This is a genomic window from Robertmurraya siralis, from assembly GCF_005502275.1.
Classification (GTDB): domain Bacteria; phylum Bacillota; class Bacilli; order Bacillales; family Cytobacillaceae; genus Robertmurraya; species Robertmurraya siralis.
The window spans coordinates 115,343-173,013 of the sequence record NZ_SWLZ01000007.1 but is presented as its reverse complement, the minus strand read 5'-3'; the positions used below and the strand labels follow the sequence as shown (position 1 = coordinate 173,013).

The 57,671-nt window shown below is 37.9% G+C and carries 49 protein-coding genes (1 of these 49 cut by a window edge); 14 read left to right on the top strand and 35 right to left on the bottom strand.

The features are described 5' to 3' along the window. Nucleotides 1-35 precede the first annotated feature (35 nt). Nucleotides 36-392, top strand: coding sequence for a response regulator (locus FCJ93_RS11500; RefSeq protein WP_095314624.1), 357 nt, complete (start codon nt 36-38; stop codon nt 390-392). A 92-nt stretch (nt 393-484) separates the two neighbouring features. Here FCJ93_RS11500 and FCJ93_RS11495 read toward each other — a convergent pair whose 3' ends face one another. Both FCJ93_RS11495 and FCJ93_RS11490 read right to left on the bottom strand, forming a co-directional pair. Beyond that, nucleotides 485-1,780, bottom strand: a complete 1,296-nt coding sequence (locus tag FCJ93_RS11495) for a hemolysin family protein (protein ID WP_137743730.1) — start codon at nt 1,778-1,780, stop codon at nt 485-487. 701 nt (nt 1,781-2,481) lie between these two features. Next, complete coding sequence (locus FCJ93_RS11490; RefSeq protein WP_095314626.1) at nt 2,482-2,769, bottom strand: CotD family spore coat protein; 288 nt, start codon at nt 2,767-2,769, stop codon at nt 2,482-2,484. Nucleotides 2,770-3,722: 953 nt separating this feature from the next. Between FCJ93_RS11490 and FCJ93_RS11485 the strand changes: the two genes are divergently transcribed. Continuing rightward, on the top strand, nt 3,723-4,127 hold the full coding sequence (locus FCJ93_RS11485; protein ID WP_095314627.1) for a hypothetical protein: 405 nt from the start codon (nt 3,723-3,725) through the stop codon (nt 4,125-4,127). A gap of 45 nt (nt 4,128-4,172) precedes the next feature. Here FCJ93_RS11485 and FCJ93_RS11480 read toward each other — a convergent pair whose 3' ends face one another. The 3 genes from FCJ93_RS11480 to FCJ93_RS11470 all read right to left on the bottom strand — a co-directional run bounded on the left by FCJ93_RS11480 (nt 4,173) and on the right by FCJ93_RS11470 (nt 7,278). Then, nucleotides 4,173-5,351: a sensor domain-containing diguanylate cyclase gene (locus FCJ93_RS11480; RefSeq protein WP_137743729.1), complete on the bottom strand. Its 1,179-nt coding sequence runs from the start codon at nt 5,349-5,351 to the stop codon at nt 4,173-4,175. A gap of 307 nt (nt 5,352-5,658) precedes the next feature. Then, on the bottom strand, nt 5,659-5,940 hold the full coding sequence (locus tag FCJ93_RS11475; RefSeq protein WP_095314629.1) for a hypothetical protein: 282 nt from the start codon (nt 5,938-5,940) through the stop codon (nt 5,659-5,661). A gap of 111 nt (nt 5,941-6,051) precedes the next feature. Continuing rightward, the gene (locus FCJ93_RS11470; protein WP_235879463.1) at nt 6,052-7,278 is read right to left on the bottom strand and encodes an MFS transporter; all 1,227 of its coding nucleotides are present in this window, start codon (nt 7,276-7,278) and stop codon (nt 6,052-6,054) included. Nucleotides 7,279-7,567: 289 nt separating this feature from the next. On the opposite strand from FCJ93_RS11470, the gene FCJ93_RS11465 reads away from it, so the two are divergent. The 3 genes from FCJ93_RS11465 to FCJ93_RS11455 are packed head-to-tail and all read left to right on the top strand — an operon-like array spanning nt 7,568 to nt 9,571. Further along, nucleotides 7,568-8,338 carry a phosphosulfolactate synthase gene (locus FCJ93_RS11465; protein ID WP_095314631.1) on the top strand — a complete coding sequence of 257 codons (771 nt, stop codon included), beginning with the start codon at nt 7,568-7,570 and terminating at the stop codon, nt 8,336-8,338. Further along, nucleotides 8,320-8,859, top strand: coding sequence for a histidine phosphatase family protein (locus FCJ93_RS11460; RefSeq protein ID WP_095314632.1), 540 nt, complete (start codon nt 8,320-8,322; stop codon nt 8,857-8,859). The genes FCJ93_RS11465 and FCJ93_RS11460 overlap by 19 nt, the downstream gene beginning before the upstream one ends. 25 nt (nt 8,860-8,884) lie before the next feature. Beyond that, nucleotides 8,885-9,571 carry a phosphoadenylyl-sulfate reductase gene (locus FCJ93_RS11455; RefSeq protein ID WP_235879462.1) on the top strand — a complete coding sequence of 229 codons (687 nt, stop codon included), beginning with the start codon at nt 8,885-8,887 and terminating at the stop codon, nt 9,569-9,571. A gap of 257 nt (nt 9,572-9,828) precedes the next feature. Here the strand turns inward: FCJ93_RS11455 and FCJ93_RS11450 are convergent, their stop codons facing one another. From FCJ93_RS11450 to FCJ93_RS11400, 11 genes are all read right to left on the bottom strand, one after another. Then, nucleotides 9,829-10,449 carry a YitT family protein gene (locus FCJ93_RS11450; RefSeq protein WP_095314634.1) on the bottom strand — a complete coding sequence of 207 codons (621 nt, stop codon included), beginning with the start codon at nt 10,447-10,449 and terminating at the stop codon, nt 9,829-9,831. Between the two features lie 144 nt (nt 10,450-10,593). Next, the gene (locus tag FCJ93_RS11445) at nt 10,594-12,120 is read right to left on the bottom strand and encodes a glycine betaine uptake BCCT transporter (RefSeq protein WP_095314635.1); all 1,527 of its coding nucleotides are present in this window, start codon (nt 12,118-12,120) and stop codon (nt 10,594-10,596) included. Nucleotides 12,121-12,377: 257 nt separating this feature from the next. Continuing rightward, complete coding sequence (locus FCJ93_RS11440; protein WP_095314636.1) at nt 12,378-13,580, bottom strand: coiled-coil domain-containing protein; 1,203 nt, start codon at nt 13,578-13,580, stop codon at nt 12,378-12,380. An 802-nt stretch (nt 13,581-14,382) separates the two neighbouring features. Next, nucleotides 14,383-16,347: an LTA synthase family protein gene (locus FCJ93_RS11435; protein ID WP_095314637.1), complete on the bottom strand. Its 1,965-nt coding sequence runs from the start codon at nt 16,345-16,347 to the stop codon at nt 14,383-14,385. Between the two features lie 561 nt (nt 16,348-16,908). Further along, nucleotides 16,909-17,115: a twin-arginine translocase TatA/TatE family subunit gene (locus FCJ93_RS11430; RefSeq protein WP_170211292.1), complete on the bottom strand. Its 207-nt coding sequence runs from the start codon at nt 17,113-17,115 to the stop codon at nt 16,909-16,911. A gap of 69 nt (nt 17,116-17,184) precedes the next feature. Beyond that, nucleotides 17,185-18,090: a 4Fe-4S binding protein gene (locus FCJ93_RS11425; protein WP_095314638.1), complete on the bottom strand. Its 906-nt coding sequence runs from the start codon at nt 18,088-18,090 to the stop codon at nt 17,185-17,187. A gap of 49 nt (nt 18,091-18,139) precedes the next feature. Beyond that, complete coding sequence (locus FCJ93_RS11420) at nt 18,140-18,973, bottom strand: dimethyl sulfoxide reductase anchor subunit family protein (RefSeq protein WP_137743727.1); 834 nt, start codon at nt 18,971-18,973, stop codon at nt 18,140-18,142. A 90-nt stretch (nt 18,974-19,063) separates the two neighbouring features. Next, the gene (locus FCJ93_RS11415) at nt 19,064-19,597 is read right to left on the bottom strand and encodes a DMSO/selenate family reductase complex B subunit (RefSeq protein WP_211344109.1); all 534 of its coding nucleotides are present in this window, start codon (nt 19,595-19,597) and stop codon (nt 19,064-19,066) included. Nucleotides 19,598-19,618: 21 nt separating this feature from the next. Beyond that, nucleotides 19,619-22,195, bottom strand: a complete 2,577-nt coding sequence (locus FCJ93_RS11410) for a molybdopterin-dependent oxidoreductase (protein ID WP_095314384.1) — start codon at nt 22,193-22,195, stop codon at nt 19,619-19,621. 77 nt (nt 22,196-22,272) lie between these two features. Next, entirely contained in the window at nt 22,273-22,986 is a 714-nt protein-coding gene (locus FCJ93_RS11405) for a TorD/DmsD family molecular chaperone (RefSeq protein ID WP_137743726.1), read from the bottom strand. A 15-nt stretch (nt 22,987-23,001) separates the two neighbouring features. Continuing rightward, complete coding sequence (locus tag FCJ93_RS11400; RefSeq protein WP_095314380.1) at nt 23,002-24,336, bottom strand: radical SAM protein; 1,335 nt, start codon at nt 24,334-24,336, stop codon at nt 23,002-23,004. Nucleotides 24,337-24,527: 191 nt separating this feature from the next. Here FCJ93_RS11400 and FCJ93_RS11395 point away from each other — a divergent pair, with 191 nt between their 5' ends. From FCJ93_RS11395 to FCJ93_RS11380, 4 genes are all read left to right on the top strand, one after another. After that, nucleotides 24,528-25,784, top strand: a complete 1,257-nt coding sequence (locus FCJ93_RS11395) for a PucR family transcriptional regulator (RefSeq protein WP_235879454.1) — start codon at nt 24,528-24,530, stop codon at nt 25,782-25,784. Between the two features lie 104 nt (nt 25,785-25,888). Beyond that, the gene (locus FCJ93_RS11390; protein ID WP_235879461.1) at nt 25,889-27,880 is read left to right on the top strand and encodes a molybdopterin-dependent oxidoreductase; all 1,992 of its coding nucleotides are present in this window, start codon (nt 25,889-25,891) and stop codon (nt 27,878-27,880) included. Nucleotides 27,881-27,898: 18 nt separating this feature from the next. Next, a complete protein-coding gene (locus tag FCJ93_RS11385) occupies nt 27,899-28,450 on the top strand; it encodes a 4Fe-4S dicluster domain-containing protein (RefSeq protein ID WP_137743724.1) in 552 nt (183 codons plus the stop codon). A gap of 295 nt (nt 28,451-28,745) precedes the next feature. Further along, nucleotides 28,746-28,931 carry an aspartyl-phosphate phosphatase Spo0E family protein gene (locus FCJ93_RS11380; protein ID WP_137743723.1) on the top strand — a complete coding sequence of 62 codons (186 nt, stop codon included), beginning with the start codon at nt 28,746-28,748 and terminating at the stop codon, nt 28,929-28,931. Nucleotides 28,932-29,084: 153 nt separating this feature from the next. Here the strand turns inward: FCJ93_RS11380 and FCJ93_RS11375 are convergent, their stop codons facing one another. The 8 genes from FCJ93_RS11375 to FCJ93_RS11340 all read right to left on the bottom strand — a co-directional run bounded on the left by FCJ93_RS11375 (nt 29,085) and on the right by FCJ93_RS11340 (nt 40,730). Next, on the bottom strand, nt 29,085-30,869 hold the full coding sequence (locus FCJ93_RS11375; protein WP_137743722.1) for an L-lactate permease: 1,785 nt from the start codon (nt 30,867-30,869) through the stop codon (nt 29,085-29,087). Nucleotides 30,870-31,528: 659 nt separating this feature from the next. Further along, nucleotides 31,529-32,302: an IclR family transcriptional regulator gene (locus tag FCJ93_RS11370; RefSeq protein WP_137743721.1), complete on the bottom strand. Its 774-nt coding sequence runs from the start codon at nt 32,300-32,302 to the stop codon at nt 31,529-31,531. Between the two features lie 75 nt (nt 32,303-32,377). Continuing rightward, nucleotides 32,378-33,154 carry a fumarylacetoacetate hydrolase family protein gene (locus FCJ93_RS11365; protein WP_095314366.1) on the bottom strand — a complete coding sequence of 259 codons (777 nt, stop codon included), beginning with the start codon at nt 33,152-33,154 and terminating at the stop codon, nt 32,378-32,380. A 343-nt stretch (nt 33,155-33,497) separates the two neighbouring features. Further along, nucleotides 33,498-35,678, bottom strand: a complete 2,181-nt coding sequence (locus FCJ93_RS11360) for a malate synthase G (protein WP_137743720.1) — start codon at nt 35,676-35,678, stop codon at nt 33,498-33,500. 194 nt (nt 35,679-35,872) lie between these two features. Further along, nucleotides 35,873-37,333, bottom strand: a complete 1,461-nt coding sequence (locus FCJ93_RS11355; RefSeq protein WP_095314362.1) for an FAD-binding oxidoreductase — start codon at nt 37,331-37,333, stop codon at nt 35,873-35,875. Then, nucleotides 37,305-38,690, bottom strand: a complete 1,386-nt coding sequence (locus FCJ93_RS11350) for a (Fe-S)-binding protein (RefSeq protein ID WP_137743719.1) — start codon at nt 38,688-38,690, stop codon at nt 37,305-37,307. Before FCJ93_RS11350 ends, FCJ93_RS11355 begins: the two co-directional genes overlap by 29 nt. Before the next feature lies 1 nt (nt 38,691). Continuing rightward, nucleotides 38,692-40,008, bottom strand: coding sequence for an FAD-binding oxidoreductase (locus tag FCJ93_RS11345; protein WP_211344107.1), 1,317 nt, complete (start codon nt 40,006-40,008; stop codon nt 38,692-38,694). Between the two features lie 32 nt (nt 40,009-40,040). Continuing rightward, entirely contained in the window at nt 40,041-40,730 is a 690-nt protein-coding gene (locus FCJ93_RS11340) for a FadR/GntR family transcriptional regulator (RefSeq protein ID WP_137743718.1), read from the bottom strand. A 623-nt stretch (nt 40,731-41,353) separates the two neighbouring features. On the opposite strand from FCJ93_RS11340, the gene FCJ93_RS11335 reads away from it, so the two are divergent. Continuing rightward, nucleotides 41,354-41,563: a methionine aminopeptidase gene (locus tag FCJ93_RS11335; RefSeq protein ID WP_095314357.1), complete on the top strand. Its 210-nt coding sequence runs from the start codon at nt 41,354-41,356 to the stop codon at nt 41,561-41,563. An 86-nt stretch (nt 41,564-41,649) separates the two neighbouring features. Here the strand turns inward: FCJ93_RS11335 and opp4C are convergent, their stop codons facing one another. The 5 genes from opp4C to FCJ93_RS11310 form a co-directional block, all read right to left on the bottom strand. Next, nucleotides 41,650-42,570, bottom strand: a complete 921-nt coding sequence (gene opp4C, locus FCJ93_RS11330) for an oligopeptide ABC transporter permease (RefSeq protein ID WP_095314355.1) — start codon at nt 42,568-42,570, stop codon at nt 41,650-41,652. Nucleotides 42,571-42,580: 10 nt separating this feature from the next. Then, nucleotides 42,581-43,543 carry an ABC transporter permease gene (locus FCJ93_RS11325; RefSeq protein ID WP_095314353.1) on the bottom strand — a complete coding sequence of 321 codons (963 nt, stop codon included), beginning with the start codon at nt 43,541-43,543 and terminating at the stop codon, nt 42,581-42,583. A 112-nt stretch (nt 43,544-43,655) separates the two neighbouring features. Beyond that, a complete protein-coding gene (locus tag FCJ93_RS11320) occupies nt 43,656-45,425 on the bottom strand; it encodes a peptide-binding protein (RefSeq protein WP_095314351.1) in 1,770 nt (589 codons plus the stop codon). 84 nt (nt 45,426-45,509) lie between these two features. Next, on the bottom strand, nt 45,510-46,517 hold the full coding sequence (locus FCJ93_RS11315; protein WP_095314349.1) for an ABC transporter ATP-binding protein: 1,008 nt from the start codon (nt 46,515-46,517) through the stop codon (nt 45,510-45,512). Nucleotides 46,518-46,529: 12 nt separating this feature from the next. Continuing rightward, the gene (locus FCJ93_RS11310) at nt 46,530-47,501 is read right to left on the bottom strand and encodes an ABC transporter ATP-binding protein (RefSeq protein ID WP_095314347.1); all 972 of its coding nucleotides are present in this window, start codon (nt 47,499-47,501) and stop codon (nt 46,530-46,532) included. Nucleotides 47,502-48,194: 693 nt separating this feature from the next. Between FCJ93_RS11310 and FCJ93_RS11305 the strand changes: the two genes are divergently transcribed. Next, on the top strand, nt 48,195-48,962 hold the full coding sequence (locus tag FCJ93_RS11305) for a TraR/DksA C4-type zinc finger protein (protein ID WP_095314345.1): 768 nt from the start codon (nt 48,195-48,197) through the stop codon (nt 48,960-48,962). 274 nt (nt 48,963-49,236) lie between these two features. Here FCJ93_RS11305 and FCJ93_RS11300 read toward each other — a convergent pair whose 3' ends face one another. Further along, entirely contained in the window at nt 49,237-49,521 is a 285-nt protein-coding gene (locus tag FCJ93_RS11300) for a sigma-G-dependent sporulation-specific acid-soluble spore protein CsgA (protein ID WP_235879452.1), read from the bottom strand. A 155-nt stretch (nt 49,522-49,676) separates the two neighbouring features. Between FCJ93_RS11300 and FCJ93_RS11295 the strand changes: the two genes are divergently transcribed. Further along, nucleotides 49,677-50,210 carry a YceI family protein gene (locus FCJ93_RS11295; protein WP_095314341.1) on the top strand — a complete coding sequence of 178 codons (534 nt, stop codon included), beginning with the start codon at nt 49,677-49,679 and terminating at the stop codon, nt 50,208-50,210. A gap of 114 nt (nt 50,211-50,324) precedes the next feature. Then, a complete protein-coding gene (locus FCJ93_RS11290; protein ID WP_095314339.1) occupies nt 50,325-51,320 on the top strand; it encodes a potassium channel family protein in 996 nt (331 codons plus the stop codon). A 2-nt stretch (nt 51,321-51,322) separates the two neighbouring features. Here the strand turns inward: FCJ93_RS11290 and FCJ93_RS11285 are convergent, their stop codons facing one another. From FCJ93_RS11285 to FCJ93_RS11270, 4 genes are all read right to left on the bottom strand, one after another. Continuing rightward, nucleotides 51,323-51,721, bottom strand: a complete 399-nt coding sequence (locus tag FCJ93_RS11285) for a YugN-like family protein (RefSeq protein ID WP_137743717.1) — start codon at nt 51,719-51,721, stop codon at nt 51,323-51,325. A gap of 81 nt (nt 51,722-51,802) precedes the next feature. Then, nucleotides 51,803-53,149 (bottom strand): glucose-6-phosphate isomerase, encoded by a 1,347-nt coding sequence (locus FCJ93_RS11280; protein ID WP_137743716.1) that lies wholly within the window; start codon nt 53,147-53,149, stop codon nt 51,803-51,805. Nucleotides 53,150-53,279: 130 nt separating this feature from the next. Then, nucleotides 53,280-54,443, bottom strand: coding sequence for an iron-containing alcohol dehydrogenase (locus FCJ93_RS11275; RefSeq protein ID WP_137743715.1), 1,164 nt, complete (start codon nt 54,441-54,443; stop codon nt 53,280-53,282). 205 nt (nt 54,444-54,648) lie between these two features. Beyond that, nucleotides 54,649-55,848: an ornithine--oxo-acid transaminase gene (locus tag FCJ93_RS11270; protein ID WP_137743714.1), complete on the bottom strand. Its 1,200-nt coding sequence runs from the start codon at nt 55,846-55,848 to the stop codon at nt 54,649-54,651. A 199-nt stretch (nt 55,849-56,047) separates the two neighbouring features. Between FCJ93_RS11270 and FCJ93_RS11265 the strand changes: the two genes are divergently transcribed. Beyond that, nucleotides 56,048-57,424 carry a sigma-54 interaction domain-containing protein gene (locus FCJ93_RS11265; RefSeq protein WP_137743713.1) on the top strand — a complete coding sequence of 459 codons (1,377 nt, stop codon included), beginning with the start codon at nt 56,048-56,050 and terminating at the stop codon, nt 57,422-57,424. Nucleotides 57,425-57,553: 129 nt separating this feature from the next. On the opposite strand, the gene yugI is transcribed toward FCJ93_RS11265, so the two are convergent. Beyond that, nucleotides 57,554-57,671, bottom strand: partial view of a S1 domain-containing post-transcriptional regulator GSP13 gene (gene yugI, locus FCJ93_RS11260; RefSeq protein WP_095314328.1) — the final stretch only. 272 nt of this gene lie beyond the right edge of the window; only the last 118 of its 390 coding nucleotides appear in the window; its start codon lies off the right edge, out of view — the gene reads right to left on this strand; its stop codon occupies nt 57,554-57,556.

The following is a 57,671-nucleotide window of genomic DNA, read 5'->3' as shown; positions in this document are numbered from 1 at the left end:
TAATTTGCCTTATCTAATAGCGAAAGGTGAAGAAAATGTGTAAAACGGTATTAATTGCTGATGATTCCAAATTTTCCCGAAATTTAATCAAGTGCCTTGTCAGCGAGAATGGTTTCCATGTAATTGCTGAAGCTGCTGATGGAAGGAGCGCTGTTACTATCTTTCAGGAAAAACGCGCTGACATTGTTTTGCTAGACTTAACCATGCCTATATTGAATGGATTAGATGCATTGCGGGAAATTATTCAATTTGATCCGAATGCAAATGTCATTATTTATTCAGCAATGGGCCAAAAAAGACTTATAATCGAAGCGTTAAAGCTCGGTGCGAAAGATTTTGTCATAAAACCTCATTTCTCCCAACTAATCCCCGCAATGAAAAAATTATTTTGATAAGGCCTTGAAAAAGTATGCGTCATATCCTAACATAATCAAATGTAAAAGCACAAGGATTACATCCAAGTGCTTTTTATATTTGTTATAGATTAAATTTTAGCAACTTCTAAATAAAGAATTTGGTGCCCTTCTTTACTTAGAACTTTAAAATTGTAGCCATTATATTCAATATCCGAACCAATTTCAGCATCAATGTTCTGCGTTAGAAACCAACCGCCAATTGTATCAACCTCTTCATGAGGCAGATAAATGCCTAATAACTCGCTTACATCTTCAATCAAAACACGGGAGTTCAAAATATAATGGTTCTCACTTAATTTTCTGATATCTGGAATTTCGTCGTCATCGAATTCATCTCTTATCTCGCCAACAATTTCTTCCAAAATATCCTCAACGGTTACTAGCCCCGAGGTTCCCCCGTATTCATCCATCAAAATAGCAATATGAATTCGTTCCTTCTGCATTTTTACGAGCAAATCATGAATAGGAATCGTTTCAATAACTCGAATAACCGGGTTGATAAATTCAGCAATCCTAAATTTTTCTTCTGTTCTTTGCTGATGCAAAGTGGCTGTTAAAAACTCCTTCACATTAATGATTCCAACAATATTATCCTTATCCCCGTCCACAACTGGATATCGCGTATAATTCTCTCTTTTAATCGTATTGATCATTTCTTCCAACGAGCTGTCAATGGATAAAGAGACAATATCTGTTCTCGGAACCATAATTTCTTTGGCAATTCTTTCGTCAAATTCAAAAATATTATTCATGTATTTTAACTCATTTTTATTGATTTCCCCACTCTTATAACTTTCCGATAACAAAATGCGAAGTTCCTCCTCAGAATGAGCAACCTCATGCTCAGAAGCTGGTTTAAGACCAAATAAACCAACAAGCACTCGAGCTGAGCCATTTAAGAACCAAATGAACGGAAACATGATTTTATAGAACCAAATAATTGGAACTGCAAACAAAAGTGCGACTGCTTCAGCTTTTTGAATCGCAACCGTTTTAGGTGCCAATTCCCCAATCACAACATGTAAAAAAGTAACTAAAGCAAAAGCAATGGCAAATGATAATATGTGGTTAAGGGATTGATTTAAATGAAAATATTCAAAAAGCGGATGTAATAATTTCTCAACAGTCGGCTCGCCTAGCCAACCTAACCCTAATGCTGTTATCGTGATCCCCAATTGACATGCTGACAAATATTCATCAAGATGTGTTACTACCTTTTTAGCCGAAACTGCTCCTTTTTTTCCTTCTGAAATGAGCTGTTCTATTCGTGAAACACGTACCTTTACAATCGCAAATTCAGTTGCTACAAAAAATGCTGTTAAAGCAATTAATAAAACAATTAAAAATAAATTAATAGTTGTCAATCATTGGTCTTACACAAAAGTAAGACGTACACCTCCTAGTAAAGTTCGTTTACTTGCTATATTCATCTTGTTCAGTTCAACTAAGCAGCAACAATGATTGTATCAACTTTCAGAAGTTCTTTTTTCTTATCATCAGTCTGCTCAAGTTGAGATACAATCACTGCACACACTTTTTTAACCCTCGCATTTTTTAAACGGATTTCTAATACATCAATTACTTCAGAAAATTTTTCGTTAATCTCTTTTTTAATCTCATCGAGCGTCCTACTTTCAGTTTTCCGCTCTTCAATAAAATGTATTCTTTCAATCGTTGAATAATCATAATAGCGATAGTTACGCTATGCCGTAACAAACCTAAATGTGTATAATTATTCTATTGTGCTCCTCGTAACATTAGCTTTTTCTGCTAATTCACCATTTCAATTTCATTACCTCAGCGCAAATATAAAAAATGACTTCAATCTTCAACGGCTTTATTTTATTTATTGGCTTTGTTAAATAGAATTATTGTTAAAATGATCCCAAAATCAACACCGACATATAACAGAGCCTATTTATTAAGGCTCGATGATTCAAGCTCTTTATGTATATAGCACAGTTATTTTTTATTTATCTTATCTTATTCATTTTATGCTTTTAACAATTCCATTTACTTAAAAAAGAAGCACCTACTAAAAAGCAGGTGCTCCTATGCTTGCCGATTACAAGCTGAACATTCCTCCAGCTCGTCTACATCTTGGATTATTAACATCACTTCCACAATCGTAATTTTCCTCTACCACTTCATTTACCTGTCTTTGGGTAACAGGGTAGAAATTTTCATTTCTTACAACTGTTCGGTTAACGTTAATAACTTCAGTAGGGTGGATTCGTCTAACCGTGCGTTTAGTTGTATGCACCTTTACAATTGTTTCTGTTGGTGAAACAATTGTTTTATCACCCTGAACATTTCCACGTGATTTCTCACATCCACAATTTTTTCTACTCATAGCATTTCCTCCTTTCTATTTCTATTTGTCTTACGCTACATCATATGTAAAAAGAGAAAGATTCTCCTTAGTTGAATTTATTATTTTTCAATAATTAATAAGAGAGCCTTAAAGCAAATATACTAAAAAAAGAAACTCTGTTGAAAGAAATATAAAAATTCCATTACGCTGTATCATATGCTAATTATATCGAAATAATTGAGTCCTCCCCAAATAAAATTGAGGCATTATTCAATAATTCAGTAACAAGATTTGACTCGGTACAAAAAATAAATCTCCACATTGGAGAAGGAATAGAATTCTCGCTTTATTATACTGAAATAGCAGATGACATTCTTTAATAGAAATCTCCTTCAATACAACTACAGATCACGTTATAAAAAATCTACTAAATGATGGGAAAAACTAGCTTCACATCAAAAAATATATTAAAGAAAATACTGTTTAAAGAGGAGCTTCCACTCCCGGAGACTTCAGAACACAAACCGATTCACACCCTACCTCCATGAGTAAAAGCAACAGACCCACGACCAAAGTTACATCCATCATGGTTATGTGTTTAACGAACATCAGCGAAAACATTCCAGTGATATATTGACTTAATGTGAATAAGAGATCATTTTTAAAAAGGCCATTTTGGGAGGAACTAAAAAACAAAGTGAAGGAACATGGATGGGTAAAGCTCTATCCAAGCTAACATCCCTTCTCGGGCACCAAACTAATGTCATTCATTAATTATTACGTATTTATTCATAGTCTGTTCATATTTACCAGCTATAATAAAAACTAAGAAAAGCTTGCCTTTTCATTTACCCTCATAATATTCCTTTCAAATATCCAGTCAAAAGCTGGATATTTTTCTTTTGCAAAAGTCATTCTTCCATCTCCATCAACAAAAAAAGCTTCTAAAGCATATGTTATAAAGAATCGAGACTTGAGGAGTGAGGAGTGGCGTGGACAAAATCCAAAAAGAACAAATGCCCATATTAACGGAAGAAGAGAAAGAGTTAAGAATTTTAAGGTTAAGACAGCAAGTTGTCGCCAATGTTTGGATCCAAGCCTTTGCAGGATTAGCAGAAGCTGCAGCATTAACAAAATTATACTATTTAGAAGAGCAAGTGCCCGGCACCCTTGAAATCGTTCAAGGAGTATGGATTCAAGTAATTGGCACATTATTGGAAGCGATTGGTCTCTCTGAACAACTTGTGACCGAGGATGAATCAGCATTTTTTTACGGTCAAAGACATGCCGTTACCGGGGATTGGATCCAATCCCTTGGTGGAATTGTTGAAGCTATTGGCGGGGAAAGAGTTTTAGAGGATGCAATGCGCAAAAGGTTTGATGAGCTCGTACCTTAAATTAGTTAAGATAGCCCCGATTTCTTAAAAATCGGGGCCTTGTATTCACTTGGAAAAATTCATTTGTAATTGTTTAAATATTTTCTTAAGCACACCATTCTTTTTCACCGGCAGATTAGGTATTTCTTCCATATAAAATTGGATATTGTTTTTCCCCTTGCTTTTCGCATAATACATAGCCTTATCTGCATTGTTTAATAATGTTTCCTGATCTTCCCCGTCGTCTGGATACATGGCAATTCCTATGCTAGGGGTCACTTTTGGCTGTTTATCTCCAAGCAAATAAGGAACAGAAACATTTGTCAAAATCCGCTCAGCGATATCCTGAATATCTTCTCTTTTTGTTTCTTCAAATAAAATGATAAATTCATCGCCACCTAACCTCGCAATCAAATCCTCATACCGAACGGAAGTTTTTAATCGAACCGCTACTTCTCTCAATAATAGATCTCCCGTTTCATGCCCCATCGTATCATTCACTTTTTTGAATCCGTCTAAATCGATAAACATTACCCCTAATGGTTGAGAAAGTCGCTTTGAGCGAGAAAGCGCCTTTTTTAAATGCCGCTCCAAAAGAGTTCTGTTTGCTAAATCAGTTAATTCATCGAAAAACGCAAGATGTTTTAACTTCATCTCCAGCTTTTTTCTTTCTGTTATATCAATGAGTTGTCCTGTGATATTCACTACATGGCCGACATCATTTTTAACGGAACTCTCTCGAAAAATGATCCAGCGTTCCTCTCCATCTGGACGAATAATTCGAACTTCTGTCGAAGCGACAGTTCCTGTCGTCCATTGACCAATCTTTTTCTCAATCTTTTCAATATCCTCGGGATGAACAATAAGTTTCCATAAATTTTTATCATTTCTAATCTTTTGATATGGATAACCATATATATGTTCAATTCCCTTGGAAATATAAAAATCCCCTGTCTCGGTACTATAAGAAAACACTGCAATATCCTCAACTGTATCGAGAGCAACCTCAATCAGCCGTTTTTCTTCATTAACAGAGTCCAGCTCTTTCTTCATTAAATCGTACAAAGCCGCTTTTTCACTTGTTCTTTGATAAAGATCGACAAACGACCAAATGCTAATCGTACCAGCAAAAATGATAATCACAGTAATAACCTCTAATGAATTTACTAATAAAAAATTATAGGCAAGCAAAACAAGTGTAAACAGTAAAATGGCGGTAATTTTGACAAAACTCGGACGTTCCATAATGTTCTCCTTTAAAATCTACTTATATAGCGATTTTTGTCGTTTTATCGGGAAGCAAGTCCACAATCGTTATCGTACCACTCGCCTTGTTATTAGACAAATTTAGAATAACTATTCATTGTTTGGCTTCAGAAAGCATATGTTTAAAATTAAAAGAACAAGAGGCCTTCGTCATCATTAAGGCTACATTGTTCGTATAACCTTCCGATGGTAACATAAAGAAAAAGTTTGTCCAACGATAGCTGCTTCCCAGGATCGCAAAGGTCGAAAAATAAAAAAAGGGAGCCTCCAACTTGAAGGACCCACCTTATTTATCCTCTTCAACTTTTAATTCGATTTTTTTACAGCCAACATAGAGGCAAGAATAGATTTCTAAGCCTTCTTTTGCCTTCGCAAGCCCTTTTACATATGGTTTAACCAAATCCTTAAAATCCTCTCTGACTCCTTCCTCTTCCAAAATCCCATATACGTATAGCTTTTTTTCGTCAAATAAAAAAGCAATATTCCCTACCGCCTTATTTTCCGAACTAACAATATTCAACACTTGAAACTCTGCTGTCATCACTTCAGGTGAAAAATATATTTGCACAGTATCATCTCCTTTGCCGTATCAATGAAAGGGAAGGGCTGAAAAAGAAACCAGTTATTCAAAGTGAATTACGTCCATTTCACAAAAGAGCACCACCAAATGGCAAACGGCTTAAGTAAACTGCAACTTTTCAAACAGTGAATCCTGATCGTTTTCTTCTGACGTTTTCTTTTTTTGGACATGAATAAAGACGAGTGATAGTAAGGCGACCAATAAAGTTAATGCGGCTGTCGTTAAAAACATCCCTGTTCGAGACCATTCCATTAAAGTGCTATACACTGGAGGACCAATCGCAACTCCTAAAAAACGAACAGAACCGTATAGAGAGGTAACAAAACCTCGCTTATCCGTTGAAACGGATCCCGTAATAAAACTATTTATACAAGGGAGAACTAATCCAGTCCCAATACTGCTGATCACAAGAACAGAGAAAAAAGGAATTAATTTTTCAAAAAAGACAAGAGTGGAAAAAGATATCGTCATAAGAAGAAGTCCTAACACGATAAGTGCTTTCATCAATCTCATTTTTTTGCCAATTTTGCTCCCAGTTATATACGAAGTTGTTGTCATAAATAGGAGAGGAATTGCTAGGATTCCTCCTTTTAACACACCATCAATTTGATGCTCTTTCTCCAAAATATCGGAAATATAAAACAGGATACCGAATAAAGTGAATAAGCAGGTCGCACCTGTTAAATAGGCAACGAACAACCAACGCCCTTCTGTTTTAAAAACGGATACAAGCCCTTTGACATATTTTCCAACAGGAGGCGGCTCTTTGTGTGCTTTTTTTTCTTTTATAAAGAAGAGGGTTAGGAGTACCGAAATTAAACAAAATACGGGAAAAGCAAAAAAAGCTGCATACCAAAACAGTAGCGCAAATAATGAACCGATAATCGGACTTATCACTTTGCCAAATCCGTTGGAAGCTTCGACAAGACCAAGTACTTTACTTTGCTCCCCTCCTTTAAATAAATCTCCGGTCAGTGCCATCGCAATTGGGGCTGTACCAGCAGCTCCAAGCCCTTGCATGATTCTCCCAGCTATAATCCACGTATAAGCATTTGAAAACCAAGCTGCAGCAGCTCCTGCAAGCAGTCCACCGCTCCCATAAAGGATAAGGGCAGGTATGATAATAGCCTTACGTGAAAAGCGATCCGAGAGATAACCTAGTACAGGAATAGAAATCGCCGCTGCAATGGAAAACACAGAAATGATCAGACTTACTTTGAATTGCGAAATATCCAACTCTGTTTTCATCTTTGGAAGAATTGGAATCAGCATCGAATTTCCTAAAACAAGAATGAGCGGAATTGAGCCTATTGCAAAAATTGTCATTCCTTTATGTTTTTGCTTTACCAATGCTCGAACACCCCCTTAGATGAAAATCAAGATTTTTGATAGTACACTTCTTTATTGTTTGAATCAAAATAAAAGTTTATACACTCATGCCCAAGCCTAAATCCAGTCAAAAGAGCCCAATATATACACATTCACCCAGTTTTTGAATAGGCTAATTTTACAAGTGAAGATTGTGATAATGATGAACTATACAGTAATCACAAATTTTCTGTAATCTAATTCTAAATAAAGGGCAGCGTTCAAAAAATGAGGAGGAACGATCCGTATGGATTTTTTGCAATTACCATCAAGAACAAAAGGAACTAGAAGCTTTGGGCTTACTTCGATCGTTGATTTTGGAACGCCCATTGGCCATTTACAACATATCCTTGAGGACTATCACCAGCTTATTGATATTGCCAAATTAGGTATCGGTACTGCTTATGTTTTTCCTAATCTGAAAGAGAAAATAAAGCTTTACCGAGACTATAATATTAAAGCTTACTGTGGAGGAACGTTATTTGAGAAATGTTATCAACAAAATAAAATAACTGAATATCTGAACTGGCTTAAAGAACTCAATATTGAATGGGTTGAAGTTTCGAATGGTACATTAAATATTCCCCTTCATGAACGGCTGCAAATCATTTCAATCATAAAGCAAGATTTCCATGTAATTGCCGAAGTAGGCTCAAAAGATTCCTTTAACGAGATGCCGATTTGTGACTGGAAAACAGAAATTAACGCCTTGCTTGATGCTGGTTGCGAATATGTGATTACGGAAGGAAGAGATTCTGGCACTGCCGGAATCTACGACAACAACGGTACCATTAAATCAGAGTTAATTTTCGAACTTCTCGAGGATGTTGATTGGAAAAAAGTGATTTTTGAAGCACCATCGCCAAAACATCAAATGTTCTTTATCAATTGTATTGGCTCTAACGTCAATTTAGGAAATGTAAAAATTTCAGATGTTTTAATTTTGGAGACTCAACGTCGTGGCTTAAGAAGTGAAACTTTTAACTTGGAGGAACAAGAATGGATATTACCGTTATAAGACATCTACCAACAGAGTGGAATATTATACAAAGATTACAAGGAAAAAGAGATTTTCCCATTCTTCCTCTCACAGAAAAAGAGCAAATGCATATTGCAAAGAATGCAAAACTTTTATCAGAAAAGTCCTTTGACCATGTGCTTTGCAGCAGTCTCTTAAGAACGAAGCAAACAGCAGAACATTATGGCTACACGCCCGTTCAAGAAGCATTATTAGATGAGTTGGACTTCGGGCCTTTTGAAGGTCGTCCGAAAGATGAACTGCTCTCCGAATACGGTGAGCTTTGGAGTGAACAACCGGAAAAAATCGTACTTGGCGAGAGTCTTTCAAATCTAAAAAAAAGAATCATATATTTTTTAAACAAGTACAATAACGCTTCCCATTTACTCGTATTTGGCCACGGCTCCTGGATACGCGCGTTAAGGTCCTATCATCGCTTTGGCCACATCAATGCTATGAATAAAATGACAGTAAAAAATAACGAATGCATTTCACTTGAATTCATCACAGTTGATATTTAGGAATGGAGTGATTTTTTTGTCTGCCCTGTTAACCTATGATAATTGGAGTAACCCTATATTTGATGAACGATCAGATTACTTAGAAGTTCTGAAATGGGCCTATCAAGAATATGGTGATGAAATTGTCTATGCTTGCAGCTTCGGAGCAGAAGGAATCGTTCTCATTGATCTCATTCATAAAGTCAACAAAAAAGGCAAAATTACCTTTCTCGATACTGGGCTCCATTTTAACGAAACATATGGTTTGATTGAAAAAGTTAAGAAGCGTTATCCATCATTACAAATAGAAATTCTTCAGCCTGAACTTTCGTTGAATCAGCAAGCAGAACTACATGGCGAAGAGCTTTGGACGCACAATCCCAATCTATGCTGCCACATCAGAAAAGTTCTTCCTCTGCAAATAGCATTGAAGGAAGCAAAAGCTTGGATTTCAGGTTTAAGGCGTGACCAATCTCCAACAAGGAGCAACACACAGTACATCAATAAGGATGAGAAATTCAAGAAAATCAAAATATGCCCTCTTATTCATTGGACATGGGACGATGTTATCACATATATAAAATTAAACAATCTTCCATATAATCCATTGCACGACCAAGGATATGCCAGCATCGGATGTGCTCCATGCACGCAACCGGGTAGCTTCCGTGATGGCCGTTGGGCAGGTCAAACGAAAACCGAATGTGGATTGCATGTAGCAGCAAAAGAATAAATCCGCATTTTAAAAAGTATAGAAAGAGGTTGTCCAAACAGCTATGCCTTTTCGGACACCCTCTAGTTAACACTTTAAGCTTGCAGATAGGGCTGTTGTTTCATCTTGCTTAAGCTGTTGCCTCTCGTGTTGCCTTCCTTTGCTCGTTCATGCGCACAAACTCTCCCTGATTTACCATTAGATTGTACTCTTTACCCTTCAGGTTATAAACTGTCCGATAAATTTTGTTTTTGTTATCTCTTAGCCACTTCTCTTATCTATTTTCTTCTCCAACTAGGTGTTAAAAAAGTAGTGGAATAAATCTTTAATTGATAGATTAAATCAATCACATTCGTAGAAATAAGTTGGCAAATGACAGCAAAAAAAACAATTTTATAATCAATCACAAAAGAAGTTAAGAGAAAGATCAGTAAGTTAATCCCCATCATAACTTTCCCAGGACTCCAATTTTTATAGGTAGCAATCATCAATGCCGGAATCACCATTCCTCCGCTCGAAGCACCTGTGCGAATGAGAATTCCAACTCCAATACCAAAGAGGACACTTCCTACAGCAATATCGAGCAAAATATGAATATGGGGAATATTGTTAAAAGTGGTCGAAATTAATGTAACTGTCATGGAAGTAGCTGCGACCGCAAGAATCGTTCTAAATGTCCACGTATAGCCGAAATACTTTAAAGCAAAGACGAGAAATACGACATTAGATAACCACAAAGAAAATCCTAAAGGCAAGTGAAACCAGTGGTTAACTAGAATGGCTATACCTGCAGCACCACCAGAAGGAATGGAATGTGGAAATAAAAAAATAGACATCGCCATTCCTTGCATGATCGCACCAAGTAATAGGAAGGAATAAACCAAAAAAATCTTCTTCATTACCTTTAGTCGAAAGGTTCACTCATATTTTCGTACAAGCCATTCATTGCGTTCCCCCCTATCGGACATCTCCCCTTGTCCATTTTATGTTGTGAAAAAAGAAATTATGTTCCTTTTCCTGTATTGAATAGAACCTCGTAATATTTAAGCCTTAGCTTCTGGCTTTTTCCTCGGCTTAGGTTTATGGTATAATCCCAATTCTTTTTTCTCTTTTGTTAATGATTTAAACAAAGAAATCATCATCAAAAGCATTATAAAGGAGAACGGAAACGCCGCAGCAATTAGGGCATTCTGTAATGCTTGTAATCCACCACTATATAAGAGGATGAGAGCCACTGTGGATTGGGCAATTCCCCAAGTGAATTTTACCCTTCCCGGTGGTGTCAAGGAACCATATGTCGTTTGCATACCGAGCACAAATGTTGCCGAATCTGCAGATGTAATAAAGAACAGGGCAATAAGCAAAATGGCTACAACGGAAAGGAACATGGACCATGGAAATTGGCTAAAGACAGCAAATAACACTTCCTCTGTGGAAAACTGTGTCAGATCCAATGCACCGGATGATTGAATCGATATCGATGAATTTCCAAATACTGAAAACCAAAAGAAACTCACTAGAGCTGGAAGTAAAAGAACTCCAATAATAAACTCGCGAATAGTCCGTCCTCTTGAAACACGAGCAATAAAAATCCCTACAAATGGTGACCATGAAATCCACCAAGCCCAATAAAATATAGTCCAACCGTTTATCCATTCCCGATGCTCACCATTCAAGGGAGCAATGCGGAAGCTCATTTGAATAATATTTTGAATATATCCCCCGATCGTGTCAGTGAACATGTCTAATATTAGAATGGTTGGGCCTACAATAAACATTAATAATAATAAAGCAATTGCTAATACCATGTTTGTATTACTTAAATATTTAATTCCTTTACTTAAACCAGTCCCTGCAGATATCATAAATAAGACGGTGACGATGAAGATAATGATAAACTGAGTAACAAAATTTGATGGTATTCCAAATAAATAGGATAACCCTCCGTTAATTTGTGCCGCCCCAAACCCCAGTGTAGTAGCTACTCCAACGACTGTAGCAAAAACTGCTAAGACATCCACAATCATTCCTAAAATCCCATCCATCCATTTTCCTAATACTGGCTTAAGAGTCGAAGAAATGAGGCCTGCTTCACCTTTTCTAAACTGAAAATAGGCCAGTGCTAACGCAACTAAGGCGTAAATTGCCCAAGCATGAATTCCCCAGTGAAAAAAAGTATAACGCATCGCTTCCTTATGCGCAGAAGCCGTCCCTCCCTCTGCTAAAGGAGGGTCAATAAAATGAGATAGAGGCTCAGCCGCTCCCCAGAAAACAAGACCGATTCCCATTCCTGCACTAAAAAGCATTGCAAACCACGACGCTCTAGAAAATTCTGCTTTCTCATCCGGTTTGCCCAGTTTAATTGCCCCTACTGGACTAAAGATAAGAAATAAACAAAAAACGACAATAATCGTCACCAAAATTAAATAATACCAGCCGAAAGCAGTTGTTAAAAATTGTTGTATATTGCCCGTCGCTTCCTCAAACGTTTTAGGAGCTGTCACCCCAAATATGACAGCCACAAGAATAAGGGCAATTGAAATCCAAAATACATTTGAAATTTTCTTCATTATTATTCCCTTCTCCCTTTTAACTCATAATGATAAGTAAGAAAAGTCTAAGTTATTTTTTCTTAGAACTATAAGATTTATGTAGAAATGATGCACGATATTTCAGTACAGAAAACGACAAAAATTTAGAAGAACTGTTGCTAATCCTCAATGAAGGTGGTTCCATTCATAAAATATGTGTGAGTCTTAAATAGTTCCAAACAAAAATAAAAGGGCCTATCCCTATACTAAAGGATAGACCCAATAGTTATTATCAATTAAAAGTTTGCAACTCTTCTTACATGTCCCTTAAAGGTATTTTTATAGTATCCAGAGTTCATGTTAGCAATTGCTACACCTGTTGAAGATTGTGAACCGATGAATTTTCCACCGCCAAGATAAATCCCAACATGTCCATCTTTTTTATAAGTGTCAAAAAATACTAAGTCACCAGGACGAGCTTCACTATAAGATACTTTAGTACCTTGGTTTCTTAAAGTACTTGTACTTGAGCCAATGCTAATGCCAGCTTGTCTAAATGCCCAGCTCACAAAACCAGAACAATCGAATCTTCCATTTGCAACATCATATGCTGTTCTTCCGCCGCCGAATACATAAACTGAATTTCCTATGTATTTATATCCAGCTTGTAAAATGGTATTAAGACTACCATCATTTGCTGGTGGTGTATAAGCTACTTTTGAACCTTCGCTTGAAGTGTTAGAAGCACTTGAATTGCTATTGCTAGTTTGCGCTTGTGCTCTCAATGCTCTCTCTGCTTCTAATTGCGCTTGGCGTCTTGCTTCCTCTTCTTGACGAGCTTTTTCTTCAAGTTCATCTAGCTTTGCAAGATTTCCTTTCTGCGCTTCTTCTAATGAGCTTTTCAGTTGATCATTTTCTTTCTTTTGCTCAAGCATTTGAGCCTTCATGCCTTCAAGCTCTTCTTTTTTATCAGTTAATTCCGCAAGCTTTTGGTCAACCTCTGCTTGCTTTTCCTCAACTGCTGCTTTGTCTAATTCATGCTGTTTAATCAAATCACTGTCAGCATTTGCAATTTGCGTAACTGCAAATACACGATCAATAAAATCACTAAAATTTTCAGATCCTAAAAGCACTTCTATGTATCCAACTTTACCGCCAGATTCTTGAAAAGACTGAGCACGTTTAGCCAGCACTTCAGTTCTTTTTTCAATCGTATCGTTTAATACTGCTATCTCTTCCGTTAATTTTTTAATTTCTTCTTGAGTAACTGCAATTTCTTTTTCTGTAGTTGCGATTAACTTGTTATTATCTGCAATCGCTTCATTCATTTTTTTAATCTTTTTTTCTAATGCCGCTATTTTATTTTCTGTTTCATCGATTTTTTGTTCTACTTGTTGAATTTGTGAAGAATAATCTGCGCTCACAGACGGGATAGTAACTAAACTTCCTACTCCCAAGATGATAGTGGTATTCAGAGCTACAAGTTTCTTTTTCATCATTCTTATTTCCTCCGACCTTCATGTTTTCGACAAGTTTTATAAATTATGTACTTAATACAGACTCTATTAAGTCTACAAGTTTTTTCATTTTATACTTTTCATTCTCAATAATGACAAAATACATCTAAAACTAACAATTTTCTACTCCCCTAGTACTATAGCAGTCTATCATAACAACAAGATTATAATCATATTACAGTTATGTTTCAATTTTATAGTACCAGGTACTATTTTTTCATACGAAAACTAGGAAAATAGTATGATTCACCTTTGGTTTTCCTCCATCTAAATAACTAGCCGAAAATTTGTTACATCTATCTCAAATTTCTCTTTAGCAAAAAATATGTCAGAAAAAGTACTTCGGAAGTCTTTATTAAACAATACAATATGATTGATAAAACGACTTTTCTTATCTTATTGCTGAAGAGTTTGCAATCCATGTAACACCCAAATCAACAAATTTCTAAACAATCAAAAAGAGACCGTCTTTGGTTACTGCAGTTTGTTTTATATTGCTATTCATATTGAACTCTTGCAGTCCTCATTTGTTTCGGTCAGTCGAATGGGGTGCTTGCTCGATCTGGAGTCTTTTTCACTTTGTCCGTTCTGTCCGATTACGCCTCCTATTGAGCCACTGCTCCGAACCGCCCGCCCTCTCAGAAAGCAAGTACCTGAAGCGGAAATCAACATATTTTAACCGTAATTTCATCCAAAAATGCCAAAAGACACCGAGAGGTACTCTCGATGCCTTTGTCGACAAATTGAGAGACCGTCCCAGTAGGACAGTCTCTCGTCATTTTATTTATTCATCTATTGAAGCTTTAGCTTCTTCGTCAGAACTATTATATTCATACATGGAACGGTCAATTGGCGTGAATTCTGCTGGAGTGTAAAAGCGTAATAAATCGCCATTGACTACTTTATCCGAAAGATGCAGTTTATATTCTACAACTTCCTGTAATTGTTGTGCCTTTTCCATTTGTTCTTCGTCAATTAATTCACCGGTCTCAGAGTTATAGAACTTTCCTCCAACTGATGAAATGGTCGGACTGACAAAGTCTCCGTTACGGAACGGAACAAGGGAATCATGATCTTCGGACAATAAATCAGTACCAAACTGGATATACTCTTTAGAGTCAATCCCTAATAAATGAAGCAATGTTGGTAAAATATCTATTTGTCCACCGTACTCATGGTTTATTCCCCCTTCCATTCCTGGAACACGGATAAAGAGCGGCACTCTTTGTAAACCTGCTGCACTATCAAATGTGGACAGTTCTTTATCTAACACTTCTTCCATCGCTCTATTATGGTTTTGTGAGATGCCGTAGTGATCACCATACATAATGATAATGGAATTATCATATAAACCGGATTCTTTTAAATCTGTGATGAATTGCTCTAATGCTTCATCCGCGTAACGTGCCGTTTGGAAGTAATTATCCACCGATTTGTCACCAGTAGTATGCGGAGCAATTGTTGCTTCATCCTGATTCATAGCATACGGATAATGATGTGTTACTGTAATAAACTTCGAATAAAACGGCTGTGGTAATGTCTGTAACAGCGAGAATGACTGTTCAAAGAATGGCTTATCCATTAAGCCATACTCTGCCATTTGGTCAGCCTCAGCATCGTAATAGCTTAAATCAAAAAACTTATCGAAGCCAAAAGATTTATAAATCTCATTACGGTTCCAGAAACTACCTGAGTTACCATGGAATACAGCTGAAGTATAGCCCTTCTGTCCTAAAATGGCTGGAGCAGCCTGGTACGTGTTAAGCCCTTTCGTTGTAAAAGCTGAACCTTGTGGCAAGCCATACAATGAATTTTCCAGCATAAATTCCGCATCAGCCGTCTTTCCTTGCGCTGTCTGATGGAAGAAATTATCAAAGTAAATCGTATTTTCATCTCTAATCATCGAGTTTAAAAACGGTGTCACTTCTTCACCATGTAATTGATAATCCATTAAAAATGATTGAATCGATTCAAGGTGAAGATAAATCACATTCATGCCTTCACCAATTCCAAAGTATTCAGGATTTGGTTCAGCATAGTTAGATTTTGTAAAGTTGATTACCTCGGTTACATCACTACTATCGGCCATTACTCGTTGAGCAGAAGCCTTTGTGCTCTGCACCGCATCATAAATTGTGTAATTATACATTCCCAAATACTTAACAATGTAATTGCGATCAAAGCCTCTTGTTAATAATTCAGGTCTATCTGCTTCAGCAAGGGCCAAGTTCAAACTTGAAAAGCCCAGAGCCAATGATAAAACAGCAATAATTTTGCGTCGCCCCATATCTTTTACTTCTATTTTAACAACTTTAAATAAAAGTAACGCAAGCAAGACTAGAAAATCAACAAAAAAGAGAATATCGTATGGTCTTAAAAGGGAAACAACACTGCTTGATACATCACCAAAATTTTGCGTTTGAAAAATCGTTGGCAGCGTAATAAAGTCGTTAAAAAATCGATAATAAACCACGTTTGCATATAGCAAGAATGACAATATAAAATAAATCGTCATTAGAGCACTATATTTTCGTCTTCCTTTGAAAAATAAGGCGAAACCGAGAAATAATAATGATGATCCAAGTGGATTCAAAAATAATAAAAACTTTTGAATCCCATTTTCAATTCCTAGCTCAAATTGATTTAATTGAATAATATATGTTTTCAACCATAAGAGTACAACGGCAACAAGAAAAAAGCCGATAAATTTTTGTGAAATATTAAATCGTTTATTTAATAAAGTATTCATCTTTGTTGCACCTACCTTCTAGCAAACTATTATACTTTTTTCATGAATAATTTATATATGCGATTACTCCCAGACTCGTCATTTACTATCTTAACTGTTAAATATGAACAATTTATGAAAATCCGCTCAAAAATTTACATTCCTGTAATATTTATTGCTTTAACACAAAATATTAATATACTCCTTTTTCAAAAAATGTCAAGTGAGCACATCTTGTAGAATGCTTGATCTCACTACTGCTATATGGTTCCGTACTATGTTTGCACCGATGATTTTTTTATGAAGAAATGAACTTTTTCCTTTACACATTATTAATAGACGTTTTACCCCGTAAAAAGGTTTCATTAAACATCATTTACAAAAAAAAGGCTTTATACTGATCATCAATCAGCATAAACCCTAATGTTGTATTCATTTAAAATTCTACTTTCTTCATATATGAATGTTTTCAGCACTGTTGTCAAAAATCATGTTATCAGCAATTTTGTTTAACATAACCATAAATTAAAAACGCCGGTACCGAAAGTCATGTAATGAGCTTTCGATACCGGCTTTTTTTCATTATGAATCGATTTTTTTCGGCTCGTCTGTTGATTTTTTTTCATCTTCTATTTTATCATCTTCCATAATCCCTTTTGTTGAGTTCTTAAATTCTTTGAGGGATTGTCCAACGGCACGACCAATTTCAGGCAATTTTTTTGGTCCAAAAATGATGAGAGCGAGAACTAAAATTAATATTAATCCAGGAACACCAATATTTGACAACATATTTTTCACTCCTTTTAAATCACTTGACTCCATTACATATCTATCCAAATGCATTGTATCACAACGTTTTTATCTTGTAATCTGAAACTGTGATTTTTTCATACATGGTACACATTGTTGCTGATTTTCTGATAATGTCTTAAAACTTTTTTGACAAGTTGAGCAAACATGTGTCAATAGAGGATGTTCAACTTGCTTGTAAGGAATTACTTTTTCAATAACAGTGATCGCTTTTTCAGGACAGATATCCTCACATAATTGACAAAATGAACAAGCTTGGGCTGAAATGACAAATCCTTTATCCGTTATTTCCAAGCATTTTTTATCGCATAATTTTTCACATGCATGACATAATGAACATTTTTCAATATTTAAATCAATCATTGCAAATTGATGCTGAGGATAATAGCGTGCAAGCTCAAGAGCCATCTGATTAAAACGCCATTTGGCAGGAACCATTTCCTTAATTAAGGATTGAGTTCCTTCTTTCCATGAAAAGAAAAGCTCCCGTCTTGATACGACTTCTTCTGTACGTTCAATTTTCGACTGCTCAACGGTTAAGATTGGCTCCTCTAGCTGCAGCAATATTTCATTTGCTTCTTTCAGAGCATGATCCCATTGCTCGTTGTACTCATCCTCTCCCACTATCCCTTTTAGTCCCTTTTTAGCGTAAACTACTAACTCCTTAGCGGTAGGTGGAGTACTTTTATCTACAACAAGCCGTCCTTGATGGAATTCTCGCTTTGGAAATATTCCTGCAATGGCCTGAACAGGACAAGAAACCAAGCACTTTCCACATTCATTACAATTTTTATAATTAATTTGAGGTACTCCATTTTTCATTTCGATTGCATTTAATTCACATGCTTCAATACAGCGGGAGCATGTTGAACGCGGACTTTTGCAGCGAGAACAAGTTGTCAGTATCTCATATTGATAATCCAAGCTCTCAATCCATTTACTAAAAAGACCCATCTTCAACACTCCTCAAACGAAAGGAAGAGTGCCCCTTCCTTTTATTTAATCAAGCACCTAACACATAAAAGACATATCGGCTCATGCCTTCGGCAAACACCAAAACAGCTAAAGCCACATAGGCAAAGGAAACCGATACTTTTCCCTGCTTGGCCATCGAAAGATAGCCTAAGAATGTTACACCCATGATCTCGATAATCCAGCGAATCGCTACCGTTGTTTGATAATCGGCTAGAGAAGCTAACGCATTCGTTCCTTCAATCATATTGACCTCAGGCAGTACCGAACCGAATAGGGCGACGCCGATTAATTGAAGGGCAATCCCTCCTAATGCAATATAGAAGGCAGTTTTAATCAAACTTTGCGCCTTATCCTTTAACAGTGGCGCTAGTAAGCTCGCCACGAGAACCGGCCCCAAGACGAAGGCTGTGCCATAAAAGGATGTGAACGTATGAACCGAGTTCCAGCCACTCACTAATGAATTCGCGTAAATCATCGCCATACAATAAATATCCATTAATCCAATAAGGGCGGATAAGATTAACAGCCCATGATGAACCTTTTTCTGGACAAAGGCCAGTCCGGCCGTGACGCATGCAGCTCCAATGAACAAGCCTGTCACCAATATTTCACGACTCATCCAGGACGAACCTAAGTTACGAATCGAGTTCAGAGCGTGTGACGGTGTTCCTAAGTGGGCAAATGAAGCGATTAAACCGACAAGGGACAGAGCCGCAATGACAATCAAGGGGATTCGCATCGCTTTGAATGTCGTTTCTTCACCCCACTGATTGATTTTTTTATAGAAAATCGCTAGTGTCAACATCCCGCCGATAGCGATTTGCAGGCACACGGTAAATAGTAATAATGCCCATTCATGCATCGATATTACCTCCTCTTTCAAGACAAATTATTTTCAGCATTTACATTTTTTTAACTGGCAGGTTCTATCTTGGCCAACTCATTTAGCCGTTTATGCGTTAATGATAAGATTTGGTTTTGTTATTGTAGATGACGGAATTCCTTTAATATCTGCGTTATTACCATATTTCTTTCGCAATTCGTCAATAGGGCCAAATTCAATCGCACGCATTATACAAGAAGTAACACAGGCCGGCTCTTCTCCTTTTTCTCTTAAGTCTAGACAGGTATCACATTTTGTCATTTTTCCAAGCTCCTCACTAAATTGTGGGGCTCCGTACGGACAATTCCAGACACAATATTTACAACCAATACATTTTTCATGATCAACCAAAACGACTCCATCTTCATCACGCTTGTACATTGCTCCTGTTGGACAACCTTGCACACACCCGGGTTTCTCACAATGATTACAAGAGAGCGAGACATGCGAAAAAGATGGTTTTGGAAAAGTGCCTTCCTCAAAATCATAAACCCTACGAAAATTACGCCCAACTTCTAAATCATTTTTATCTTTACATGCTACGGTACATGTTTTACATCCTACACATTCAGCTACATTTATATAAAAACCTAATTGAGTCATCATTCATGCCCTCCTTCTTCTCTAAAACTTGATTATTCGTTGCTCCCATTTTACATCCTCTTCTAAAGGCTCACCGTTCCACTTTTCTACGTTACAACGGGCTGAATTAAATCCTGATGAACCAAGTCCTTTCGGAATATGCGCAACAAATAAGTTATCTGCTCCAGCTCGATCAATACCTGTTTTCTCATCGATATCAACCCAGGCGCCATGAGGTAATCCAATTGTCCCAGGAATAATACCCTCAGTAATTTTGGCCGGACGAAGGGCTTGACCGTATTCATTTGACATTAACACTGTTTCTCCATCTTTAATTCCTATTTCCTGGGCGTCTTTTTGACTGATATAGACTGGATTTGGCCATGCTTCGCGCAATTGTGGAACATTGTCAAATGTACTGTGAGAACGTCTTAGATAATGTGGATTAATCACTTGATAAGGGTATTTTCCTTTTTTCTTTTTGTCCCAGTCTTCAAAAGTCGCCTCATAGCCATGAACCTTTGGCTCGTATTTCGGTATTGGGGCAATTTCGGAATAAGCCTTTTTTGATAGTTCATTAATGGCTTTACAATAAATTTCGAATTTCCCACTTTCACTTGATACAGGGTTTCCTTCAGGATCATCAATAAAATCCTTGTAGGCAATAAAACCAAAGTTATCACCTGGTTTTCTAGGAATTTGATAAATTCCTTGATCTACAAATTCCTTTAAAGGGATTCTCCCCTGTTGTGGACTGCCTTCAACACCCCACTCTTTAATATCATTCGCCGTAATCGTACATAACGGTTCATAATCAACACCGTTTTCTTTTACGACCATGCTCCCGGCCAACTGATTAAAATATTGTTGTTTCTCAGAAAATGGGAATACGTTCTTCGGATCTTTTCCAAGTGCCGCAAGCAGCCCTTCGGCAATTTCTTGGTCTGTTTTCGATTCATATAACGGATCCATAATTTTCGACCAAGTGATTAAGATTTCACGATTTCCTCCTTTTACAGCTCCTTCTGTTTCCCATTGCGTGGCCACAGGTAAAACGATGTCGGAATACTTCGCATTTGTCGTGAGAGCATAGGCATTTGTTACGACAAACTCAACCTTGCGATGTGCTTCAATTCCTTTAGCAATATTACTTCTTGTTTGTAATGTGTTGTTGTAGTTATGATAAATAAATTGAATATTAGCCTTTCTTTCTCCTTCATAACGTTGAAGGAACTTACCATCTAAAACGGCATCCCAAATTTCATTTTCATTAATCATATTGTCAACGGCATTCGCTACACGTTCGGTTCCTGCTCCACCAGCAATTAAGAGCATCGGTCCCATGTTTCCTGCGTATTCCCAACAGCTAACACCCGTCATATTACCGGGACTTCCCATATGTCCGGTCATCATACCGAGTGCCGAGAATGCTTGAACCCATCCTTCTCCATTGCTTATCCGAGCAGGTGCCCAGGCTGTCAGCAATGCCACTCGTTCGGTACCGCCAATTTCTCTAGCTAATTCACGGATCTTGCTTGGCTCGATTCCACAAATTTCGGATGCCCATTCAGGCGTTTTCGGTTGCCCATCATATGTTCCAAGAAGATAATCTTTAAAATTATCTTTTGGATCAGCGCCATCTGGCATATGTTCCCTATCAAAGCCAATCGTATACTTGTGTAAGAAATCCCATTTTACAAGCGGATTTGACTTTGGATCATCCTCATCCAACAATGTATACATCATCGCTAAGGCTAATGCATCGTCAGTTCCTGGTCTAATTGGCACCCAATCAGCGTCAAAAACATTAGCTGAGTCGGTATACATCGGGTCAATCGAAATAAATCGTGCTCCAGCTTTTTTCGCTTGAAGATAGTTGTATGTTACACTTCCCATCGTGCTCCATGCCGGATTCGCTCCCCAAAGCACAATCAATTGCGAATTGCGCAGATCAAGACGGTCATTTATTCCATTGACAGCCAGCCCTTCGCCCACACCCATATTTTCATAGATCCATCTCCAGGCACCCCAGGACGAGCTACCGTAGCATGCAGAATAACCGCCTATTTCAGCCATCACATTTGTAATATTAATGTCTCCTCCTGTTACAAGGACTGATTCATTACCATACTTCTCTGTAATTCGTTTTGTTTCTGCTGCAATCAATTCAAAAGCCTCATCCCAAGAAATTCGAACCCACTGATCATTCCCTCGCAGTTCTTTCTTGCCTCCTCCAGGCTCCCAATTCTTCCTTTTCATCGGATATTTTAAACGGTCTGCGTTAAATACTTGTTTTCGTTGGGAACGACCTCTTAAACATCCCCGCTGTTGTGGAAAGTCTGGACTATCTGGATGTGTATCATCCGTCTTTTGCCGAACAACAACTCCATCTTTAATTAACACCTTGTTCAAACAACGGCTTCCACAGTTATGCCAACACGCAGCAGTTTTCCAAACTCCTTCGCCAGAACTATCCTCAAGGCCAATGTTCGTATCTGCTTTCGCAATGAGTCCCCTACTTACAGGAATTGCAGCAGTAGCCGCAATGGCAGAAGACCAGCCAATGAAAGATCTTCTGGACATCTTAAACTCATTTGCTTTTTTTAATAAATCAAACATCTTAATATCAATCTCCTTCCGTTCTAGTATTCTTTCTTTTGTGATTGTGAAATCCATCACATGAAAAGATAAACAAATTATGTTAGGGCTTCACTTTTTATCACTTCTATATTCAATAGTTCTTGAAGAACAACTGAATCCATGGTTAAATAATGCAGCAAAATCTTCGCTATTCCTTGATAAAATTGAGTTTCTGCGTTTGATATCATCTTTTCACAAAACTCTGGTGCAAACTTTAGCAGATGCTCATGCAAAAATTGTTCTTGAGCACGTAATAAGTAGTCGATTTCCTGTAAGTGCTCCGCTTTCGCCGAATCGAGCGTTAATTGATTTAATCGATAAATAAAATCAAGCTCTAAACCAATATGATCCTCCGCTTCAACATTTTGCTTCGCCATTTCAAATCCAAATTTCTCATATGTTTTGCGGACATTAATTGTACAGCTTTGAAAAAGCATGGGCTCCTTTTGCACATAGATTGATTCCCACGGTGGTACCGGCAATTCAAATGGTCCAATTGTCATTCTTGTATAATCCCAATGCAACTGTTCAAAGTGGTTTTGATTATGAAGAACATCATATTTTTTCACATAAATTTTTATATCCTCAATTCCTTCTAAAATCCCATCACAGTCTTGTGCAAAAGGAAATTGCTCGAGATTTTGCTGAAGGAAGATTTTCAAATATTCTTGTGTTGGTTCTTCAATCAGAAATCTTCTTAAAATGTCATAAGCATAATCTCTCCCATAGAGAAGAGCGATTAAATCTGAGATTGCTATTTTTTTAGTCATTTTCATCATCCTCCTTTAACACTTTTTCTCAAAAATATCCTCTAATTCAAACAGAGAAGAAGTTGTCCAATCCAACCCAACTTCACGAACGTACTGCTCTCCTTCGTTCTCTTCAATCACTACTGAAGAGATCGAGATTTCCACATCCCTATTTTTTAAATAATGAATATCCATAACGGAAAATTGAATAAAGTCATGGCTCGTATTTTCTATATAAAAAATATTTGCCTGATCGAATAGCGCTTTCGCTTTCCTTATTTCTTTACCAAACACTTTTGCCGTTTTTAAAAAATAATCTTTAGTGGAAAAAGTATAGGTTTGATCAGGACACTGCCGTTGATTCTGCTGGTAAACTTGACCGGTATGCTTATTCTCAAGAGAACAATAATGAACACCCATTTTTAGTCCCTCTTCCAGAGCAAAATCGACAAGCTCCAAACATTCCTTTTCACTGTCTGCCACAGCTAATCCTCCTGCATACCAATAGTTGTAATACACTTCATAAGGTGGATATTTTAACTGAAGCCCTCTCTCTTTAAAGGCTTCAGCATTACCTAAAGGAAAACAAAGCTCCAATAAATTGATGCCAAAAATATTTAATCTATCAAGTTTTAAGAGGAGAACTTTCATATCCTTCAATGTCCCGGGGACAACTGGCATCTCTACGAGAATATTCGGGATAAAATCTCGTGAAAGCTCAATTTTCTGAAGCAAATGGTTAATTCTTGATATAGGGTCGTCCATTTTCACACTAAAACGAATCTCATCCAAATGGGCATTTTTTAATTGCTGGAGCAATTCTTGATCGAGGAGATCCCCTGTTGTATAAAGTCTTGTGTATGTTTCAGGTGAGTTTCGATGAGCAGTATCAAAAAACTTGATTACCTCATCTTTAAACAACAATGGCTCACCCCCAGTAAGTGCCAAATGTTTCAGCTCAATTCTTTGAGCCAATATATCAAGAAGTTCCTTCTGTATATCTTTTTGCTTATTTTTATAGATTAAATAATCAGCCTGGTTTGGGTTAAAGCAAAAGAAACAATTTCTATGACATTTTAATGAAGGATAAGTCGTATAACTATTGCTGCCAGTTTGGCAAGCTTCACATGCACTAGAAATTCTATTAACGAATACGCTTTTATTGTTATTTCTAATAGATGCACCTGCATGTTCAAGATTTTTCAGCTTTGTTTTTCTATCATAGACCACAGATTCTCTTTGAAACGGAAGGCCAAAGGTTTCGATTTGATGAATCGTTTCACTTTCAATACTGGTGTAAATTTGAGCATACTGTGCAAACGATTTATTTTTTATGAAATACACATTATCACTCGTAATTTTTCGTAGCATAATCTCACATCCTTTTTTGCAAAATATGTGAAACAAATCACAAAGTTTATTTCATTATTATTATAAAATCAGGATTAGATAAATGATACGTATCACGTATACAAAAAAAGTGGATGAAATTTGTCTACTGTGACCAATCAATTTTAACGATCTTGTGACTTCGATTGTTGGATAGTTAAGGGTGATTTAAGATGAATATGAACCGATTTATGATTGAGAAAGGAATGAACGAGTTGGAAGAGAGGTTTATCGTTCCAGAATTAATTCATGATTTACTTATAGCCTCTCATGAAGGGCTAAGTGGAGTCGCAATGAAATTATCCGAGGTTTTATCTGTACCTATCATTATGACGGATTCTCTCTATCATGTGCTGGCTTCTTCCTATAAAAGAGAGTCACTAGAAATAATCGTATCTACTTTTTTTGAAAACTCTACACATAGCGAGTTTTTCAAATGTACATTAACTATAGATGGAGAGGATTATAGTGCCTATGGCTATCCATTAAAATTAAGTTCACAAAATTGTGGATATCTTTTTTTGCTTCAAGAAACAGAAGGTGTATTCCCCATCGAAGACTATGAAGCGATAATTCGCTATGGTGCTTCATTAACCACCATTACTATGAAGCAAATGGAAGATATAAAAAAAGAGAGCCAACGCTATAAGGATGCATTCCTCTTTGATCTTCTATATGGAAATTTTAAAAATAATGATGATATTCTTTCATATGGCGCGATCTGGAAATGGGATTTCAATCAACCACACGCAATCATTGTTCTCTCAATGACTGAATACAATCCCTATTCGGAGGATCGGCAGTTGATTAATTCTCTGCTCTATATAACAGAAAAAGCTTTAGCCCAACATGGTTTAGAAACGATTGTCATCCGCAAACAGAGTGAGGTTGTAGCAATCCTCCCTGTCAACGATAAGACAACCTTTAACGAAAATGAGAAGCTGAGCGATTTCATTTCTTATATTATTAAACAAGCGAAAAACAGCCCTATCGGTAACAGAGCTGCATGCGGTGTCGGGCAAGTTTATCAAAATCCGAGTGAACTTTTCCGCAGCTATCAAGAAGCAAAGGTCGCATTTGAAATTGGGCAGTTATTAAAAATTGAGATTCCTTATTTTAATGATTTAGGGCTTGAAAGAATTTTATACAAGCACGATCTGCAAGATTTAAAAGAATACTACTACCATATTTTAGGACCATTACAAAAGTATGATGAAACCCAAGATGGAGATTTAACGTTTACACTTGAAAGTTTGGCTAAGCATCAATTTGATTTAAAGCAAACATCAGATGCGATTTTTTTACATCGAAATACGCTCAGATACCGGATCAAAAAAATTGAAGAAATATTAGAGGTTAAATTGGACGATATTAATAATCGCTTAAATATTGTAGCAGCTCTAAAAATCAAGCAGCTCCATAAAATTTAATATGTATGTGCTTGATTTTGCTAACCGTTTTGCAAATGACTACATCATAATATGTGAATTAGTGAGCATTTTAATGATTTTGAAAGGGGGAGATTACCGTGCAAATGTTTCGCAACACTTGTCCTAGAAATTGTTACGGTACATGCAGTATGCTTTCTTATACAGAAAATGGAAAGCTCATAAAAGTTGCTGGTGATCCAATGCATGGATTTACCCAAGGCCATTTATGTGCAAAAGGCTACGCATATACGCAATATGTTTATAATCCTTTGCGCTTAAAATACCCAATGATGCAAACAAAAAGAGGGTCCGGCAACTGGGTGAGAATTTCTTGGGAAGAAGCGTATCGGATAATCGCCGAAAAAATAATTGAACTATATGACCGCTATGGCTCGAATTTGGCCAGTGGCTACAATAAATTTTCCGGAAATCTAGGACTGCTTCATTATGCCGTCGAAGGGATGTTCAATAGCATCGGTCCCCATACGAAGTCGTTTGGAAATCTTTGTTTAGCAACGGGAGAACAGGCGGTAAAGGAATCGTTCGGCAATCTGCACAGTCCTGTTCCAGAGGAAATGGCCCAATCGAAAATGATTTTTATTTGGGGAGCTAATCCTGCAGTTACGAATATCCATCAAATGAAATTCATCTATAAAGCGAAAAAAAACGGTGGCAAGCTTGTCGTTATTGATCCTATTTATACGGAAACAGCCTCCAAAGCAGACTTGTACATTCAAATAAAACCAGGTACCGACGCCCTATTGGCTCTTGGAATTGCCAAATGCTTACTCGGGCTAGACCAAATAGAAAAAACAGCGGCAGAGTGGAATGGATGGAAAGACTATCAGCAAGTACTAAAACGGCTCAATCTAGCTACGGTAGCTGAGAAGACAGGAGTTAGCATTGAGACGATACAAGAACTTGCTGCCCTCTATGGAGAGATTAAACCTGTAACAACATGGAATGGGCTCGGAATCCAGCGGAATAAGTACGGCGGTGTCAGTATTCAAGCTATTAATTCCTTAGCTGCCCTCTCTGGGAATCTCCATATAGCAAATGGGGGTGTCTATTTTACACATTCCAATTATGAAGATTTTCCAATGAATCTATTAAATTTTCCAGAAAAAAAGCATGCATCTATTAAAAGTTCAAGAATGATCAATTGTGCAAACTTTGCGATGGAAGCAAAAAATTTACAAGATCCTCCTCTTAAACTATTATGGATTGCATCTCGAAGTCCACTTTCACAGGATATGAACATAAATGTCTGGCAAGAATTATTTAAAGAATTGGAATTAATCGTCACAGTTGACCTTTTTATGACGAATACAGCTAAACACTCAGACATTGTTCTTCCTGCTGCAAGCCATTTTGAGGAAGAAGACTTAAATGTGGGATACTGGCATCACTGGCTCTCCATAAATCAAAAAGCAATACCGTCATTTTACGAGACAAAAAGTGATTTAATGATTGCCCGTGAGTTAACGAAAAAATTAAACATGCTCCGTCCCGGGTTTTCCACATTTCCTTATGAGTTAGAGCCGAAAGATTGGATTGAGCTTGAACTTAATGAAAAGGTGCAAGCTTTGTATGGACTTAAATCGTATACCAGTTTAGTTGATGGGCCTAAACCACGACTCGCTAATCAAAAAAAGAATAAGCACTTTTCATTTATACAAGTAGATGACGTGAAAACAATGTTGCATTCACTGCTGCTGGAAACAAAGGGGGAGCCATCACCATATCCGTTTCGACTGCTCTCCCCTCAAACATTATTAAAAATACATTCGCAGTTTGCTCTCATCTCCTGGCTAAATCCTAAACCAGATGAGACCGTTATTGAAATAAACAACAAGGTAGCTGAGTCATTGGGAATTAACGATGGAGAAAAAGTGAAAATTCACAATGAAAACGGAGCGATCATTGCCAAAGCGTGCAAAAATCAGCATCTGCCACATGGTGTGGTTCTCGTCAGTCAAACGGGCGAAAACTCTATCAATCAATTAATTGGCTCCCAACTGCAAAAACAAGAGGAACTATCAAGCACTCATTTTTATGATTGCTTTGTAAGCATTAAGAGCCTAAAACACCCATAGAAGAAATGAGTTGATTATATGTCTAAACAATTGGGATTTTTATTTAATGCAGACCATTGCATCGGATGTACAGCCTGTGAAATTGCTTGTCGAAATGAAAATCATACAAACAGAAATGTTCGTTGGCGCAAAGTCTCTAAGTCATCTGAAGGATTTCTCTCCTTATCCTGTAATCACTGCAATAGCCCTGAGTGCTCTCGGGTTTGTCCTGAAAATGCTTTTATGAAGAGGCATGATGGAATTGTCCTAATTGATTCCAATCTGTGTACAGGCTGTAGACTATGCATAACAGCATGCCCTTACGAAGCCCCTCAATTCGATTATGAAACGAATAAAGTTAGCAAATGTCAGATGTGTTATCCTAGACAAGATCAGGGCCTACTTCCCGCTTGTGTGGATGCCTGTTCAACAGAAGCATTACAATTGGTGGATTTGGAAAATTTCTATGATCCACAGGCAGTCTCATCTATTTTTGGAATCCCTGACATCCGAATAACACAACCGTCTATCGTTTTTTATCCTATATCCGAAAAGAAAAGACATTTTCTTGTAGAAAGATCCTCCAATTAACAAAGACGATGCATATTGTATTTTGGGATAAAAATATTTAGAGTACGACAAAATAATATGTTTTTCAACATGAACATTGCTATGAAACATAAAAAAATTCGAGATATCTCGAATTTTTTTATTTCGATGTGGAAAATATCACTGCAATCTGTTAAAATCTGTATTAAAATGGAATAGACCCCTTTATTACCTGAACTCAAGGAAATAGGGGGTTTTAATTATGCATGAGATTACAAACTTTGAGATGGCATCCTTATTCGTTTCACTATTTTTCACTTACTAAGGAGTTATTTACATGTCTAGGTCCTGTTTAGAAGAAAGCCTTTTCTACAAAATTGAAACACTAAGAAAAGAAATGATCCGAACTGGAATTAAGGAAGGTCTATCTAGTAAAAATACAATACAATTAAGCCAGATGCTCGATCAATATGTTCTTCAATATCAAAAACTGAACTTTAGCAGTTTTAAGAAGAATTTTTAATAAATTGAATATCTGCCCCAAATAAATACAAAGCTTGCCATTACGATTAAATGAAATGCTCCCCCCTTGCTTCACTAAAGCCTCCTATTTCGTGTTCTAAATCATTTTGCGGCCTAGAAGTAAATGGACTCCTAGGTCGCTTTTTACCATTTTCTATTTAGGTGTATTTATCCCTGAATTATTCACTAGTAGGTTAGCTCTTCTCTGATTCGTTGTAATGATGTAAATCGCACCAGCTGCTATTAACATTGCAATAATTGAACCGGTATTAAACCAGCCCTTTTCGGAGAACCAGACGATCGCATAACCGAGAGAACCAGCAAACAAGGAGTAGTAAGCAAACGGCAGAAGTGTTTTTCGTATAACTGTCCCTTCCTTGCCAACGAGACCGACAACTGCTGAAGCAGCAACTACATTATGAACGCAGACCATATTCCCTGCTGCTCCACCTACTGCCTGTAGTGCAACGATCCATGTCGGATCAACACCAATTTGCGAACCAACATCATATTGAAACAAGGAGAACATCATATTGCTAACAGTATTGCTACCGGCAATAAATGCTCCTAAACCACCAATAAATGTCGCAAAAATTGGCCAAAAATCACCCGTTAGCGCTGCAACAGCATTGGCTAATTCAATCGGCATACGGTCATAACCGGCTGCCCCACCCCCTGTATTCAAAAAAACTTGGACCATTGGAACGGTAAATATTAATGCTGTTGAAGCTGACAGCATTGTTTTTCCCGATTGTGACCATGCCCTTCCATAAGCTTTTCCATTCATTCCATGAAGGAAGTAAGTGATTACAGATACAAGAATAAAGATAGATCCTGGAGAGTATAGGGGCTGAAAGCTAGTTGTTATGTCTGAACCAAAAATATTCTCCCATTTTAAAGTCCATGATTGCGTCCATTCCATGAATGGAAGCGATTGCAAACGAGTCAATACGAGAAAAAGACCAATTAATATGTATGGAGTCCATGCTTTCACCATACTCATGTTCCCACTTTTATGGACAATATCCTTAATTTCTAATTTTCCACTCCATTCAGGGTCCCATTTAGACTTTTCTTCAAAATCCCAAATTTCATCTTCCTTAGGCATAAATAATCCCTTTTTGGCAGCGTAAATGACAATGGCTAAACCAATTAATCCTCCAGCCATCGATGGAAATTCTGGACCCAATGTATTAGCAACGATTACATATGGAATTGTCATAGCGAATGCAGAGAATAAAGCAAACTTCCAAATTTTTAACCCTTCGGTAAAAGATTTGTTTTTTCCGAAAAATCTCGTCATAAAAGCAACAACGATTAATGGAACAAGTGTCCCGGCAATCATATGTAGTATGGACACTTTTTCAGCTATATTAATAGTTAAAGCTAAAAAATCATTGGTTAGGCTTGTATCTGCTGATAATCCTGAATGAACCCCCACAAGCATTGGGGTACCTACTGCACCGAAGGATACCGGTGTACTTTGAATAATCATCCCTGCGACGACAGCGGCCATTGCTGGAAATCCTAAACCAACCATCAATGGAACTGCAACGGCAGCAGGTGTTCCAAATCCTGCGGATCCTTCGATAAATGAGCCAAACAACCAAGCAACAATGATCACTTGAATACGTCGGTCTGGCGAAATATCAATGAAACCTTGACGAATCGTTTTGATTCCTCCACTCTCCTGAAGCGTGTTTAATAGTAAAATTGCCCCAAAAATGATGTACAATAGTGTCCCTGCTGTAAATAACCCGTGCAACGAAGCAGCTGCAACATTCACACCGGGAACCTCCCATACAAATAGCGCAAGTCCAATTGCAACTAAATAAGAGATTGGCATTGCTTTACTTGCTGGCCATCTTAATCCAACAAGAAAAATGGCTACCGCAATAATCGGCAATAGCGATAAAAAAGCAAGCATTCCTGTATTCATAGCATTTCTCCTTCCGTTTGGTGATAAAAAACAATGTTTTCAATTGTTGCATAGTAGACAACAAAGTTATATAACAATATATTTTTTGTTATACAACAGTCTGTACCTACCTAAATTATACACACTTATAATATAGTTTCAATAATTTTTAGAAAATTCACTCCATTTTATTACGACAATAAAATCCATATTCTGACTCTAAATTATAAAGTTCTACAGTTAATCAAGTTACAGCACTCGTATTGAAGAGAAATAAAAAAATTTGTTTGCAATATCTTTTTTATGAAATTTCTCACATAGAGACAACAACAAATTGCACTTGTTAACAATAATGAAAAAGTCAAATGAACGTTCGTTTTTAACTTGAAGTGCGCAATTATGAAATGGACTCAGCATAAGTAAATTTTAAAAGACGTACATTTTCCAATCTATACCGTTCTTTACCTGTACGTTCAATCGCTTCATCATTGTGAAACAAAGCTTCGAGATTTTTTATTGAATTGTTAAACCATATTATTGAGAAAACGATTTTCAGCTATGCTGAAAGATCCGTGATTTCATAAAAAGAAAGGAGAAAACAAATTTTCTCCTTTCTTTTTATGAAATCAGCGAAAAAATGAGCCAAAAAAATCAGCACTGACATCAATTTCATTTATTCCTTAAACGGTATTTACATACCCTAATCTTCCTGATATTTTCGCTCCAGCTTCCTTCATTTTTATTTTCAATTGTTCCAATCTTGTGGTCGTCATCCTCATCGTTGGTCCGGAAATACTTACGGATGCTATGACTTTCCCCAAATGATCAAAAAGTGGAACTGCAATGCAAGTGATTCCATATTCATTCTCTTCCAAATCTAAAGCGTACCCTTTTTGCTTGATTTTAACTAGTTCTTTTAGAAATGCCTCTTTTTCAGTAATCGTTGCTTCTGTATGGATCGGAAGCCCTTTCCGTTCAATAATATCTTCTACGACATTTAATGGTAGGTAAGCAAGAATTGCTTTGCCAACTGAAGTGCAATGCATGGGAGCCCGCTTTCCGACCTTTGAATGCATGCGTAATGTTTGATTTCCTTCCAGTTTTTCAATGTATACAACCTCGCCCTGATCCCATACAGCTAAGTGAATAACTTCATTTGTTTCCCGTTCTAACTCCAATAAAAAGGGTTTTGCCTCTGTTCTGATATCGATTGATTCCAACAGTTTCGAACTAATATCAAGAAATTTATAGCCTAATTTATAACGGCCAGTATCAACATCTTGTTCAATATAGCCATACTGAGCTAATGTAGAAAGAATCCGGTAAACCGAGCTTTTGTTAATGTCGACTTGCTTTGCGATTTCTGTTACACCTAACCCCCCTTTTTTCGAGCTTACTAAATTAATAATATCCAGTGCTCGTCCCACTGATTTAACCATATTGTCCCTTTCCATCCATTCACACCTCCACTTCAAAGGAAGTAACGATGGCTCCTTTTCAAAAAGGAAAAAGAGCCATTATTACATGACTTAGCGATCGACGGACACCGCTTCTTTCACAAAAGAATTCCTCAATATGCCAATCCCCTCTATATCACATTCTATCACATCTCCAGCACGAACAAACTCTGCTCCTACAGGACTGCCAGTTAAAATCACATCCCCAGGCTGCAGCGTCATAACATGAGAAAGATAAGAAATCATTTTTGCGGTGGATATTATCATTAATTCTTGACCGCTATTTTGTTTTTCTTCCCCGTTCAATCTCGATTTCACTCTTATTGATAATGGATCGATTTCGGTTTCAATGAACGGTCCCAATGGAGTAAAGGTGTCAAACGATTTTCCAATTGTCCAATGACCTGTTTCATGAAAATAGGCAGGAGCTGTGACATCATTTCCAACAGTATAGCCAAACACATAATCAAAGACCTGTTCTTCTGAAATATTTTTAGCTTTTCTTCCGATCACAGCGGCAAGTTCAGATTCAAATTTTACAGTATCGCAGCCTGCTGGAATGATAATCTCATCCTCTGGACCAATGACTGAGGAAATTGGTTTAAAAAAGAAAACAGGAATTTCAGGCAGTTCGTTCGGTCGTTCATCAGGACTTGCTACATAATTGGCGCCAATCCCAATTATTTGATTGGGAGCGAGTGGGGCTAAAAGCTTTACTTCATCCATTGAAAAAACCTTTCCTGTATATTCCCAGTCTGCAAATATATTTCCTTTTATTTCTCTTATGCCGTCTTCAACCAGCACCCCTTTATACTCAATAGTGTCCACTGTAAAGCGTGTAAATTTCATTGTTCCACTCCTCTCGGTAAAACTTTAAGTTTAGGTTTTGTTAAACCATATTGTTGAGAAAACGATTTTTGGCGCTTTTCGTGGGAAACCTTGGTTTCACACGTCTTTCAATCATCCTGAAAGGTTGAGAAAATAAGTCAAAAACCAACACCGACATATAACAAATCCTAGGTTAAAAAAGTGCTGCTGCAATTTTTTATGCAGGCGGATGATTTTCTTTGTCAAAAAATTGCTGTGCATCGATTCTTCATACGTCTCACCCAAAGCGGCTAAAAGTAGCTCCTTTCCCTAAGAAAAAGAGGCATTCCTTTCAATGATGAATGCCCTCTTTAAAGTCAATTACTTAACTTCCAACTTTGATTTTTGCCTTAAATTCTGCACGACGGCGATGTAAAATAGGCTCCGTATAACCGCTTGGCTGTTCATATCCTTTAAAGACCAAATCACATGCTGCTTGGAAGGCGACTGAATCATCATAGTTAGCGGACATTGGACGATAGTTCGCATCACCAGCGTTTTGTTCATCAACAACTTTTGCCATACGCTTCAGCGTCTCTAAAACCTGTTCTTCTGTTACAATCCCATGATGTAGCCAGTTCGCCATATGCTGACTTGAAATCCGCAATGTCGCCCGATCCTCCATCAACCCAATATTATTAATATCGGGAACCTTTGAACAGCCAACTCCTTGCTCAACCCAACGGACGACATATCCTAAAATACCTTGTGCATTATTATCAAGCTCTTGTTGAATTTCCTCTGGTGTCCATGCTGGATTTTCAACGACTGGAATTTGTAAAATATCATTGCGATAATCTGCCGCTTCTTCTTTTAAGAGCTTGTTTTGAACAGCTATAACATCAACCTCATGATAATGAAGGGCATGCAAAGTTGCTGCGGTTGGGGACGGAACCCACGCTGTATTTGCACCCGATTTAGGATGTACGACCTTTTGCTTAATCATCTCTGCCATTAGATCAGGGATTGCCCACATACCTTTCCCAATTTGTGCATGGCCTTGAAAACCAACCGATAATCCGACATTTACGTTGGAATTCTCATAGCCCTGCAGCCACGCCGTTGACTTCATATCATTTTTACGAATCATTGCACCTGCTTCCATAGAAGTATGCATTTCGTCTCCGGTTCGATCAAGAAATCCAGTATTAATGAAGACAATTCGTTCTTTGACTTTACTGATCGCGTTCTTCAAATTAATGGAAGTCCTTCTTTCCTCATCCATAACACCAATTTTTAATGTATTTCGCTCAAGTCCAAGCAGATCCTCAACTCGATCAAAAAGCTCATTGGCGAATGCTACTTCATCTGATCCATGCATTTTGGGCTTGACGATATAGATGGAACCTTTAGCACTATTCTGATACTTCCCATTGCCTAATAGCGTATGCTTCCCTATTAAACTTGTAATAACCGTATCCATCATACCTTCTGGGATCTCTTCGCCACTGGGCCCCAAAATGGCATTTGTCGTCATAAGATGGCCAACATTTCTTGTAAACATGATGGAGCGACCATTTAATGCCATTTCCTCACCAGTTGGAGAAGTATAAAAACGATCTGGATTCAAAGAACGAGTGATGGTTTTTTCACCTTTTTTGAACGTAGCGGTTAAATCCCCTCGCATTAAACCAAGCCAGTTGCGATAAACATGCGTCTTGTCTTCTGCATCGACTGCTGCCACTGAGTCCTCACAGTCCATAATCGTCGTTAAAGCTGCTTCCATAAGCACATCTTTTACACCGGCTTTATCAGACTTTCCGATTGGAGATTGAGGGTCGATCTGGATTTCAAAATGAAGTCGATTATTTTTTAAAAGGATAGCAGACGGTGCTTCAGTGCTTCCTTGATAACCAACAAGCTTTGACGGATCAACTAATCCAGTCGTTCTTCCATCTTCCAGCGTTACAGCCAATCTGCCATCCACCACTGCATATTTCACTACCTCCTCATGCGAAGCATTAGAAAGAGATGCTGCTTTATCGAGGAATTTTCTCGCAAACTGAATCACCTTTTGCCCCCTAATCGGGTTGTAACCCCCACTGCGCTCAGCTCCGCCTTCCTCACTAATGACATCGGTTCCATAAAGGGCGTCATATAAGCTTCCCCACCGGGCATTTGCAGCATTTAAGGCGTATCGGGCATTATCGACAGGAACGACTAATTGTGGGCCAGGCTGCAAAGCAACTTCATCATCTACATGATTTGTTGTTACTTTATAGTCTTCGACCTCTTGTTCTAGATAACCGATTTCCTCTAAAAAGCTTTTGTATTGTTCAAATTTAAACTCTTGATTTTCTTTATGCCATGCATGGAGCTTTTCTTGAATTTCCTCACGTTTGGCAAGCAATTCTTTATTCCTTGGGGCCAAATCAATAATGAGCTTTTCGAAACCTTCCCAAAAAGCGCCCTCCTCAACCTGACTTTCTGGCAGCGCTTCCTTATTAATGAAATTAGCAAGAACTTGCGCAACCTTTAGATTCCTAATTTTTACATATTCAGACATTTGTACATCCTCCTTTTTTGTTTGTTATTACGAAACATCGTTTCATATTTTCTCTAAAAAAATAATATCACGGGGAAAAACATCTTTCAATAATTTTCTAAAAATTTTATCTCTTTGCCTACGTTGCATTCATAATCGCATAATAACGACCTTCTCCACATCGAAAAACCTCCCTGAACAAATTATTTTTACCATTAGGCAAAGGCCTCTCTTCCGTTCTTCATTTCTTTTTTGACCTCAGCACAACGACCTGGAGATGGAAACAATTTACCGGCATTTAATAAATTATGAGGATTGAATACATCTCGAATATCGGTCTGTGCCGCGATTTCCCGCTCCGTAAACACAAAACGCATTTCTTCTCTTTTTTCGATTCCGACACCATGTTCCCCCGTAATTGTACCACCTACATCAGCACAAACTCGCAGACACTCACTTCCTGCAGCTAATGCTTTCTCTGTTTGGCCAGGCTGTCTTGCGTCAAAAAGAACGAGCGGGTGTAAATTTCCATCTCCGGCATGGAAAATATTAGCGATTCTTAATCCGCTCTCTTCACTTATTTTATTAATTCGCGCAAGAACCTCAGGTAATCGGCTCCGTGGAATGACCCCATCCTGAACAAGATAATCAGGAGAGATGGCTCCCATCGCACCAAATCCTGTTTTACGATTCGCCCACCATCTCCCCCGTTCTTCTTCGCTTTGAGCCACCTTTACCTCCCGCACATTACGTGTCTTACAAACCTCAAGAATTTGTTTGATCTGCTCCGTGATTCCGACCGAAATCCCATCTACTTCAATTAATAACAAAGCTTCTATATCCTTTGGGTGACCAACTGGAAACGCTGCCGACTCCACTCCTTCAATTGCAATCTTATCCATCATTTCAAGAGCAGCAGGGACAATTCCTGAAGAAATAATATCAGATACTGCTTGACTCCCGTCTTCGACCTTATCAAAATAAGCAAGAACCGTTTGCTTTGCTTCTGGATTTTTCAAAATTCGAACCGTAATTTTTGTGACGATTCCTAGAGTACCTTCTGAACCGGTCAAAAGCCCCAATAGATCATAACCAGGAAGATCAAGAACACCATTTGTACTAATATCAATAATTTCTCCGCTTGGCATGACAACCTCTAGTCCCAAAATATGGTTCGTTGTGACGCCATACTTTAAACAATGGGCCCCACCAGCATTTTCCGCAACATTACCGCCAATCGTACAGGCATATTGGCTAGAAGGGTCCGGTGCATAGTAATAGCCTTTATCGGCTATTGAATTCGTTAATTTAAGATTTACAAAACCAGGTTCAACAACGGCGCGCCTGTTTTCCAAGTCCACACTTAACAGCCGTTTCATTTTAACTAAACTAATGATTACTTCCCCATTTAACGGTATGGCTCCTCCACTTAAACCGGTCCCTGCACCACGGGCTAGAAAAGGCAATTGATTCGCATTGCAATATTTGACCACTTCAGCAACCTCTTTTGTGCTGTTTGGAAAAACTACTGCCTTTGGGAGATGCTTATGAATCGTGAAGCCATCACAATCATAAGCAAGCAAATCAGCTTGCTTAAATAAAATCTCTTTTTCACCGACTATTTTTGCTAGATTCATAATATCTTTGTCAATCGTTTGCATGCTCTTTTTCACCATTGTTTCCCCTCTCTTTCTCGTCTTCTTTTTGGTAGGCCAAGTCGAGCAATTGAACGGTGTGAACAATTTTCTGGTTTCTTCCGTATTTCTCGACTCCCACTGCCATTTGCAGCATACAACCTGGATTTCCCATTGAAATCATTTCAACATCCTCAGGAACATGTTCCATTTTACTTTCTAACACCGCTCCCGCCATTTCAGGATTAGTAATGTTATAGACCCCGGCACTTCCACAGCAGCGGTCAGCATTCGGCATATGGACCATTTCTACTCCTGGAATATTGATTAACAAATCCCTTGGTTGTTCACGAACACCTTGACCGTGAGCAAGGTGACACGCATCATGGTACGTAATCCGCGTTTTTAATTCCACTTTTGGCTTCTCATACCCTGTATCGTATAAATATTTTGAAATATCCTCTACTTTTTGCGCAAATTCTTCCGCTTTTTCACGCCATTCAGGTTCTTCACGAAACAGTTCAGGATATTCTTTTAGCATACATCCACAACCCGCCGCATTCGTAATCACCTTCTCCGCAGCGTTGAAAGCTTCTATATTTTGCTTTGCTAACTTTCTCCCTGTCTCACGATCTCCTGCATGGACATGAAGAGCTCCACAGCATGTTTGATTTTTTGGAATGCTCACATCGTTGCCATTTCTCGTTAACACATTAATCGTCGATTGATTAATATCACTAAACATGACATCCATTATACAGCCCGTTAACATCGCAACTTCTCGTTTTGTCTCTCCTTTGGCCTTAATGACCTTTTGCTCCTTATATTTTTTTTGTACAGGTGTGCCAATCGCTGGCATAATGGCTTCCATTTCTACTAGATGCTTCGGCATAATATTGATTAAACCTGTTTTTCTGACAACCTTTTGCACCCCACTCTTCTGGTAAAATTTGAGCAGACTCCCCAACGAGTGGAGACGACTTTGGTGTGGGAACAGCCCTTCTAATAAAAATTTGCTTGTCATTCCTCTCCAGCCTTTTAAAGGCATCGCCTGACGAACCTGTCCCCTTGCTTCTTCAATTAAGCCTCCTACGTCCACATCAGCTGGGCAGGCTGTTGTACAAGCACGGCAATCCAAACAAACGAATACAGGGTCCGCAAAGTCATCATCAACCACTAATTTTCCTTCCGCCACTGATTTAATCAAATGTACTCGACCTCGTGGTGAATGCTGTTCCTGACCAGTCTGTTCATAAGTTGGGCATGCTTCTAAACATAAGCCACAATGGACACAATCAGCCCATTTATGTTCATCTGGTGGATCACTCCATAAATAATTACTTAAAGAGTTCGTATGACAAGTCGGCTCACCTTTCAGTTCAGTTTCTCTTAAACTCAATTTATATCCCTCCCACAAACCGGCCCGGATTCAGTATTTTTTTAGGATCTATTTTTTCTTTTATGCCCTCTAACCAAAAGAAATAGGAAGGTCGTTCTCCCCATACAGTGATTTCTTGACGAAGTTTTAACGGTAAATATTTCAAAACAGCATAGCCATTTAATTCAGTAGCTAGCTTCCGTAATTGCCCAATCGCTGTTTTTACATCCTCAGCCGCTCCAGACAAATGCACATGACACAAACCATGACCTAATCCCCCATGCCCTTCAATTTTCAAATGATGGACATCACTCATATATTCACATTCCTGAATCACACGGATAACATCTAAGTTGACGACACCCATTTTTAGTGTTGCTTCAGTCTCTTTTGTTTCTGTCACTTTAGGACCAATATTGTAAAACTGCTCCCAAAACTGACAAGCTTTTTCTTTTTCCAGTATGCTGACGTTTACAGATGGGGGGCTTATTTTCTTTACAAATTCCTCTTGATAGTGAACGGATGTTTCTACATCTTCAAAACTAATGGCAACTGTATAATTTCTGTGTCCTGTAAGGTCCTCGGACAAGGTTGGACTTAATAATTCAAGAGCAATCGGCTCCATCATCGAGTCAAGAAGTTCAGCTGCAAAGCTCTTCAGCCACTCATGATGGCCATCTGGAAACGCAAGCAAGATAACGCTTTCATATTGCGGAAGTGGACGCAGCTTTAATGTTACCTCTGTTAACACACCGATCGTCCCCATAGAGCCGATAAAAAGTTTATTCATATCATAGCCTGCCACATTTTTTACTACTTTTCCCCCTGAGCGAATCACCGATCCATCTGGGTAAGCGATTCGAAATCCGATCACTGCATCCCTTGCCGAACCGTAACCTAAGCGTTTCGGTCCACTGTCATTTGCAGCAATAATACCACCAATTGTTGCGCGCTCTGGATAAAAAGGATCCAAAGAAATTTTTTGATTATATTGCGCTAAATAGGCCTGAAGCTCTTTAAAAGGAGTTCCTGATTTGACGGTTAACGTCATATCTCCAACTGCGTGTTCAGTAATTCCTTTAAAATTTTCGAGTGAGACACCAATATCCTCTGCCTCTGTTGTACCTCCAAAACCACGCTTCGTTCCACCGGCAACGATCGAAATTTTTCGATTATGAAGATTCGCATATTGTAATATCTTGGTTATTTCTTCTTCTGATTCAGGCTTAACAACGATCCTTCCGCTGTTTCCTAAAAAATCATCTCCATTTTGAGCTTTCACAATCCTTTCACTACTTACAAACATTTGGAGATCATTTAGTAGATTTGAAGTAATCAATTCATCCCTCTCCTTCTCCGAGCATAATCTTTTTAATCTTTCCATAAACTGTTTTTCATTATTTTCTCCACATATTCCAAATGTTCAGTCATTTTTTCTTTTGCTTCATGAGGGGCCGAATTGTCTATAGCGGTAAAAATTTCCTTATGCTGTTGGGTGATTCTTTCATTAATGAGGTCGTTTTGTTGTATAAAATGGTGGAAGTCACTCATATGCCTTTTCGTAGTGGTTGAGATAAATTGCATAAATTGATAGATTATTTGATTTGCAGATGCCTTTGCGATCGTCATATGGAATTGATAGTCCTCTTCCCAGCCAGATGACGACTTTTGATTGAAAAATTTCTCTAGTTCGGCGATTTGCTGTTTTGTTCGATAAAGTGCCGCCATTTCTGCAATTCCCGGCTCCAACAGCTTACGGACTTGAAACAGCTCCTGCACATCATTTGACTCTGGATGAATTAAAGACAAGTTAAATAATTTTTTCGAATCAAAATGGCAAATATACGTTCCTTCTCCTTGCTTTACATCAACAATCCCCTTTCCTTTCAATGTAATAATCGCATCACGAATCGCTGATCTCCCTACGCCAAACATCTCACATAGTTCCCTGACAGAAGGAAGCTTTTCTCCAGAACGAATAGAACCGTTTACAATCATGTCCTCTATTTGTTCTACAACAGATTCTGAAACCTTTTTTATGGAGATTTTCTCAACTTTCATCTTAATATCCTCCTCTCTTCCTTTACTCTTTTCAGACATCACATATCAGATATGTTTATCTGTTCCTATTAAATCATGGTAGCATTTAATAATCAAGACTTTTTAGAATTTATAAAAAAATCAAAAAATAGTGCCGATTACTCTTTTTTTTCATATAATAAATATAAATACAACTTCTGTTATAGTACAATTGTATAACTAAATTCACCTTTTTTGACGTTATCACAACCTTTTAAAAATGTTTGTTGAAAAACTGCCCAGTTTGCTCTAATCGATAACAAAAAATAATTGTAAAAGTTGTGTGTATAAAATTTACCAAAATAACAAAACATAAGCTATATTAAACAAACTTTTAGCTTATTTCATAATAATGGTGTTTATATCTGCAAAACCATTAATGTTTGAATCTTTCCCGTGGCTTCCACTGTACAAATTGAAAAAGTTGGTTTTTTCGATGACATTTGTGTACAGGTGTAGATTTGGCTTAACGAAATGAGAGAATCTGAAGCTAGCTAACATAATAACCTGTACGAGACAGTTCTCAAAATAATCGCTTTTTATCTGGAAACAAGTCAAAATCATCATCTTTATAGCGAAATTTTAAAGAATTGAGGTGATAAACAATGGGACTGCTTGAGGCATTTAATGAGTGGAAAAATTCTCGCTATGAAAAACACGTTTCGAAAATGAAAGATGAAAACAAATGTCCGGAGTGTTATGGCAGAGGCTTCTTAATCTATCCTGCAAATGAGTTTGTTTATTTAAGCAATCCATACGATTGCCCTGGCTGCAACGGAAGCGGCTTATATTCTGAATGGTCAAATCTCGTTTAATAACGTATATGCATGTTGTATCACCTATTACTAGCTTCAAAGCATAAATTTAACCTACTGATTTTTTAGTCAGTAGGTTATTTTTATCAACGTCTATTACTTTTCGGATCAAAAGCATCGCGAAGTCCGTCTCCGATAAAGTTTATGCAAAGCACTGTCATAAGAATTGCAAGTCCCGGTGGAATCCATGCTTCAGGACTATTTCTCAAAATTCTGATGCTCTGCGCTTCAGATATCATGTTGCCCCAGCTTGGTGTCGGCTGTGGAATTCCAAATCCGATAAAGCTAAGAGCAGACTCAACAATAATATACGTTGCCATCATTAACGTTGCATTTACCACTATTGGACCGATTGCGTTTGGAATAAAATGTTTAAAAATAATTCTAATATCACTAACACCAATTGCCTTGGCACCAAGTATAAATTCCTGTTCTCTTAGTGTTAAAAACGTCCCTCGTATAATCCTTGTTAAGTTTGGCCACGAGGTGAAGGCAATGATCATAACAAGTATTCCAACGGTTACCTTTTCAAGAATAGCGACAACTGTAAGACAGAGCACTAAAAAAGGAAGCATCAGCATTAAATCCGTAGCGCGCATAATAATTGCATCTACTTTGCCACCATAATATCCTGCAATAGAACCTAAAGTTACTCCAATTACTAGCGTAAAAACCATGGCACTAAAGCCGACTATTAAAGAAATGCGACCTCCATATAATAGGCGAGCTAAGTTATCTCGACCGGAGCTGTCATTCCCTAATGGATGTTCAGCACTCGGGGATCGTTCAATCATGGTCAAGTTCGATTTTGTTGGATTATGATCTGTGAAAAGCGGCGCACAAAGAACAGCAATAATGATGATAAGCAGAATCACAACACTCGCCACAGCTAGCTTATTTTTCATGAAACGTTTCAACGCAATTCGATGAGGACTCATGCCTTTTTCCACTGTGTTCTTATTCAATTCCGGGCCTGTGCTTGTCGTTTCCTGTGGTTTAAGTTCCATTGATTTCACCTCAATCGTAGCGGATTCTTGGGTCAACAATACTATAGAAAATGTCGGCTAATAAATTGCCAAGTAACACAAAGAAACCAAGCATTAAGTTAATAGCCATAATCACAGGATAATCACGATTCCCTATAGAAGTAATAAATAATGTCCCAAGTCCAGGAAATTGGAAGACACTTTCTGTAATGACAGCCCCACCCAATAGTACCCCAACTTCAAATCCAAGTAGTGTAATAATCGGTATCAATGCATTGCGTAATGTGTGTTTGTAAAGAACCGTATTCTCCGTCATTCCTTTTGCTCGCGCTGTGCGAATATAGTCACTGCCCAAAACATCAAGAACTTCCGAACGCATATAACGCATATAAGAAGCCGTACCAGCTAGACCTAGCGTAATACTCGGCAAAATAAGGTGCCTTATTTTATCAAAAAATAACTCAAATCCATCTATCCCTGGCTTTGAAACCGTTCCATGGGCAGGCAGCCAACCGAGCTTAATGGAAAAAATGTATATTGCCACCAATCCAAAAAAGAAATTCGGTGTAGCTAGTCCAAAAAAGCCAAATGCCGTTGCTCCATAATCTAAAGGCGTATAAGGGTGTCGCGCAGAATAAATACCAATCGGGATCGACACCACTATGGTAATAATTAAGGTCATAACCCCTAAATTCAAAGTATTACTAAATCGCTCTGCAATTAAATCGGATACTGCCCTGCCTTTATAAATTAGAGATTCTCCAAAATCTCCAACTACAGCTCCCTTTATCCAATTCCAATATTGAATATGGATTGGATCATTTAAACCTAGCGCTTCTCTTCGCTGTTCGTACACTTCCGGATCAACTGTCGGATCAATCCTTCCTGTAAAAGCATCACCAGGAGCTGCTTGCATGAGTGCAAATACAATGACTGTTAAAACAAAGAGCATTGGGATGAAAACAAGGATTCGTCTGATGATATATTGAAACAATGTACCCCCTCCATTCTAGAGCTGTTTTTACATCCTTTTATAAATCTTTCGCAAATAGAAAAGAGCGTGGCGTCATACCGAACGCTCTTTTCTATATTTCTGCAAAAGCAATTTACTCAGTTACATACCATAGATGTGGATTATTGTGGAATTGATATGGTAAGACGTCAATTCCTTTCATGCGTGAGTTATGTGCCCAAAGGCTGTTTGCGGCATATAAAATTAACGCAGGTAAGTCTTCTCCGAATTCCACTTGCCATTTACTGTAAATTTCTTTGCGATAATCCTGCTCAAACGCTTCAGGTGGCTTGACTGCCTCTGCTAACAATTTGTCAGCTTCTGGATTATTCCAACGGGAGTAGTTATAAAAATCTTTTGAACCCCATAATCCTTCAGGACTTGGATCGCCACTGCTTAGTGACCAACCAACTAAGTATAGATCCCAATCTTGTGAATTTTTCTCAAGATCTTCGAAATAAGCTGCAGCTTCCTTCGGCTGACGAAGGTCAATGTTTATGCCAACTTCTTCAAGAAACTCTTCGATAATTGGAGCAGAACGCTCACGAATTTGGTTTCCTAATGGGTAGTTAAGATTTAAGACCCATTTTTCACCATTCGGATCTTCGCGGAAACCATCTCCATCTACGTCGACATAACCAGCCTCATCTAAAAGTTGATTTGCTTTATCTTGATCATGTTCATATGCTGGTGGATTTTGATCATCATAAGCCCAGAATTGTGTAGCAATAGGAGAGTTTTGAACAATTCCTCTACCATAAAGCAATCCATCAATAATCGCTTGACGGTCAATAGCATAAGCTATCGCTTGGCGTACTCTTGGATCCTTCAAGTTTTCATTAACAGTCCACTTACTTGGATCTAATGTCATATCTCCAGCCGCACGATGATTATGCATCATTCCCATAATTTGATAACCAAAGTCAGGCTGCTCAATAATTTCTACATTTTGCATTGCTGCAACTGCTTCATAATCTGCTGCTTGGAAGCCATTTGGATCCGCAACAAAATCAATTTCTCCATTTTCCAATAAACCAAGAATAACCGCTTGGTCTACAACCTTCCAAACAACGCTGTCAAGATATGGTTCACCTTGCCAATAATCAGCATTTTTTTCTAAAACATATTGCTCACCTTGTACCATTTCCGTAAATTTGAATGGTCCTGTCCCGATCACTTTTCCTGGCTCACGGGATTCAGGTGCTGCAGGTATATCAGCTACTGGGATATCCTTGAAGATATGCTCAGGAATAATGCTGAAGCTAGCATCTGAAAGAGCAATAACATTTGGCTCAGCAAATTTAAATGTTACAGTATGATCATCCTCTGCTACTACCCCTTGGAATTCATCTGTTTGACCTTCGCTATATTCTTTATATCCTAAAAGTCTTGAAGCATATTCAGATGCACGTACCCCACCTGCTTCAATATAATCAGGATCAGACATTGTTTTATAAGTAAAGACGACATCATGTGCCGTAAATGGTTCACCATCATGCCATTTTACATTTTCTTCCAATGTAAAAGTAATTTCAGAATGATCCTCATTATATTTCCATTCTTTCGCAAGATTTGGAACAAACTCCAACGAATTATTTTGCGAAACTAGTCCTTCATACACAAATTCAATAATGTTTGCCTCATAGGCTTCTTCATAGAAAATTGGATTGAAGCTTCCTGACGGCGCAGTATCCATTGCACCGACAACCGTTCCTCCCATTTGAGGACCTGTTTCTTTCTCTTCGTTTTCTTTCTCACCCTCCGTAGAAGTATTATCACTGCCTCCTGAGCAAGCAGCAAGAATACCTAGCATGAGAACAAAGCTAAGTAAAATTAACCAACTTCTTTTAAACTTCAAATTCATTCACCCCTTTTAAATTTTGGAAAATCAACAGACTGGCTTAATCCTAGGGTACACCACCTCCTTATATGGAAAAAGCGATTAAAACTACTGTTCATACAAATGGCAAGCAACATAGTGTCCTTCACTTACATTAATTAGTTCTGGCCGCTCAAGAGCACATCTTTCATGTGCCTTAGGACATCGCGTTCTAAATGCGCAACCGGATGGAGGATTAGAAGGACTTGGAAGATCACCTTTCAAAATAATTTTTTCACGCTTATTGAGCACATCCGTTGAAGGAACTGCTGATAATAAAGCCTCTGTATATGGATGTAAGGGAGTTTCATAGAGATTTTTCTTAGGTGCTATTTCTGCTATTCTCCCAAGATACATAACCGCTACCCGATCACTGATATGTTTAACGACACTTAAATCATGAGCAATAAATAAATAGGTTAAATTAAACTCATCTTGTAGATCAGCCATTAAATTTAATACTTGAGCCTGAATCGATACGTCTAAAGCTGAAACTGGTTCATCGCATATAATAAACTTTGGATTTAATGCCAGCGCTCTAGCAATGCTAATTCTTTGCCTTTGACCTCCTGAAAACTCATGGGGATATTTTAAGCGAGAGTCGGGTCTTAAACCTACCTTCTCTAAAAGGCTAATCGCTTTTTCTCTTCTCTCGTTCTTATTTAAAGATGTTTGTACTAAAAGCGGTTCTTCAATTAGTTCTTGAACATTCATCTTTGGATTAAGGGACGCAAACGGATCCTGAAATACAATTTGCATATCCTTTCTAAACGGACGTAGCTGCCGGTTCGACAATCGAGAAATATCTTCATTTTCAAACAAAATTTGACCTTCGGTTGGTTCCATCAACCGAAGAATTACACGACCTAATGTCGATTTCCCTGAACCCGATTCTCCAACAACCCCTAAAGTTTCGCCTCGTATAATACTTAAAGTAATATCATCGACTGCTTTGACATGTCCAACTGTCCGTTTGAGAACCCCGCCTTTAATCGGAAAGTATTTTTTTAAATTTTTTGCTTCTACTATAAAATCATTTTTTGTCTCTATTTTTAGTTCCTTTTCTATTACTGACACCAGTTAGCCCCCTTATTCATACAGATAGCATCGGACATTATGACCCGACTCAACAGTTACTAGTTCAGGATTTGCCGCTCTACACTTATCCATCACATGTGGGCAACGATCAGAAAATCTGCAGCCAGCCGGAAACTCATGCGCAGCCGGTACCATTCCTTTAATCGCACCTAATCTATCAACCTCTTTTTCAAGGCTTGGCAAACTTTCAAGCAAACCATTTGTATATGGATGCTTCGGATTTAAGAAAAGGTTTTCCACCGTAGTTTGCTCTACGATTTGTCCTCCGTACATGACCATGACCCGATCCGCATACTCAGCAACCACCCCTAAATCGTGAGTTATAAGCAATACAGCCATATTAAATTTCTTCTTCATCGCATCCATAATGTCGAGAATTTGCGCTTGTATCGTTACATCAAGAGCAGTTGTTGGCTCGTCAGCAATCAAAAGCTTAGGATCACATGAGATCGCAATAGCGATCATTGCCCGTTGCCTCATTCCTCCAGAAAGCTGATGCGGGTATTCCTTCATTGTCTCTTCCGCTCGAGGAAATCCAACAAGCTTTAATAAGTCAATCGCCTTTTTATCTGCCTCCGCTTTTGACACCTTCTTATGTCTTATAAGCGTTTCAGTTATTTGATTGCCAATTGTAAAAACGGGGTTTAACGCAGTCATTGGCTCTTGAAAGATCATCCCAATCTCCCTGCCACGAACCTGCGTCATTTGTTTATCCGTAAAATTCACCAAATCTTTACCATCAAATAAAATTTGTCCCTCTTCTATTTTTCCTGGCTTTCCAATCAATTTCATAATGGAGAGAGAAGTTATACTCTTGCCACTCCCCGATTCACCAACAAGGGCAACAGTCTCACCTGAATTTACAGAAAAGTTAACACCATCTACTGCTTTTGCAACTCTTTTTCCTTCTAAATAAAAATAAGTCTTTAGCCCTTTAACATCCAATAACGTTTTTTGTGTCATTAACTGCACCTCAACTTAATATCTTCTCGGTTATTTAGCTTTGGATTATTTGTATCGATTAAACCTTCGCAATGTCGTTCGGTGAGAACAAAAGCAAGTACAATCATTCTTTATCTTTAGGTTTCCTCTACTTGCTACAAGACTTTTGCACTAATTTCACCTCAAAAAGAGGGAGAAAAAATAACTGAATAGCAATGATTAGCAAAAGTATACTATCACGTTTTAATTTTTGCAATATAGGGAAAAATGAAAGTAATTGTAATTTTCGATTAAATTTCGGGCGACGAAGGAATTTTTATTATTTTATTTTTCGGAATAATTAATTTTTACAGCATTGCAAAAGTTTTCTTACAATAGTAAAAAATACGAAAAATGGTTAATTTACATATAATCTCAATTTCATTTCTTTAATTTCTAATAATTTTTACGTTTATCTTTATTCTCCCTTGCAAACATCATATTAACTAATTATTCATTAATATTTATGAAAATTCATTTCATTTTTCTGTAAACTTTTTTTCGAACCATTAATTTTCCTTGTCAGATCATCTTACAAATTCTCTCTTTTATACGATTGATACCCCGCTAGTTATTATTGTATTTTTATTCGCTTCTTCATCTTTTGTATGAACATGAATGAATTGAATCATACTAAGATGAAAATAGATCTGCAAGTGAAAGGGTTGCTTATAAATGCTATCAAATGAACAGCTTTTAACATTTAAATCGCAATTGGAACGGCAAAAAAAGGATCTCGAAAATAGATACGAGGCAAATGACCACCTTAATTTACGCGACGGACATTATCATGAATCGGTTGGCGAACTTTCTAGTTACGATAATCATCCCGCTGATGAAGGCTCTGAACTGTATGAACGAGAAAAAGATATCGCACTTAGTGAGCATTACCGAAATGAATTAAGCGACATTTCGAAGGCACTTCAAGCAATCGAGCATGGTACATACGGCAGGTGTGAAATTTGCGGAAAGGAAATTGCCCTGCAGCGTTTGGAAGCATTACCAACCACCACCTATTGCATCGAGCATTCACCTGACCAAATTACCTCCCATGAGCGCCCCATTGAAGAAGGCGTTTTGATGCCACCATTCGGCAAGTTTGACATGGATGAACAAGATGAAACCGTCGCATTCGATGCTGAAGATGCGTGGCAAGAGGTAGAGAGCTGGGGAACTTCTGAAACACCATCCGATTTTGTCAAAGTGGAAGATCATTATAATGATGTTTATGTTGAGTCTGAAGAGAACATCGGCTATGTTGAAGACTATGAGAATTTTGTCGGCAATGATATAGAAGGCAAAAATATCACTGTTTATCCAAATCCGCAGCATGAGCGCTACGAAGAAATGCTAGACGAAGAAGGCATCATGACATCATTTGGAGATTTGCCTGCCTATGAACATGAACCTTATGTTGAGGATAGTGAAAAACGGGACAAGTAACATTGTCCCGTTTTTATGTTTATTACTTTTACACCTTTCCTTGTAATCGAAAAAAAGAGGTATATACGTCTTTACTTGATTTTTTCGACTATTATTCGAGAAAGGAGAAAATAGGGAAATTAACAGGAGAGCCCGAATGGAAGATATCTATTCGAACCGTACATGCTTGATAAACTGTTTGTTTGTCCGGATGCTTCCTCTATTCGGACAATAAACGCATAATACTCTTGGTGAATGGCCAAATCTTGCACCCATTCGGACAGAGCAAGCTCCATTAATAGAGCAATTCAAATATTTCATTTAATTGTTCGACTCTTTTTGAATCGTTTACTTCTCTCGCATGATTTATTTCATCTGGCAAAATTTTATTTAAATAGTCAATTTGTTCACTTGTAAGCTCCTGAACAAAGGATTCTTCCGATATAAAATCATTTCGCTTTATCATGGCATAGATTTCTTTACAAAGATCAGAGCGATCTGTGTAATTTGAGAGAATTTCCTTTAAATAGCCGAGCGATTGATTCATACATATATCATTCCTTTCGCAATCTCTCTTCACTAATTAGAATGCTCCTTCTCGGATGAAATCATCGGTTTTTTTATTTCTTATTATTGACAATCATGTTGTTCGCTTATATAATTTATCTTAAGTTAAAATATCTTGAATTTGAGATAAATTAATTTGAGATAATAAAAAAAGGGAGAGATTTATCAATGACAAAAACAAAATGGGCATTAGACACTGCACATAGCAGTGTAGACTTTTCAGTAAAACATATGATGTTTGCAAACGTAAAAGGTTCCTTTAATGAATTCGATGCTTCAATTGAGGCCGATCCAGCTGACTTAACAACTGCATCCATCGAATTTACAATCAATACAGCTAGTGTTGATACACGCAATAATGATCGTGATGCACACCTTCGTTCAGCTGATTTCTTTGATGTAGAAAACTTTCCAAAAATGACTTTCAAGGCTACGTCGATTACAAAGACAGATGATGGAGAATATGATGTAACTGGTGACTTAACGATTAAAGAGACAACAAAGCCACAAACGTTTACAGTCACTTACGGAGGAACTGGTAAAGATCCATGGGGAAATGAAAAAGTCGGTTTTGCTGTAGAAGGCAGCATTAATCGTAGTGAATTTGGGCTTACATGGAACGCTGCACTTGAAACTGGCGGTGTTCTTGTAGGAGATAAAATCAAAATTTCATTAGACCTGCAAGCAGCAAAAAGTGAATAAAAGCAAGCGAAACTGTAGATCATTCAGCGATCTACAGTTTTTTGTTTGTTTATCATTGGAAAAAAATGGTCAAACTAAAGATGAAATCACAAAGTTTTGGGGATGAAAAAATTTATGTCACATAATTTTTTTTCGCACTTTATTAGGATGCCTTTCTTTTTACGTCTTCTTTTTATTGCTATATTCGTCCTCCTCACCTTCGGCTTGTTTGCCTATTTATTAGAGCCTGAAACATTCACAACTCTTTTTGATGGAATTTGGTGGGCAATCATTACCGCTTCAACAGTAGGTTATGGAGATTTTGTACCAAAAACGATTTTAGGAAAAATAATAGGAATTTTACTAATTTTATTAGGTGTAGGGTTTGTATCTTCCTATTTTGTTACGTTGGCATCATCTACTGTAAAGCAGCAAAATGACTATATCGAGGGAAAAATAATGTTTAAAGGAAAAGATCATAAAATGATTATCGGTTGGAATGAACGCTCAAAAACAATCATTGAAAAGCTTTTACATAGTGGAAAGAGCGGTTTAATTGTTTTAATCGACCAAACACTTCAATCCAATCCATTTTCTGATTACCATGTTCATTTTATTAAAGGAAGGGCAAATAGTGATCAAATTCTGAAAAAGGCAAATATATATAATGCGAAAAAAGTTCTCATTACAGCAGATCAAAGTAAAGATGAACTTCAAGCAGATATGGATACAATTTTAACCTTATTAGCCATAAAAGGCTTGAATCCAACTGTCTACACAGTAGCTGAAATATTAACCTCTGAACAAGCAGTTAACGCACTTCGTGCGGGGGCAGATGAATTGATTAAAACCAATTTAATCACGAGTACTGTCATGACAAGCTGTCTTCATTCCAGCGAAAAAGTCGATGCTCTCATGATGTTGCTTGAACAATTTAACGGCAGTCGTTTTGTTTTTCAATCGCCAACTGCTTTTATCGGAAAAAACTTCATTGAAACAAATGAAAAGTTGCTTAAAGACGGTTCTCTTTTATTCGGGGTTAAAAGAGGGGGAGAAACAATCATTAATCCTCCCCATCCTTTTATTCTTAAAGAAAATGATATTCTTTTGGTCATTTCGGCCACTTCATAAATTTACAGTATGCTTTCAAGCTCTGAAACGAGGAATTGCCCCATTTCAAGGAACTGTCTCGGAAATAGAGCATCCTTATTTTCTGGAGATTGGAATTGATTAATTGTGGCGGTAATATTGCCGACCTCCGCTTCTTCATCAATTCCACCTTCATATTGATGAGAAAGTAAAAAGGGTCTTCCTAATTTGACCGTACAAACGGAAGAATCTAACTGCCCTTCAACAACTTGAAACGGTACTCGTAAAAACTGATAACCTTCCTTATCATCCATCTTATAATCAAAAAAGCCATGATCGTAATCCCAGTTCCCTCCTATCGAGTAGCCGATTGGTTTAAGCAGCCGTTCCAAATCGTCTAGGTGGTATTCTTTTCCTTCAATACTCGAAGGCACCTCGATCATAAAAAATCCCCCTTCGAAACTTTTTCTTAGTTTCTCCAAGGGGGATTTCGTTTATTTTGTTAATTTTTTCCTTTTTATTGTTTATAATCGTTTCTCAAGCTCTTCTTTCTTTTCCTCAAAGCCAGGTTTACCTAATAAAGCAAACATATTTACCTTATAGGCTTCAACGCCAGGTTGATCAAAAGGGTTCACCCCTAATAAATAGCCGCTCATGGCACATGCTTTCTCAAAAAAGTAAGCAAGGTATCCGAATGAATACTCGTCAAGCTTTGGAATTGTTACCGTTAGATTTGGAACGCCGCCATCGGTATGGGCAAGCAATGTCCCTTCGAATGCTTTATTATTTACAAAATCAACTGTTTTTCCAGCAAGATAGTTGAGTCCATCTAAATCGCTTTCCGCTTCCTCAATCGTAAGCTCATGACGAGGCTCTTCAACTTTGATAATCGTTTCAAACAGATCACGTCGACCTTCTTGAACGTATTGGCCTAGTGAATGTAAATCTGTTGAGAAATTAGCTGATGATGGGAAAATTCCCTTTTGATCTTTCCCTTCGCTCTCGCCGAACAATTGCTTCCACCATTCTGAAAAATATTGTAGCGAAGGCTCATAATTGATCAGCATTTCAATTGTTTTTCCTTTGTTATAAAGAAGATTACGCACTGCCGCATATTGATACGCTTGATTACTTTCAAGCTCAGATGAACTATATTCTTCACGGGCATCTGCAGCACCTTTCATCATGGCATCAATATCGGCTCCACTTACTGCAATTGGAAGTAGCCCGACCGCAGTTAATACTGAATAACGCCCTCCTACATCATCTGGAATAACAAAGGATTCATAGCCTTCTTCTGCAGCCAGCGTTTTTAAGGCTCCACGCGCTTTATCAGTTGTTGCATAAATACGTTTTCTTGCTTCATCAATTCCATATTTTTCTTCAAGTAATTTACGGAAAATACGAAATGCAATCGCAGGCTCTGTTGTTGTTCCAGATTTTGAAATGACATTAATCGAAAAATCTTTTCCATCTAATAGATCCATAACATCTCTCATATAAGTAGAGCTGATGTTGTTACCGACAAAAATAATTTGCGGTGTTTGACGCTTTTCTTTATCAAGGACATTATAAAAACTATGCTTGAGCATATCGATTGCCGCTCTTGCCCCTAAATAAGAACCTCCAATGCCAATAACAAGTAAAACATCTGAATCCGCCTTAATTTTAGCAGCAGATTTTTTAATGCGGGCAAATTCTTCCTTATCATAGTCAACAGGAAGATCAATCCAACCTAAGAAATCATGACCAGCTCCTGTTTTTTCATGCAAAGAATGGTGAGCCACCTTTACTAGATCTCTTAAGTATGTAATTTCATGTTCTCCAAAAAAACTTAGTGCTTTGGAATAATCAAAACGAACTTGTGCCATAGTTGTCCTCCATCTTTAACATATTCATATATACTTTAACGAAAGCGCGCGCGGTTAGCAAGAAATGGTGAGAAAAACACTTCATTTTGAGCTGTTTTTTCACTTTTCTTCCTTATTATATAGCAAGCTTTTATAATGAAGCGCGGTAAATGGCTAAAACATCATCGCGATTGAGCTTCTTAAAGCGACCAAATTCACCGTTGATCATCGCCTTGTCCGCCATTAATTCTAGTTTGCTGTCATCAATATCATAATCAGCTAATCGAGAAGGAGCTCCAATGCTATTCCAGAACTGACGCAGCTTCTCAATACCTTCTAGACCAGCTTCTTCAGCGCTCTTCCCTTCTGGATCTACTCCGAATACGCGAACAGCAAGCTGCTTAAAGCGTTCTGGCTTTACCTTTAAATTATGCTTCATCCAATTTGGAAAAAGGATTGCAAGCCCTCCCCCATGAGGAATATCATAAACAGCGGAAACTGCATGCTCAATATTATGCGTTGCCCAATCTCCTTGATAACCCATTGACAGCATGCCGTTCAGCGCCATTGTCCCGTTATATAAAATCGTTGCGCGCAAATCATAATTTTCAAGATCAGCTAAAAGCTGTGGAGCCGTCTCCATTACAGTAATCAATAAAGATTCGCACATTCTATCCTGCAATAACGTGTTTTCTTGTAGATGGAAATAATGTTCAAATACATGAGACATCATATCAACAATTCCATATATCGTTTGCTCCTTTGGAACCGTATACGTATGAACAGGATCTAATATTGAAAATGTCGGAAAAGTTACTGCGCTTCCCCAGCCATATTTCTCGTTCGTCTCCCAATTTGTAATAACAGAACCCGAATTCATTTCCGAACCAGTTGCCGCAAGGGTTAAAACTGTTCCAAATGGAAGAGCTTCATGAGCAACAGCCTTTTTCGTCACCAGCTCCCACGCATCACCATCGTATTTCGCACCGGCTGCTATCGCCTTCGTACAATCAATTACACTTCCACCACCGACAGCTAAAATAAATTCGATTCCTTCTGATTTACAAATGTCTACCCCTTTTCTAACTGTAGAGATGCGCGGATTCGGTTCAACACCAGAAAGCTCAAAAATATCTGCTTTAATTTCTTGAAGTAAGTTTATGACTTGAGCGTAAAGTCCGCTTTTTTTAATGCTGCCACCTCCATAAATAAGCAACACTTTTCTACCGTATTTTGGAACTTCCTCTTTCAACTGTACAAGCTGACCCTTACCAAATATAAGCTTTGTTGGGTTCCAATATGTAAAATTTTGCATGTTCATGTCTCCTTTCGTTATCAATAATATTATCTTCCATCTTAGTAGGTAATGCAAAAATTTGTGTTTAAAATTCAAGGAGGAGAATGTTCAAACATACAGACGTTTAATGAAGTACATTCCACCCAAAAAATGATATGCAAAAAATCCTTGCATACTCCTTGCAAGGATTTTTCACAAATATTCCCGTTTTTATTCTACTTCCTTAACTTAACACTTTCGTAATACGTTCAATCGCCCAATCCAAGTCTTCCTCGCTGATGACTAAAGGTGGAGCAAAGCGGATGACAGTATCATGCGTTTCCTTACATAATAAGCCTTCATCCTTTAATTTCTCACAATAAGGACGAGCTTCCTCATGAAGCTCCACTCCAATGAACAATCCTCTTCCACGTACTTCTTTAATAATTGGATTCTCGATTTCCTTTAGCTTACTTTTAAAATATTCACCCAGCTTTAACGATCTTTCAGCCAGGTTTTCTTTGACAAGAACATTTAAAGAAGCAATGGAGACAGCGCAAGCCATCGGATTTCCGCCAAATGTCGAGCCGTGGGAGCCTGGATTGAATACACCAAGAATATCTCTATCAGCGACGACACAAGAGATTGGAAAAACGCCTCCTCCCAGCGCCTTTCCTAAAATATACATATCCGGCTGTACATCTTCCCATTCACAAGCAAACATTTTTCCTGAGCGGGCAAGTCCAGCTTGAATTTCATCAGCAATAAAAAGGACTTCATTTTCTTTACAAAGTTCATATGCCTTTTTCAAAAAGCCTTCGGGCGGAATGACAATCCCAGCTTCCCCTTGTATAGGCTCAATTAGAAAAGCAGCAGTATTGCTCGTAATGGCGTTTTTCAAAGCCTCTAAATCTCCGTATGGGATGAGCTTGATTCCCGGAAGCATTGGACCGAAACCGCGCTTATATTCATCCTCTGAGGACAAGGAAACAGCAGTCATCGTTCTTCCATGGAAATTGCCGATACAGGCAATGATCTCTGCTTCATTTTCGACAACACCTTTCACATCATACGCCCAACGTCGCGCTGCTTTCACCGCCGTTTCTACTGCTTCTGCCCCCGTGTTCATCGGCAAAGCCATTTCCTTCTTTGTTAGCTGACACACCAATTCGTACCAAGGTCCAAGCTGATCATTATGAAATGCACGAGAAGTGAGCGTGACCCTATCAGCTTGTTCTTTTAATGCTTGAATAATTTCTGGATGGCGATGCCCCTGATTAACAGCAGAATAGGCACTGAGCATATCCATATACTTATTCCCCTCAGGATCTTCAACCCATACTCCTTCAGCCTTTGAAACAACGATTGGAAGGGGATGATAATTATTTGCACCGTATTTATCTGTTTTTTCGATTATCGCTTTGGACTTGTCTCCGACGATCATGAATGAACACTCCTTTTTATTATCATTTATAAATACTATCTTAATCTAATGCAAGTTTTATGCCATTATAATATCCTTACGATGGAGACTATTTGGTTATTTTGCACGCAAATTTTTTTTGCTACAATATTCAATTTTGCAAAATTTATTTGCAGTAGATAAAATGAAGAAAAAGAATTGCTGGGAGGGAGGAAGAAAAATGGACCAGAACTATGAAATATATGAAACCGTTCTCGACTCAATCGATATAGGAGTACATGTTATTGATTCAAACGGTAAAACAATTATATACAATAAGAAAATGAGTGAAATCGAAGGGATGAAAATTGAAGATGTAATCGAGAAAAGGCTTCAAGAAGTCTTCTCCTTCCATCAAAACGGAGAAAGCACTTTGCTAAAAGTGTTACAACACAAGAAAAAAATTACCAATATTAGACAATCTTATTTTAATAATAAAGGACAGGAAATCACAACCATTAATAATTCATATCCGATTATGAAGGGCGAGACTTTAATCGGTGCCATGGAAATTGCAAGAGATGTAACGAAAATTGAAAAGTTACTGCAGGATCATATTTTCAATAAAGGCGAAGCAAAAATTACCTTTGAAAGCTTAATTGGTTCTGATAAAGCATTCACCGATGTAATTGAGTCCAGCAAAAGAGCAACACGAACAAATTCAACTATCCTTATCATCGGCGAAACCGGTACAGGCAAGGAGCTCTTTGCTCAAAGTATTCATCAAGGCAGCATTCGGGCATCACGTCCACTGATTACACAAAACTGCGCTGCGATTCCTGAAACCTTAATGGAAGCTATATTATTCGGTACAAGAAAAGGCGCATTTACAGGTGCGGTTGAACGACCTGGACTGTTTGAGCAAGCGGAAGGTGGCACCTTATTATTAGATGAAATTAACTCGCTTGATCTCTCATTGCAAGCAAAGCTATTGAGAGTCATTCAAGAAAAGAAAGTCAGAAGAATCGGTGATACAAAAGATCGGCCGGTTGATGTTCGGATTATTGCCACCATTAACGAAGACCCGATTGATGCAATCACAAATGGCCGGATGAGAAAGGATTTATTTTATCGCCTCAGTGTTGTGTCCTTATTTATTCCCCCTCTGCGGGAAAGAAAAGGCGATATTCCAGAACTTATACAATTCTTCATCCAGAAATATAATCATTTGTTTGGGATGAATATCACTGGGATTGATAAAGCATTATTAGATCATTTTCTTGAATACGATTGGCCTGGAAATGTTCGTGAACTTGAGCATCTCATTGAAGGAGCCATGAATCTTGTGCATGAGGAACAGATGCTAACAGTCTCCCATCTTCCAAACCATATCCGTTACAAGCCTCCCTTTAGAAAGGATGCTGTCACCTATTCAGCAGACTTAAACACATTACAGAAAGGAATCACCCTCGAGCAATTTTTACACGACGCCGAACGTTCTTTTTTAAAAAGGGCGTTAGCACAACACAATGGGAATATTTCACAAACAGCAAAAACACTGGGAATGAGTCGACAAAATCTCCAGTACAGATTGCGAAAAATAAAAAGCGGGAGCTAAACATACAAGATTACGCCGATTTAAACTACTAATGGACAAAAAAAAGCAAGTGAGGATGAAATGGCTATTCATCTTCGCTCGCTTTTTTGAATTGGACTTAGACTTTACAGTCAGTTCTTTTGTACAAATTTAACGTTGAGATTGTTCGATCCACTCTTGAAGTTTATCTTTAAGAGTATTGAAGCCTTGCGGTGCTTCCTCTTGCTTGAATGCTGCAGCTGCTTGGCGACGACGAGGTGCTCTTTTC

What these genes read in the sequence shown, in the direction of transcription:
- FCJ93_RS11500 (WP_095314624.1), top strand. Translation starts at nt 36, where the DNA reads ATGTGTAAAACGGTATTAATTGCTGATGATTCCAAATTTTCCCGAAAT.
- FCJ93_RS11490 (WP_095314626.1), bottom strand. Translation starts at nt 2,769, where the DNA reads ATGAGTAGAAAAAATTGTGGATGTGAGAAATCACGTGGAAATGTTCAG.
- FCJ93_RS11480 (WP_137743729.1), bottom strand. Translation starts at nt 5,351, where the DNA reads ATGGAACGTCCGAGTTTTGTCAAAATTACCGCCATTTTACTGTTTACA.
- FCJ93_RS11470 (WP_235879463.1), bottom strand. Translation starts at nt 7,278, where the DNA reads ATGACAATTTTTGCAATAGGCTCAATTCCGCTCATTCTTGTTTTAGGA.
- FCJ93_RS11465 (WP_095314631.1), top strand. Translation starts at nt 7,568, where the DNA reads ATGGATTTTTTGCAATTACCATCAAGAACAAAAGGAACTAGAAGCTTT.
- FCJ93_RS11460 (WP_095314632.1), top strand. Translation starts at nt 8,320, where the DNA reads ATGGATATTACCGTTATAAGACATCTACCAACAGAGTGGAATATTATA.
- FCJ93_RS11450 (WP_095314634.1), bottom strand. Translation starts at nt 10,449, where the DNA reads ATGAAGAAGATTTTTTTGGTTTATTCCTTCCTATTACTTGGTGCGATC.
- FCJ93_RS11445 (WP_095314635.1), bottom strand. Translation starts at nt 12,120, where the DNA reads ATGAAGAAAATTTCAAATGTATTTTGGATTTCAATTGCCCTTATTCTT.
- FCJ93_RS11440 (WP_095314636.1), bottom strand. Translation starts at nt 13,580, where the DNA reads ATGATGAAAAAGAAACTTGTAGCTCTGAATACCACTATCATCTTGGGA.
- FCJ93_RS11435 (WP_095314637.1), bottom strand. Translation starts at nt 16,347, where the DNA reads ATGAATACTTTATTAAATAAACGATTTAATATTTCACAAAAATTTATC.
- FCJ93_RS11430 (WP_170211292.1), bottom strand. Translation starts at nt 17,115, where the DNA reads ATGTTGTCAAATATTGGTGTTCCTGGATTAATATTAATTTTAGTTCTC.
- FCJ93_RS11425 (WP_095314638.1), bottom strand. Translation starts at nt 18,090, where the DNA reads ATGGGTCTTTTTAGTAAATGGATTGAGAGCTTGGATTATCAATATGAG.
- FCJ93_RS11420 (WP_137743727.1), bottom strand. Translation starts at nt 18,973, where the DNA reads ATGCATGAATGGGCATTATTACTATTTACCGTGTGCCTGCAAATCGCT.
- FCJ93_RS11415 (WP_211344109.1), bottom strand. Translation starts at nt 19,597, where the DNA reads ATGACTCAATTAGGTTTTTATATAAATGTAGCTGAATGTGTAGGATGT.
- FCJ93_RS11410 (WP_095314384.1), bottom strand. Translation starts at nt 22,195, where the DNA reads ATGTTTGATTTATTAAAAAAAGCAAATGAGTTTAAGATGTCCAGAAGA.
- FCJ93_RS11405 (WP_137743726.1), bottom strand. Translation starts at nt 22,986, where the DNA reads ATGACTAAAAAAATAGCAATCTCAGATTTAATCGCTCTTCTCTATGGG.
- FCJ93_RS11400 (WP_095314380.1), bottom strand. Translation starts at nt 24,336, where the DNA reads ATGCTACGAAAAATTACGAGTGATAATGTGTATTTCATAAAAAATAAA.
- FCJ93_RS11395 (WP_235879454.1), top strand. Translation starts at nt 24,528, where the DNA reads ATGAATATGAACCGATTTATGATTGAGAAAGGAATGAACGAGTTGGAA.
- FCJ93_RS11390 (WP_235879461.1), top strand. Translation starts at nt 25,889, where the DNA reads ATGTTTCGCAACACTTGTCCTAGAAATTGTTACGGTACATGCAGTATG.
- FCJ93_RS11385 (WP_137743724.1), top strand. Translation starts at nt 27,899, where the DNA reads ATGTCTAAACAATTGGGATTTTTATTTAATGCAGACCATTGCATCGGA.
- FCJ93_RS11380 (WP_137743723.1), top strand. Translation starts at nt 28,746, where the DNA reads ATGTCTAGGTCCTGTTTAGAAGAAAGCCTTTTCTACAAAATTGAAACA.
- FCJ93_RS11375 (WP_137743722.1), bottom strand. Translation starts at nt 30,869, where the DNA reads ATGAATACAGGAATGCTTGCTTTTTTATCGCTATTGCCGATTATTGCG.
- FCJ93_RS11370 (WP_137743721.1), bottom strand. Translation starts at nt 32,302, where the DNA reads ATGGAAAGGGACAATATGGTTAAATCAGTGGGACGAGCACTGGATATT.
- FCJ93_RS11365 (WP_095314366.1), bottom strand. Translation starts at nt 33,154, where the DNA reads ATGAAATTTACACGCTTTACAGTGGACACTATTGAGTATAAAGGGGTG.
- FCJ93_RS11360 (WP_137743720.1), bottom strand. Translation starts at nt 35,678, where the DNA reads ATGTCTGAATATGTAAAAATTAGGAATCTAAAGGTTGCGCAAGTTCTT.
- FCJ93_RS11355 (WP_095314362.1), bottom strand. Translation starts at nt 37,333, where the DNA reads ATGGTGAAAAAGAGCATGCAAACGATTGACAAAGATATTATGAATCTA.
- FCJ93_RS11340 (WP_137743718.1), bottom strand. Translation starts at nt 40,730, where the DNA reads ATGAAAGTTGAGAAAATCTCCATAAAAAAGGTTTCAGAATCTGTTGTA.
- FCJ93_RS11335 (WP_095314357.1), top strand. Translation starts at nt 41,354, where the DNA reads ATGGGACTGCTTGAGGCATTTAATGAGTGGAAAAATTCTCGCTATGAA.
- opp4C (WP_095314355.1), bottom strand. Translation starts at nt 42,570, where the DNA reads ATGGAACTTAAACCACAGGAAACGACAAGCACAGGCCCGGAATTGAAT.
- FCJ93_RS11320 (WP_095314351.1), bottom strand. Translation starts at nt 45,425, where the DNA reads ATGAATTTGAAGTTTAAAAGAAGTTGGTTAATTTTACTTAGCTTTGTT.
- FCJ93_RS11310 (WP_095314347.1), bottom strand. Translation starts at nt 47,501, where the DNA reads ATGACACAAAAAACGTTATTGGATGTTAAAGGGCTAAAGACTTATTTT.
- FCJ93_RS11305 (WP_095314345.1), top strand. Translation starts at nt 48,195, where the DNA reads ATGCTATCAAATGAACAGCTTTTAACATTTAAATCGCAATTGGAACGG.
- FCJ93_RS11295 (WP_095314341.1), top strand. Translation starts at nt 49,677, where the DNA reads ATGACAAAAACAAAATGGGCATTAGACACTGCACATAGCAGTGTAGAC.
- FCJ93_RS11290 (WP_095314339.1), top strand. Translation starts at nt 50,325, where the DNA reads ATGTCACATAATTTTTTTTCGCACTTTATTAGGATGCCTTTCTTTTTA.
- FCJ93_RS11285 (WP_137743717.1), bottom strand. Translation starts at nt 51,721, where the DNA reads ATGATCGAGGTGCCTTCGAGTATTGAAGGAAAAGAATACCACCTAGAC.
- FCJ93_RS11280 (WP_137743716.1), bottom strand. Translation starts at nt 53,149, where the DNA reads ATGGCACAAGTTCGTTTTGATTATTCCAAAGCACTAAGTTTTTTTGGA.
- FCJ93_RS11275 (WP_137743715.1), bottom strand. Translation starts at nt 54,443, where the DNA reads ATGCAAAATTTTACATATTGGAACCCAACAAAGCTTATATTTGGTAAG.
- FCJ93_RS11270 (WP_137743714.1), bottom strand. Translation starts at nt 55,848, where the DNA reads ATGATCGTCGGAGACAAGTCCAAAGCGATAATCGAAAAAACAGATAAA.
- FCJ93_RS11265 (WP_137743713.1), top strand. Translation starts at nt 56,048, where the DNA reads ATGGACCAGAACTATGAAATATATGAAACCGTTCTCGACTCAATCGAT.